Origin of the sequence: Streptomyces sp. NPDC048270, assembly GCF_040652335.1 — a bacterium.
Classification (GTDB): Bacteria; Actinomycetota; Actinomycetes; order Streptomycetales; family Streptomycetaceae; genus Streptomyces.
Window position 1 is genome coordinate 57417 of sequence record NZ_JBEZLV010000027.1, and the last position, 45013, is coordinate 102429.

45 protein-coding genes and 1 riboswitch (1 of these 46 running past the window's edge) are annotated in these 45013 nt (G+C 73.3%); of the genes, 25 read left to right on the top strand and 20 right to left on the bottom strand.

What is annotated here, in order from left to right; all coding sequences use genetic code 11:
- The 6 genes from AB0D66_RS23495 to AB0D66_RS23520 form a co-directional block, all read left to right on the top strand.
- Positions 1-78 carry the 3' portion of a nitronate monooxygenase gene (locus AB0D66_RS23495; RefSeq protein ID WP_362306760.1) on the top strand. It extends 1014 nt beyond the left edge of the window, so only the last 78 of its 1092 coding nucleotides appear in the window; its start codon lies beyond the left edge, outside the window; the stop codon is at positions 76-78.
- Positions 75-818, top strand: coding sequence for a 16S rRNA (uracil(1498)-N(3))-methyltransferase (locus AB0D66_RS23500; protein ID WP_362306763.1), 744 nt, complete (start codon positions 75-77; stop codon positions 816-818). Before AB0D66_RS23495 ends, AB0D66_RS23500 begins: the two co-directional genes overlap by 4 nt.
- A 182-nt stretch (positions 819-1000) precedes the next feature.
- On the top strand, positions 1001-1360 hold the full coding sequence (locus tag AB0D66_RS23505) for a histidine triad nucleotide-binding protein (protein ID WP_362306766.1): 360 nt from the start codon (positions 1001-1003) through the stop codon (positions 1358-1360).
- Between the two features lie 3 nt (positions 1361-1363).
- Positions 1364-2275 (top strand): ribonuclease Z, encoded by a 912-nt coding sequence (locus tag AB0D66_RS23510; RefSeq protein WP_362306769.1) that lies wholly within the window; start codon positions 1364-1366, stop codon positions 2273-2275.
- Positions 2276-2663: 388 nt separating this feature from the next.
- Positions 2664-3251 (top strand): DUF4291 domain-containing protein, encoded by a 588-nt coding sequence (locus tag AB0D66_RS23515; protein WP_362306772.1) that lies wholly within the window; start codon positions 2664-2666, stop codon positions 3249-3251.
- 108 nt (positions 3252-3359) lie between these two features.
- The gene (locus AB0D66_RS23520) at positions 3360-5003 is read left to right on the top strand and encodes a DNA repair helicase XPB (protein WP_362306775.1); all 1644 of its coding nucleotides are present in this window, start codon (positions 3360-3362) and stop codon (positions 5001-5003) included.
- Positions 5004-5097: 94 nt separating this feature from the next.
- On the opposite strand, the gene AB0D66_RS23525 is transcribed toward AB0D66_RS23520, so the two are convergent.
- On the bottom strand, positions 5098-5283 hold the full coding sequence (locus tag AB0D66_RS23525; protein WP_362306778.1) for a hypothetical protein: 186 nt from the start codon (positions 5281-5283) through the stop codon (positions 5098-5100).
- 371 nt (positions 5284-5654) lie between these two features.
- Here AB0D66_RS23525 and AB0D66_RS23530 point away from each other — a divergent pair, with 371 nt between their 5' ends.
- Positions 5655-7745 (top strand): AAA family ATPase, encoded by a 2091-nt coding sequence (locus AB0D66_RS23530; RefSeq protein ID WP_362306780.1) that lies wholly within the window; start codon positions 5655-5657, stop codon positions 7743-7745.
- Positions 7746-7931: 186 nt separating this feature from the next.
- On the opposite strand, the gene AB0D66_RS23535 is transcribed toward AB0D66_RS23530, so the two are convergent.
- On the bottom strand, positions 7932-8618 hold the full coding sequence (locus AB0D66_RS23535; protein WP_362306782.1) for a copper homeostasis protein CutC: 687 nt from the start codon (positions 8616-8618) through the stop codon (positions 7932-7934).
- A gap of 110 nt (positions 8619-8728) precedes the next feature.
- On the opposite strand from AB0D66_RS23535, the gene AB0D66_RS23540 reads away from it, so the two are divergent.
- Complete coding sequence (locus AB0D66_RS23540) at positions 8729-9397, top strand: hypothetical protein (protein WP_362306785.1); 669 nt, start codon at positions 8729-8731, stop codon at positions 9395-9397.
- 57 nt (positions 9398-9454) lie between these two features.
- On the top strand, positions 9455-10684 hold the full coding sequence (locus tag AB0D66_RS23545) for a Cmx/CmrA family chloramphenicol efflux MFS transporter (protein ID WP_362306873.1): 1230 nt from the start codon (positions 9455-9457) through the stop codon (positions 10682-10684).
- A gap of 7 nt (positions 10685-10691) precedes the next feature.
- Here the strand turns inward: AB0D66_RS23545 and AB0D66_RS23550 are convergent, their stop codons facing one another.
- Together AB0D66_RS23550 and AB0D66_RS23555 are read right to left on the bottom strand one after the other, a co-directional pair.
- Entirely contained in the window at positions 10692-10958 is a 267-nt protein-coding gene (locus AB0D66_RS23550; protein WP_362306788.1) for a DUF4031 domain-containing protein, read from the bottom strand.
- The gene (locus AB0D66_RS23555; RefSeq protein ID WP_362306791.1) at positions 10955-11326 is read right to left on the bottom strand and encodes a hypothetical protein; all 372 of its coding nucleotides are present in this window, start codon (positions 11324-11326) and stop codon (positions 10955-10957) included. Before AB0D66_RS23555 ends, AB0D66_RS23550 begins: the two co-directional genes overlap by 4 nt.
- A gap of 212 nt (positions 11327-11538) precedes the next feature.
- On the opposite strand from AB0D66_RS23555, the gene AB0D66_RS23560 reads away from it, so the two are divergent.
- From AB0D66_RS23560 to AB0D66_RS23575, 4 genes are all read left to right on the top strand, one after another.
- On the top strand, positions 11539-12396 hold the full coding sequence (locus tag AB0D66_RS23560; protein ID WP_362306876.1) for a MurR/RpiR family transcriptional regulator: 858 nt from the start codon (positions 11539-11541) through the stop codon (positions 12394-12396).
- A gap of 31 nt (positions 12397-12427) precedes the next feature.
- On the top strand, positions 12428-13387 hold the full coding sequence (murQ, locus tag AB0D66_RS23565) for an N-acetylmuramic acid 6-phosphate etherase (protein ID WP_362306793.1): 960 nt from the start codon (positions 12428-12430) through the stop codon (positions 13385-13387).
- Positions 13388-13424: 37 nt separating this feature from the next.
- Positions 13425-14900 carry a PTS transporter subunit EIIC gene (locus tag AB0D66_RS23570; protein ID WP_362306796.1) on the top strand — a complete coding sequence of 492 codons (1476 nt, stop codon included), beginning with the start codon at positions 13425-13427 and terminating at the stop codon, positions 14898-14900.
- Between the two features lie 67 nt (positions 14901-14967).
- The gene (locus AB0D66_RS23575; protein ID WP_362306799.1) at positions 14968-15120 is read left to right on the top strand and encodes a DUF397 domain-containing protein; all 153 of its coding nucleotides are present in this window, start codon (positions 14968-14970) and stop codon (positions 15118-15120) included.
- 16 nt (positions 15121-15136) lie between these two features.
- On the opposite strand, the gene AB0D66_RS23580 is transcribed toward AB0D66_RS23575, so the two are convergent.
- Positions 15137-16321 (bottom strand): S8 family serine peptidase, encoded by a 1185-nt coding sequence (locus AB0D66_RS23580; protein WP_362306801.1) that lies wholly within the window; start codon positions 16319-16321, stop codon positions 15137-15139.
- Positions 16322-16594: 273 nt separating this feature from the next.
- The gene (locus AB0D66_RS23585) at positions 16595-17785 is read right to left on the bottom strand and encodes a S8 family serine peptidase (RefSeq protein WP_362306804.1); all 1191 of its coding nucleotides are present in this window, start codon (positions 17783-17785) and stop codon (positions 16595-16597) included.
- Positions 17786-18148: 363 nt separating this feature from the next.
- Between AB0D66_RS23585 and AB0D66_RS23590 the strand changes: the two genes are divergently transcribed.
- Both AB0D66_RS23590 and AB0D66_RS23595 read left to right on the top strand, forming a co-directional pair.
- On the top strand, positions 18149-18484 hold the full coding sequence (locus AB0D66_RS23590; RefSeq protein ID WP_362306807.1) for a protease inhibitor I9 family protein: 336 nt from the start codon (positions 18149-18151) through the stop codon (positions 18482-18484).
- Between the two features lie 94 nt (positions 18485-18578).
- A complete protein-coding gene (locus tag AB0D66_RS23595) occupies positions 18579-20201 on the top strand; it encodes a serine/threonine-protein kinase (protein WP_362306810.1) in 1623 nt (540 codons plus the stop codon).
- A gap of 18 nt (positions 20202-20219) precedes the next feature.
- On the opposite strand, the gene AB0D66_RS23600 is transcribed toward AB0D66_RS23595, so the two are convergent.
- From AB0D66_RS23600 to thrC, 6 genes are all read right to left on the bottom strand, one after another.
- Positions 20220-20963, bottom strand: a complete 744-nt coding sequence (locus AB0D66_RS23600; protein WP_362306813.1) for a beta-glucanase — start codon at positions 20961-20963, stop codon at positions 20220-20222.
- Positions 20964-21032: 69 nt separating this feature from the next.
- On the bottom strand, positions 21033-21650 hold the full coding sequence (locus AB0D66_RS23605) for a phosphoribosylanthranilate isomerase (RefSeq protein WP_362306816.1): 618 nt from the start codon (positions 21648-21650) through the stop codon (positions 21033-21035).
- A gap of 148 nt (positions 21651-21798) precedes the next feature.
- The gene (gene groL, locus AB0D66_RS23610; protein WP_069921331.1) at positions 21799-23421 is read right to left on the bottom strand and encodes a chaperonin GroEL; all 1623 of its coding nucleotides are present in this window, start codon (positions 23419-23421) and stop codon (positions 21799-21801) included.
- Positions 23422-23723: 302 nt separating this feature from the next.
- Entirely contained in the window at positions 23724-23930 is a 207-nt protein-coding gene (locus tag AB0D66_RS23615; protein WP_030009783.1) for a cold-shock protein, read from the bottom strand.
- Between the two features lie 406 nt (positions 23931-24336).
- Entirely contained in the window at positions 24337-24612 is a 276-nt protein-coding gene (locus AB0D66_RS23620) for a MoaD/ThiS family protein (RefSeq protein WP_361759567.1), read from the bottom strand.
- A gap of 36 nt (positions 24613-24648) precedes the next feature.
- Positions 24649-25923: a threonine synthase gene (gene thrC, locus AB0D66_RS23625; RefSeq protein WP_362306820.1), complete on the bottom strand. Its 1275-nt coding sequence runs from the start codon at positions 25921-25923 to the stop codon at positions 24649-24651.
- A 17-nt stretch (positions 25924-25940) separates the two neighbouring features.
- Positions 25941-26092, bottom strand: a riboswitch (SAM riboswitch).
- 185 nt (positions 26093-26277) lie between these two features.
- On the opposite strand from thrC, the gene AB0D66_RS23630 reads away from it, so the two are divergent.
- Together AB0D66_RS23630 and AB0D66_RS23635 are read left to right on the top strand one after the other, a co-directional pair.
- Complete coding sequence (locus AB0D66_RS23630) at positions 26278-27228, top strand: glucosyl-3-phosphoglycerate synthase (RefSeq protein WP_362306879.1); 951 nt, start codon at positions 26278-26280, stop codon at positions 27226-27228.
- 46 nt (positions 27229-27274) lie between these two features.
- Complete coding sequence (locus AB0D66_RS23635) at positions 27275-28630, top strand: trehalose-6-phosphate synthase (protein ID WP_362306823.1); 1356 nt, start codon at positions 27275-27277, stop codon at positions 28628-28630.
- A 446-nt stretch (positions 28631-29076) separates the two neighbouring features.
- Here AB0D66_RS23635 and otsB read toward each other — a convergent pair whose 3' ends face one another.
- The 3 genes from otsB to AB0D66_RS23650 form a co-directional block, all read right to left on the bottom strand.
- A complete protein-coding gene (gene otsB / locus AB0D66_RS23640) occupies positions 29077-29925 on the bottom strand; it encodes a trehalose-phosphatase (RefSeq protein WP_362306827.1) in 849 nt (282 codons plus the stop codon).
- 86 nt (positions 29926-30011) lie between these two features.
- Positions 30012-30248 (bottom strand): DUF3263 domain-containing protein, encoded by a 237-nt coding sequence (locus AB0D66_RS23645; RefSeq protein ID WP_069921326.1) that lies wholly within the window; start codon positions 30246-30248, stop codon positions 30012-30014.
- Between the two features lie 80 nt (positions 30249-30328).
- A complete protein-coding gene (locus AB0D66_RS23650; protein WP_362306832.1) occupies positions 30329-31633 on the bottom strand; it encodes an extracellular solute-binding protein in 1305 nt (434 codons plus the stop codon).
- 165 nt (positions 31634-31798) lie between these two features.
- On the opposite strand from AB0D66_RS23650, the gene AB0D66_RS23655 reads away from it, so the two are divergent.
- From AB0D66_RS23655 to AB0D66_RS23665, 3 genes are all read left to right on the top strand, one after another.
- Positions 31799-32731 (top strand): ROK family protein, encoded by a 933-nt coding sequence (locus AB0D66_RS23655; protein ID WP_362306882.1) that lies wholly within the window; start codon positions 31799-31801, stop codon positions 32729-32731.
- Positions 32731-33894, top strand: a complete 1164-nt coding sequence (nagA, locus tag AB0D66_RS23660; RefSeq protein WP_362306835.1) for an N-acetylglucosamine-6-phosphate deacetylase — start codon at positions 32731-32733, stop codon at positions 33892-33894. The genes AB0D66_RS23655 and nagA overlap by 1 nt, the downstream gene beginning before the upstream one ends.
- A 100-nt stretch (positions 33895-33994) precedes the next feature.
- Positions 33995-34918, top strand: coding sequence for a 1-phosphofructokinase family hexose kinase (locus AB0D66_RS23665; RefSeq protein ID WP_362306838.1), 924 nt, complete (start codon positions 33995-33997; stop codon positions 34916-34918).
- 4 nt (positions 34919-34922) lie between these two features.
- Here the strand turns inward: AB0D66_RS23665 and AB0D66_RS23670 are convergent, their stop codons facing one another.
- Positions 34923-35975 carry a CBM35 domain-containing protein gene (locus tag AB0D66_RS23670; protein ID WP_362306841.1) on the bottom strand — a complete coding sequence of 351 codons (1053 nt, stop codon included), beginning with the start codon at positions 35973-35975 and terminating at the stop codon, positions 34923-34925.
- Between the two features lie 68 nt (positions 35976-36043).
- Complete coding sequence (cdgB, locus tag AB0D66_RS23675) at positions 36044-37813, bottom strand: diguanylate cyclase CdgB (RefSeq protein ID WP_362306844.1); 1770 nt, start codon at positions 37811-37813, stop codon at positions 36044-36046.
- Between the two features lie 396 nt (positions 37814-38209).
- On the opposite strand from cdgB, the gene AB0D66_RS23680 reads away from it, so the two are divergent.
- On the top strand, positions 38210-38722 hold the full coding sequence (locus AB0D66_RS23680) for a flavin reductase family protein (RefSeq protein ID WP_362306847.1): 513 nt from the start codon (positions 38210-38212) through the stop codon (positions 38720-38722).
- 3 nt (positions 38723-38725) lie between these two features.
- On the opposite strand, the gene arfB is transcribed toward AB0D66_RS23680, so the two are convergent.
- Entirely contained in the window at positions 38726-39151 is a 426-nt protein-coding gene (gene arfB / locus AB0D66_RS23685) for an alternative ribosome rescue aminoacyl-tRNA hydrolase ArfB (protein ID WP_069921318.1), read from the bottom strand.
- Between the two features lie 157 nt (positions 39152-39308).
- Here arfB and AB0D66_RS23690 point away from each other — a divergent pair, with 157 nt between their 5' ends.
- Both AB0D66_RS23690 and AB0D66_RS23695 read left to right on the top strand, forming a co-directional pair.
- A complete protein-coding gene (locus tag AB0D66_RS23690) occupies positions 39309-39884 on the top strand; it encodes a TerD family protein (protein WP_030718836.1) in 576 nt (191 codons plus the stop codon).
- A 79-nt stretch (positions 39885-39963) separates the two neighbouring features.
- Positions 39964-40494, top strand: a complete 531-nt coding sequence (locus AB0D66_RS23695) for a GNAT family N-acetyltransferase (RefSeq protein ID WP_362306851.1) — start codon at positions 39964-39966, stop codon at positions 40492-40494.
- Between the two features lie 67 nt (positions 40495-40561).
- Here AB0D66_RS23695 and AB0D66_RS23700 read toward each other — a convergent pair whose 3' ends face one another.
- Complete coding sequence (locus AB0D66_RS23700; protein WP_362306854.1) at positions 40562-41974, bottom strand: M1 family metallopeptidase; 1413 nt, start codon at positions 41972-41974, stop codon at positions 40562-40564.
- Between the two features lie 41 nt (positions 41975-42015).
- Positions 42016-42603: a heme-binding protein gene (locus AB0D66_RS23705; RefSeq protein WP_362306857.1), complete on the bottom strand. Its 588-nt coding sequence runs from the start codon at positions 42601-42603 to the stop codon at positions 42016-42018.
- Between the two features lie 435 nt (positions 42604-43038).
- Between AB0D66_RS23705 and AB0D66_RS23710 the strand changes: the two genes are divergently transcribed.
- Together AB0D66_RS23710 and AB0D66_RS23715 are read left to right on the top strand one after the other, a co-directional pair.
- Positions 43039-44283: a sensor histidine kinase gene (locus AB0D66_RS23710; RefSeq protein ID WP_362306860.1), complete on the top strand. Its 1245-nt coding sequence runs from the start codon at positions 43039-43041 to the stop codon at positions 44281-44283.
- Complete coding sequence (locus tag AB0D66_RS23715; protein ID WP_362306863.1) at positions 44280-44903, top strand: response regulator transcription factor; 624 nt, start codon at positions 44280-44282, stop codon at positions 44901-44903. The genes AB0D66_RS23710 and AB0D66_RS23715 overlap by 4 nt, the downstream gene beginning before the upstream one ends.
- Positions 44904-45013: the final 110 nt, after the last annotated feature.

Sequence of the window (45013 nt, forward strand, 5' to 3'; positions counted from 1 at the left end):
CTGATGGAAGTGCTGACGGCCGAACTGGCCGAGGCGCAGAGCACGTTGAAGGCAATGCAGATGAGGAGTGCGTCATGACCGCCCCGGTGTTCGTGGTCGAAGAGGTCCCGGCGGGACCGGAGTTCGTCCTGGACGGCCCGGAGGGCCGGCACGCGGTGTCCGTCAAGCGGCTGAACCAGGGCGAGGCGGTGGTCCTCACGGACGGCCGGGGCCGCTGGGCCGAGGCGGTCGTGAAGGCGGCGGAGGGCAAGGACCGGCTGGTCCTGACCGTGTCCGGGGCCTTCGAGGAAGCCGAACCGGCCGTCCGGATCACCGTGGTGCAGGCGCTGCCCAAGGGGGACCGCGGCGAGGTGGCCGTGGAGACCATGACCGAGACGGGAGTGGACGCGATCGTGCCGTGGCAGGCCTCGCGGTGCATCACGCAGTGGCGCGGCGACCGGGGGGCCAAGTCCCTGGCCAAGTGGCGGGCCACCGCCCGGGAGGCGGGCAAGCAGTCCCGCCGGGTGCGCTTCCCGGAGGTGGCCGAGGCCATGTCCACCAAGCAGGTGGCGGCCCTGCTGGCCGGCGCCGACCTGGCGATGGTCCTCCACGAGGACCGCGAGACCCCCTCCGAGGCGCTGGCCGGGGCCAAGCTGCCGGAGGCCGGATCCGTCGTGCTGGTCGTCGGCCCGGAGGGCGGGGTCTCCCCGGAGGAACTGGCCGTCTTCGCCGAGGCGGGCGCCCACCCCTACCGGCTGGGCCGCTCCGTCCTGCGCACCTCCACGGCCGGCACCGCGGCCACGGCGGTCCTGCTGGCCCGTACCGGCCGCTGGGGCTGATCGCGGGGCGGCGGGGCCGGTCCGGCGGGCGGGGCTGGTCCGCGCGGACGGGCTGGTCCGGCGGGCGGCGGACCGGGCCGGCCCCGCGGTGCGGGTTCCCTCCGGGCCCGGGAGGCCGCCGAATCCCTTACGCGCTCCGGGGATACGATGCCCGGAGCGATCAACGACACGGAGGCGAAGCGATGGCCGGGGAACCGCAGGCCGACTGCCTGTTCTGCAAGATCGTCGCGGGGAACATCCCGGCGACCGTGGTCCGGGAGACCGAGACGACCTTCGCCTTCCGGGACATCAACCCGCAGGCGCCCACACACGTCCTGGTGATCCCCAAGGTGCACTACCCCGACGCGGCCTCGCTGGCCGCGGCCGAGCCCGCCGTCACCGCCGACCTCCTCGCCGAGGCCGGGCGGATCGCGCTGGACGAGAAGCTCACCGACCACGGCTACCGGATCGTCTTCAACACGGGCGCGGGCGCCGGCCAGACCGTCTTCCACGCCCACGCGCACGTCCTCGGCGGCCGCGGCCTCCAGTGGCCCCCCGGATAACCGGTGTCCGTACGCGAGTTCGTGGTGCTGGGCACCGCCAGCCAGGTGCCCACCCGCCACCGCAACCACAACGGCTACCTGCTGCGCTGGGACGGCGAGGGCATCCTCTTCGACCCGGGCGAGGGCACCCAGCGCCAGATGCTGCGTGCCGGGGTGGCCGCGCACGACATCAACCGGATCTGCGTCACCCACTTCCACGGTGACCACAGCCTCGGCCTGGCCGGGGTGATCCAGCGGATCAACCTCGACCGGGTCCCGCACCCCGTCACCGCGCACTACCCGGCCTCGGGGCAGCAGTTCTTCGACCGGCTGCGCTACGCCACGGCCTACCGCGAGACGGTGCGGCTGGCGGAGGAGCCGGTGGCCGGGGACGGGATGCGGGTGCTGGCGCGCGGGGCCTCGTACGTGCTGGAGGCCAGGCTGCTCTCGCACCCGGTGGAGTCCTTCGGCTACCGCCTCACCGAGCCGGACGGGCGCCGCATGATCCCGGAGCTGTTGGCACGGCACGGGGTCAAGGGGCCGGACGTCGGCCGCATCCAGCGCGACGGACGCCTGGGCGGGGTCAGCCTGGAGCAGGTCAGCGAGCCGAAGCCGGGGCAGCGGTTCGCGTTCGTCATGGACACCCGGCTCTGCGAGGGCGTGGACGAGCTGGCCGAGGGCTGCGACATGCTGGTGATCGAGTCGACCTTCCTCGACGAGGACGAGCCGCTGGCCACCGAGCACGGGCACCTCACGGCCGGGCAGGCGGCGCGGGTGGCGCGGGACGCGGGGGTGCGGCACCTGGTGCTGACGCACTTCTCGCAGCGCTACACGGACCCCTCGGAGTTCGAACGGCAGGCCCGTGCGGGCGGGTTCGAGGGCGAGCTGACGGTGGCGGCGGACCTGGCGCGCGTCCCGCTGCCGAAGCGCCGCTGACACCGGACCCCGCGCCTCAAGCGCCGGCGGGCCGGCGGGGCTGGATACCTGGGCCGGTGTGGCGCCGCTGCGGGGGCTCTGCCCCCGGGCCCCCGCGCCTCAAACGCCGGCGGGGCTGGAGTGGCCGGCAGATCCAGCCCCGCCGGCGTTTGAGGCGCGGGGCCCGGGGCGGAGCCCCGATCCCTGAGCCGCACCGGCACCCCCAGCCCCGCCACAATCCAGCCCCGCCGGCGCTTGAGGCGCGGGGCCCGGGGCGGAGCCCCGATCTCCTTGAGCCCCGCCGGCGCTTGAGGCGCGGGGGCCCGGGGGCCGCGCCCCCGCAACGGCGCCGCACCCGGCCCGGAAAACCGCTGGCCCCGGCCCGGCACCGCCGGACAGGCTGGCCCCCATGCACACCGCGCCCCGCACCATCCGCGCCGTCCACACCGACACCACCCTCACCGTCTACCAGGCCTACTCCCCCGCCCTCGGCCTGCCCGCGGCCCGCGACGGCCGGTTCCCGCCCGCCTGGAATCGGGAGCGGATGACGTGGATCAAGCCGTCGTTCCTGTGGATGATGTACCGCTGCGGCTGGGCCTCGAAGGCCGGCCAGGAGACCGTGCTGGCCATCGAGATCACCCGCTCCGGCTTCGACGAGGCCCTGCGCACCGCCTGCCTGTCCCACTACAAACCCGGCGTGCACACGGACCGCGCGGCCTGGCAGCGCTCGCTGCGCGCGACGTCGGCCCGGGTCCAGTGGGACCCGGAGCGCGACCTCCACCTGAACCCGCTGCCGTACCGCTCGCTCCAGCTGGGCCTGGCCGGGCCCGCCTCACGGGCCTACGCCGACGAGTGGACGGTCTCCATCCGCGACGTCACCCCGCTGGCCCGGGAGATCCGCGATCTGCTCCGCTCCGGCGAAGCGCCGGCGGCCCGCGCCCTGCTGCCCGCGGAGACCCCGTACCCGGCGGGCCCGCTGCCCCACCTGGGCGCGTAGCCGATCGGCCCCGCGCGGCCGCCCCCGCCCCGCCGGACCCGCGATACGGCACACTGGAGGTTTGGCCACCCGCGCCCGGGTGGCCACCCATGCCGGAAAGGGACGTGCGTGAACGGGCCTCTCATCGTCCAGAGCGACAAGACCCTCCTTCTCGAGGTCGACCACGAGCTCGCCGGAGCCGCACGGCGCGCCATCGCTCCCTTCGCCGAGCTGGAGCGGGCTCCCGAGCACATCCACACCTACCGGATCACCCCGCTCGGGCTGTGGAACGCCCGGGCCGCCGGGCACGACGCCGAGCAGGTCGTCGACGCCCTGGTCGAGTACTCGCGCTACCCCGTCCCGCACGCGCTGCTCGTCGACGTCGCCGAGACGATGGCCCGCTACGGCCGGCTCACCCTGTCCAAGCACCCCGTGCACGGGCTGGTCCTGACCAGCACCGACCGGCCCGTGCTGGAGGAGATCCTGCGGTCCAAGCGGATCACCCCGCTCGTCGGCGCGCGGCTCGACGCCGACACCGTGGCCGTGCACCCCTCCGAGCGCGGGCAGATCAAGCAGACCCTGCTGAAGCTGGGCTGGCCGGCCGAGGACCTCGCCGGGTACGTGGACGGCGAGGCGCACCAGATCGACCTGGCCGAGGACGGCTGGGCGCTGCGCCCGTACCAGCAGCAGGCCGTCGAGGGGTTCTGGCACGGCGGCTCCGGTGTGGTCGTGCTGCCCTGTGGCGCGGGCAAGACGCTGGTCGGCGCCGGTGCCATGGCGATGGCCAAGGCGACCACGCTGATCCTGGTCACGAACACCGTCTCGGCCCGCCAGTGGAAGCACGAGCTGGTCAAGCGGACCTCGCTGACGGAGGAGGAGATCGGCGAGTACTCCGGGACCCGCAAGGAGATCCGGCCCGTCACGATCGCCACGTACCAGGTCCTGACGACCAAGCGGAAGGGCGTCTACCCGCACCTGGAGCTGTTCGACTCCCGGGACTGGGGCCTGATCGTCTACGACGAGGTGCACCTGCTGCCCGCGCCGGTCTTCAAGTTCACCGCCGACCTCCAGGCGCGGCGGCGGCTCGGCCTGACCGCGACCCTGGTCCGCGAGGACGGGCGCGAGTCGGACGTCTTCTCGCTCATCGGGCCCAAGCGGTTCGACGCGCCGTGGAAGGAGATCGAGGCGCAGGGCTACATCGCGCCCGCCGACTGCGTCGAGGTCCGCGTGAACCTCACCGAGTCGGAGCGGCTGGCCTACGCGACCGCCGAGACGGAGGAGAAGTACCGCTTCTGCGCGACGACGGCGACCAAGCGGAAGGTCACCGAGGCGCTGGTGCGCAAGCACCAGGGCGAGCAGACGCTGGTCATCGGCCAGTACATCGACCAGCTCGACGAGCTGGGGGAGCACCTGGACGCGCCGGTCATCAAGGGCGAGACCTCCAACGCGCAGCGCGAGAAGCTCTTCGACGCCTTCCGCCAGGGCGAGATCAGCGTGCTGGTCGTGTCGAAGGTCGCGAACTTCTCGATCGACCTGCCCGAGGCGACGGTCGCGATCCAGGTGTCGGGCACCTTCGGCTCCCGCCAGGAGGAGGCCCAGCGGCTGGGCCGCGTCCTGCGGCCGAAGGCGGACGGCCACGAGGCGCGGTTCTACTCGGTGGTCGCGCGCGACACCATCGACCAGGACTTCGCGGCGCACCGCCAGCGCTTCCTCGCCGAGCAGGGCTACGCCTACCGGATCATGGACGCGGACGAGCTGCTGGCGAGCGACTGACGCAGCCACCCGCTGACCGCCGCGACCGGCGCGACCGGCGTGATCGGCCGGCGCGCTGCGCGGGGACCCGCGCGCCGGCCGGCGCGGCGCGGGGTCAGCGGCGTATGACGCCCGCGTCCTCGGCGTACTCGCCGAGGACGACGACGCTCACGGCGGCCGCGGCGAAGACCTTGGCGGCCCGCAGCATCCCGCCGAGGCCGGGGCGCGGACGGAAGTCGGAGGTGGCGGTGGCGCCGCTAGGGCGGCCGCCCTGGATCGGGGTGAAGGTTGCGGTGCTCATGGATCCATGGTGCGTTTCCGGCCCCCGCCGCGGCATCGGCCTGGGGGCGGAACCTCCGGGCCTCCGGTGTCCTCCTCCGGGCTCATGGAACCCCCTAGTGGCTCTGCCGGAAGTCTCACACCCCCGGGTATGACACCCGTTCGGGGTACCCGGCGGACGGGCCCCCGGACGTGCCCTCCGCGCGCCTTCCCCCGGCCCTTCCCCCGGCCCCTCCGGCAGGACTTCGGGCCCGTAAATCCATTCGCGCGGCCCCGCCGCGGTGACTACAATCTCCGCTCTTGCCGCCTCCCGCAGCGTCACCGGGGAGAGCCGCCCACCGGACGGCAACCGGTGGGCCATCTGAGTCCTCACCACCAGCTGGAGGCAGTCCCGTGTCCGCGCACGCCCCCGAATCCGAGCCCGCAGCCCAGCCCAGTCCCGATCCGGGCACCGGCCCCCTCGCACGCGAACGCGCGCACCTCACCGCGTCCCGCGCCGCGCTCCGCGCCATGCGCGAGGACGTCGAGGCCCTCGACATCCGCGACGTCACCGCGAACTGGGTCAACGCGATCGTCCTCCAGGCCCAGATCGACGACCGGATCAAGGCCCTGGCCGACCTCGCCCACACCCCCCTCTTCTTCGGCCGCCTGAACTACCTGCACGCGCCCGGCGCGGAGCTCGCCGAGGGCGCGGAGGGCGAGCAGTTCTACATCGGCCGCCGCCACGTCCACGACGCCGACGGCGATCCGATGGTCATCGACTGGCGCGCGCCCGTCTCCCAGCCGTTCTACCGGGCCTCCAAGACCGACCCGCAGGACATCGCGCTGCGCCGCCGGTTCGGCTACACCGGCGGCGAGCTCACGGCGTACGAGGACGAGCACCTCTCCGACCCGGCCGAGGCCGCCGCCGTCAGCAAGCTGCTCCAGCAGGAGATCGAGCGCCCGCGCGTCGGCCCCATGCGGGACATCGTCGCGACGATCCAGCCCGAGCAGGACGAGATCGTCCGCTCCGGCCTGACCGGGTCCGTGTGCGTCCAGGGCGGCCCCGGGACCGGGAAGACGGCGGTCGGCCTGCACCGGGTGGCGTACCTGCTGTACGCCCACCGCGACCGGCTGGCCCGCACGGGCACCCTCGTCATCGGGCCGAACCGCTCCTTCCTGCACTACATCGAGCAGGTCCTGCCCGCCCTGGGCGAGTTGGAGGTCAAGCAGGCCACCGTCGACGACCTCGTGGCGCGCGACGGCCTGGAGGTACGCGGCACGGACGCGGCCGAAACCGCCGTGGTCAAGGGCGACGCCCGGATGGCGCAGGTGCTGCGCCGCGCGGTCGGCGCCCACGTCGCGCGGCCCACCGAGCCGCTGATGGTGGTGCGCGGGTCGCGGCGCTGGCGGGTGCCGGCGTACGAGATCGCCGAGATGGTCGAGGAGCTGCAGGAGCGCGACATCCGCTACGGGGCGGCGCGCGAGGCCCTGCCGCAGCGGATCGCGCACGCGGTGCTCGTACGGATGGAGCAGGCGGGCGAGGCGCCGGACGACCGGGTGCAGGACGCGGTGGCGCGCAATGCCGCGGTGAAGGCGGCGGTCAAGGAGATCTGGCCCCCGGTCGAGCCGGCGAGGCTGGTGCTGCGGCTGCTGTCCGACCCGGAGTTCCTGGCGCTGCACGCGGCGGAGGTGCTGACCTCGGACGAGCAGAAGCTGCTGCTGTGGCCGAAGCCGTTCCGCAGTGTGAAGTCGGCGAAGTGGTCGGCGGCGGACCTGGTCCTGATCGACGAGGCGGCCGACCTGGTGGAGCGGACGCCTTCGCTGGGCCATGTCGTGCTCGACGAGGCGCAGGACCTCTCGCCGATGCAGTACCGGGCGGTGGGGCGGCGCTGTACGACGGGTTCGGCGACGGTGCTCGGGGATCTGGCGCAGGGCACCACGCCGTGGGCCACGCGCAGCTGGGACGAGGCGCTGGCGCACCTCGGGAAGCCGCAGGCGGTGGTGGAGGAGCTGACGGCGGGCTTCCGCGTGCCGCGCGAGGTGATCGCGTACGCCTCGCGGCTGCTGCCGTCGATCTCCCCGGGGCTGGCCCCGGTCTCCTCGGTGCGCGAGGCGCCGGGGTCGCTGCGGATCGCGGAGACGGCGGAGCTGACGGCGGCGGTGGTCGAGGCCTGCCGTGCCTCGCTCGCCCACGAGGGGTCGATCGGGCTGATCGCGGCGGACGCGCGGATCCCGGCCCTGGCGGATGCCCTGCGGGCGGCCGGGCTGGCGTATCTGGCGCCGGGCGAGGAGACGACGGCGGAGTCGCGGCTGACGCTGGTTCCGGCTTCGCTGGCCAAGGGTCTGGAGTACGACTACGTGGTCCTGGACGAGCCGGCCGCGATCGTCGACGGCGAGCCGGACGAACGGACCGGCCTGCGCCGCCTGTACGTCTGCCTCACCCGAGCAGTCTCCGGCCTGACGGCCCTCCACTCGGCCCCCCTCCCCCCGCCCCTGGCCTGACCGGCGCCCGAGGCTGGGTTCGGCTTCGGCGGGTCTGGTGCGGCGCCGCTGCGGGGGCTCCGCCCCCCGAACCCCCGCGCCTCAAACGCCGGCGAGGCTGGGTTTGCCCCCGGCCGCCGCCCGAACCCAGCCCCGCCGGCGCTTGAGGCGCGGGGTGCGGGGCGGAGCCCCGGTGGGGGCCGGGGGCTAGTCCAGGGCGTGGCGCCATTCCGCGACGGCCTCGGCCGAGACCGGGCGGCCCCACCCGGAGGGACGGGCCGCGCCGCCGATGTGGAAGGCGTCGACCCCCGCCTCGCGCAGCATCGGCAGGTGCGACAGGCCCAGCCCCCCGCCGACCAGGATCCGCGCCCCGTACCCCGGCTCCCCCCGCCGCGCCGCCTCCGCGAGCAGCACCGGCATTCCCTCGTCGACCCCGGCCGGCGAGCCCGCCGTCAGGTAGGTGTCCAGGCCCGGCAGCTCCGCCAGGGCCTTGCGCAGCCCGTCCCGGTCCGCCGCGCGGTCGATCGCCCGGTGGAAGGTCCAGCGGCAGCCGTCCAGCTCCGCCAGCACCGCCTCGACCGCCGCCAGGTCCGGACTGCCGTCCGGGTTCAGGAACCCGAGTACGAACTCCTCCGCGCCCTCCGCCCGCAGCCCCCGCGCCGCCTCCACCAGCCCGGAGACCTCGCCCGCCGCGAAGCCGTCCGCCTTGCGGATCATCACCCGGAGCGGGATGTCGACCGCCGCCCTGATCGCCGCGAAGGTCTCGCGCGGCGGGGTGAGCCCGTCGGCGGCCATGTCGGTGACCAGCTCGAGCCGGTCCGCCCCACCGGCCTGGGCCGCGATCGCGTCCTCCGCGTCGAGGGCGATCACCTCCAGGAGCGCACGGTTGCTCATTCGATCCCATCCTTCGAGAAGCTGCACGAAATAGGTCTAGTCCAATATCCAGGGTACGGGCCCACGCCCGCGCTCCACCAGCACCATCACGCCACCCCCACAATGTGCGCATGGACACAGGCACCCCGCACACCGACCCCGCGGCCCTCCACGCCCGCTGGCGGGCCACCGCCACCGCCGCCGGCGCCCCCGCCGACCGGGACCCCGCCCCCTACGCCGACCGCCTGCTCACCGCCTGGGCGGAGCCGCAGCGCCGGTACCACACCACCGCGCACCTGGCCGACGTACTGGCCCGGATCGACATACTGGCCGGGCACGCCGCCGACCCCGCCGCCGTCGAGCTGGCCGCCTGGTTCCACGACGCCGTCTACCGCCCCGACCGCTCCGAGAACGAGGAACGCAGCGCCGCCCTCGCCGAGCGCGCCCTGCCCGAGCTCGGCGTGGACGCCGCCCGCACCGCCGAGGCGGCCCGGCTGGTCCGGCTCACCGTCACCCACGACCCGGCCCCCGGCGACACCAACGGCGAGGTGCTCTGCGACGCCGACCTCGCCGTGCTGGCCGGCGCGCCCGAGGCGTACGCCGGCTACGCCGCCGCCGTGCGCGCCGAGTACGGATTCGTGCCGGACGACGCCTTCACCGCGGGCCGCGCCGCCGTGCTGCGGCAGCTCCTCGCCCTGCCGAGGCTCTTCCGGACCCCGTACGGAGCCGCCCACTGGGAGGCCCCGGCCCGCGCCAACCTCGCCGCCGAGCTGGAGCGGCTCGACCCGCGGGGAATTTGATCGCGTTCGCCATGGTTGGTGACAGTCATGCCCGCTGATGCCGCACGCCGCCCCCGCATGCCCGTAGCCGTCTACGTCCTCGGCCTGTCCGTGTTCGCACTCGGCACCAGCGAGTTCATGCTCTCCGGGCTGCTGCCGCCGATCGCCGAGGACATGGGCGTCACCATCCCGCAGGCGGGCCTGCTCATATCCGCCTTCGCGATCGGCATGGTCATCGGGGCGCCGCTGCTGGCCGTGGCCACGCTGCGCCTCCCGCGCCGCACCACCCTCGTCTCCCTCATCAGCCTCTTCGGCCTCGGGCAGGTCGCGGGCGCGCTGGCCCCCTCCTACGAGCTGCTCTTCGCCTCCCGCGTGGTCTCCGCCCTCGCCTGCGCCGGCTTCTGGGCCGTGGGTGCGGCCGTCGCCATCGCCATGGTCGACAAGGACCAGCGGGCCCGCGCGATGGCCGTCATGATCGGCGGCCTGTCCATCGCGAACGTCCTCGGCGTGCCCGCGGGCGCCTTCCTCGGGGAGCACCTGGGCTGGCGCTCCGCGTTCTGGTCGGTCGGCGCGGCCTCCGCGATCGCCCTCGCCGGCATTCTGGCCCTGATCCCGAAGATCCCGCTGCCCGCCGAGAAGCCCTCGCTCGGCCGGGAGCTGCGCATCTACCGCGACCGCCAGGTGTGGCTCTCCATCGGCATCACGGCCCTCGCCGCGGGCGGCGTCTTCTGCGCCTTCAGCTACCTGTCACCGCTGCTCACGGACGTGGCGGGGCTGGACTCCGGCTGGGTCCCGTGGATCCTCGGCCTCTTCGGGGTGGGCGCGCTGGTCGGCACCACCATCGGCGGCCGGATCGCGGACGCGCACCTGTTCGGCGTGCTGCTCTGGGGCATCACCGCCTCGACCGTCTTCCTCGCCGCGCTGGCCCTGCTGGCCCCGTCCGCCGCCGCGGCGATCGCGCTGTCGTTCCTGCTCGGCGTCTCGGCCTTCTTCACCGCGCCGGCGCTCAACGCCCGCATGTTCAACGTGGCCGGCGCCGCCCCGACCCTGGCCGGAGCCACCACCACGGCCGCGTTCAACCTCGGCAACACCGGCGGCCCGTGGCTCGGCGGCACCGTCATCGACGCCGACCTGGGCTTCGCCGCCACCGCCTGGGCGGGCGCGGCCATGACCGTCACCGCCCTCGCCCTCACCGCGATCGCCCTGCGCCTGCACCGCCGCACCCCGCCCCCGGCCACCCGCCTGATCGCCTCGGGCGGCGCCGCGGCCGCGGCGGCCGACCGGTCCCAGCCCGCGGCCCGCAGCTGACCGGGCCCTAGGCCGGCCGGCCCTTCGGGCGGCGCAGGCCGGCGGCCGTGAGGCGGCGGACGAGTTCCTTGCTGCCTATCTCCACCGCGCCCGCCCGGACCGCGTCCGCGTAGCGGTAGGAGGGGACGTCGTAGTGGTCGCGTTCGAAGGCGCGCGGGGGGCAGCCGATGGCCGCCGCGAACGCGTGCAGCTCCTCGTACGAGACATCGCTGACCAGGTGCGACCACATGCGGCCGTGGCCCGGCCAGGTCGGCGGGTCGATGTAGACCGTCACGGGCGCAGGACGGGGCCGAGGCCGCCCACCGCCGCCACCCGCACGCCCGCCTCCGAGCACACCCAGTGCGGATCGGGCCCGAGTTCCGGTTCCACGTCCAGGGCGTGCGGCTCCCCGTGCGTGCACACCGGGCACAGCGGCCAGCGCCCGTACTTCTCCAGCAGCGCGTCCTGCACGTCCTGGGCGACGAGTCCGGCGAGGTAGCCGACCCCTTCCGGCCACTGCTCCACCCACCACCGGCGGTGCGTGACCGAGTCCTCGACGAGGGAGACGACATCGGCGTCGGCGACCTCGCCGGCGGCGAGATCGGCGAGCACCAGTGCACGGGCGACGTGCAGCGCCTGTTCCAGGGGGGTCGCGTGGTCCATGCGCCCATTGTGACCCCGTACGGGCCAAGTGGCGAAGGCCCTTTCCCCGGCACGACCTTCGGGGTCTTGACGTCCGCCATGGCCGAAAATAAGTTTCAGGTGTGAGCAAGAACGCGGAAGAAACTTTCAGTCCGGCGGCGGCCGAGGCGAAGACGAACGTCAGAGCGCGGGCCGCGGCCCCCTCCCCGCTCGCGCCGGCCCCGTCGGCCTCCGTGCTGCGGGCGCGCGTGCGCGGACTCGGGCCCTCGATGACGCGCTCCATGCAGGCCGTCGCCGAGGCCGTCGCCTCCGACCCGGCCGGCTGCGCCCGGCTCACCGTCTCCGCCCTCGCCGCCCGCACCGGCACCAGCGAGGCCACCGTCGTGCGCACCGCCCGCCTCCTCGGCTACCCCGGCTACCGCGACCTGCGCCTCGCGCTGGCCGCCCTCGCCGCGCAGCAGGAGTCCGGCGCCGCCCCCGCCGTCACCGTCGACATAGCCGTCGACGACCCCCTCGCCGATGTCGTCGCCAAGCTGGCCCACGAGGAGGCGCAGACGCTCGCCGACACCGCCGCCGGACTGGACCTGGCCCAGCTCGCCACCGCCGTCAACGCCCTCGCGACCGCCCGCCGCATCGACATCTACGGCATCGGCGCCTCCGCGCTCGTCGGCCAGGACCTCGCCCAGAAGCTGCTGCGCATCGGCCTGATCGCGCACGCCCACAGCGACCCCCACCTCGCCGTCACCAACGCCGTCCAGCTGCGCCCCGGCGACGTGGCCGTCGCGATCACCCACTCCGGCTCCACCGGCGACGTGATCGAGCCGCTGCGCACGGCCTTCGAACGCGGTGCCACCACCGTCGCCCTCACCGGCCGCCCGAACGCCCCCGTCGCCCACTACTCCGACGTCGTCCTGACCACCTCCGCCGCCCGCGAGAGCCAGCTGCGCCCGGCCGCCATGTCCAGCCGCACCAGCCAGCTCCTCGTCGTCGACTGCCTCTTCGTCGGCGTGGCGCAGCAGACGTACGAGACCGCCGCCCCCGCCCTGGCCGCCTCGTACGAGGCCCTCGCCCACCGCCACACCGCCCGCTGAACGCCCGCCGATCCGCCAGGAGCCCCCGCCCATGACCGCGTACGCCGAACTCCGCGCCCAGCTGGAGACGCTGACCACCGAGGCCTTCCGTCCCGAACTGGCCGAGATCGACCGGCTGTCCACCCTCGAGATCGCCCGCACGATGAACGCCGAGGACGCCACCGTCCCCGCCGCGGTCGCCGCGCAGCTGCCGCGGATCGCCGACGCCGTCGACGCGATCGCCGCACGCATGGCCCGCGGCGGCCGCCTGGTCTACGCGGGCGCCGGCACGGCGGGCCGGATGGGCGTCCTGGACGCCAGCGAGTGCCCGCCCACCTTCAACACCGACCCGGCCGACGTCGTCGGCCTCATCGCGGGCGGTCCGTCCGCCATGGTCAAGGCCGTCGAAGGCGCCGAGGACTCCAAGGAGCTGGCCGCCGAGGACCTCACCGCCCTCGCGCTGACCGCCGAGGACACCGTCATCGGCGTCTCCGCCTCCGGCCGCACCCCGTACGCGATCGGGGCCGTCGAGTTCGCCCGGACCCGCGGCGCGCTCACCGTCGGCCTGTCCTGCAACGCGGACTCCGCGCTCGCCGCGGCCGCCGACCACGGCATCGAGGTCGTCGTCGGACCCGAACTGCTCACCGGTTCGACCCGCCTGAAGGCGGGCACCGCGCAGAAGCTCGTCCTCAACCTCATCTCGACGATCACGATGATCCGGCTCGGGAAGACCTACGGGAACCTGATGGTCGACATGCGCTCCTCCAACGAGAAGCTGCGCGCCCGCGCCCGCCGCATCGTGGCGCTGGCCACCGGCGCGCCCGACGAGGAGATCGAGGCCGCGCTGGCCGCCACCGGCGGCGAGGTCAAGGACGCCATCCTCGTCGTCCTCGGCGGCGTCGGCGGCCCGCGGGCCGCCGAGCTGCTCGCCGCCTCGCAGGGCCACCTCCGCGCAGCCCTCGCCGAGGCCCGCGCCGAGGCCCGCGCCGACGCCCGCGCCCAGACCCGCTGACCCCCGCCGCCCCCTCCCGACAGCAAGGCGACCCCACATGTCCACTGACAAGAACCGCGCCACAGCCGCCGCGATCCTTCCTCTGGTCGGCGGCCCGGACAACATCGCGTCCATCGCGCACTGCATGACCCGGCTGCGCATCGGCCTCCTGGACCGCTCGCTGGTCGACGACGAGGCCCTGCGGGCGCTGCCCGCGGTCCTGGGCGTGGTCGAGGACGACACGTACCAGATCGTGCTGGGTCCGGGTACGGTCGCCCGCGTCACCCCCGAGTTCGAGGCGCTGGTCGAGGAGGGCCGCTCCGGGCCCGCCGCGCAGCCGGTCACCGCGGACGGACTGGCCGCGCAGGGAGCGGCGTTGAAGGAGGCCCGAAAGGCGCGCAACGCGACGCCCTTCAAGCTGTTCCTGCGGCGCATCGCGAACATCTTCGTCCCGCTGATCCCCGCCCTCATCGGCTGCGGCATCATCGCCGGGCTGAACGGCGTCCTGACCAACGCGGGCTGGCTGCCCGGCGTCGTCCCCGCGCTCGCCGCGATGGCCTCCGGCTTCATGTCGCTGATCGCCGTCTTCGTCGGCTACAACACCGCCAAGGAGTTCGGCGGTACGCCGATCCTGGGCGGCGCGGTCGCCGCGATCATCGTCTTCCCCGGCATCGCGAAGGTCACCGCCTTCGGGCTGGAGCTCAAGCCCGGCCAGGGCGGCGTCCTCGGCGCGCTCGCCGCGGCCGTGCTCGCGGTCCACGTCGAGAAGTGGTGCCGAAGGTGGGTGCCCGAGGCGCTGGACGTGCTGGTCACCCCCACCCTCACCGTCCTGGTATCCGGCCTGGTCACCATCTTCGGCCTGATGTTCCTCGCCGGTGAGGCCTCGGCGGCCATCGGTACGTTCGCCCACTGGCTGCTCGCCGCCGGCGGCGCCTTCGCGGGCCTGGTCCTCGGCGGACTCTTCCTCCCGCTCGTCATGCTGGGCCTGCACCAGGCCCTCATCCCCATCCACACCACCCTCATCGAGCAGTCCGGCTACACCGTCCTGCTGCCCATCCTCGCCATGGCGGGCGCGGGCCAGGTCGGCGCGGCCATCGCCGTCTACTACCGGCTCCCGCGCAACGGCTCGCTGCGCACCACCATCAGGTCCGCGCTCCCTGCGGGCTTCCTGGGCGTGGGCGAACCGCTGATCTACGGGGTCTCCCTCCCCCTCGGCCGCCCGTTCGTCACCGCCTGCGTCGGCGGCGCGGCCGGCGGGGCCTTCGTCGGCCTGTTCAACCAGCTCGGCGTGGCCTTCGGCTCCACGGCCATCGGCCCCTCGGGCTGGGCCCTGTTCCCGCTGCTCAACGGCACGTCGGGCTGGGTCGCCACACTGGCCATCTACGCGGGCGGCCTGGCGGTCGGCTACCTGGTGGGCTTCCTCGCCACGTACTTCTTCGGCTTCACCCGCCAGATGCTGACCGACCTGAACACCGACCCGACCCCGACCCCGCCCCCGGACCCGACCCCCGCCAGGGAACCGGCCCTGACCTGACCACGACGACCCGGGCCTGGCCGCAGGGGTCGCTCGCGCCCATCGGATTCTTCGCCGGACGAGGCGAGTGGGCGGACCCGAAGGGTGTGCTGATGGCCGTCGAAGTGACGTCGCCACCGGCCACCCCAGCCTCGTCCCCGTCCGGGACTCCAAGCAGCCCGACGGCCCGCACGTGGTGTTCCACGCGCGGGCCTGGGCGGCCTTCGTCGCGACGCTCTGAACGGTCGCGGTCCGAATCAGAGGTGGTCGGTGAACAGCAGCTTGTTCGGGCTGTTGTCGCTGAGGTTCTGGACGATGTCCTTCGTGGACCAGTCGTCCAGGAAGTTCGTCACCTCGGCCGGCAGCGCGTTCGGGTGCACGGCCTTGTAGAGCGCGGCCACACCGGCCACGTGCGGCGCGGCCATGGACGTACCGCTCATGGTCACGCTGCCGCCGCCCAGCCGGGCCGAGACGATGTCGCGGCCCGGTGCGTAGAGGTCGAGGCACTCACCCCAGTTGGAGAAGTCGGTCTCCTGGTCGAAGCGGTCGGTCGCCCCGACCGTCACCACGCGCTCGGCGGAGGCGGGCGAGACCCGGCACGCGTCGCGGTTCTCGTTGCCCGCGGCGATGATCGGCAGGATGCCCCGGTCGGACACGGCGGTGGCGGCCTCGTTGACCGGGGCGTACCGGTCCCCGCCCAGGGAGGCGTTCAGGACTGCGGGCTGCTGGGCGTTGCGGGCCACCCAGTCGAAGCCCGCGATGATGCCCGACCAGGAGCCGCGGCCCTCGCAGTTGAGGACGCGGACGCTGACCAGGTTCACCTTGCGCGCCACGCCGAAGGTCGTGCCGCCGACCGTGCCCGCGACGTGCGTGCCGTGGCCGTTGCAGTCCGCGCCGTTGCGGCCGTCACCGATCGCGTCGAAGCCCGCCCGCACCCGGCCGGCGAACTCGGCGTGGTTGAGGTCGATGCCGCTGTCGACGATGTACGCGGTCACGCCCTGGCCGCTGTGGTTGACGCTGAAGTCGCCGTCGAGCGGCAGGCGCCGCTGGTCGATGCGGTCCAGGCCCCAGGAGTTCGCCGGCGCCTTGGTCTGCACGTCCCTCGCCGGGGTCGGCGGGGCGGTCACCTGCGCGTCCTGCGCCACGGCCCGCACCCCGAACGTGTTGCGGACGATCCTCAGCTGCTGCTCGGTGAGGGTCGCGGCGATCCCGTTGAACGCGGCGGTGTAGGTGAACTTCGCCCGCACCCCGATCTCCGCCGCGAACTCGACCGGGTCGACGCCCTTGTTCAGGGAGACGACGTAGCTGTCGGGAATGGGGTTCGCGGTGGTGAGCAACGGTGCCGGGGTCGGCTCCGGGGCGGCGGCGGTGGCCGTACCGGCCGCCACGGGGGTCATGGCGATGACGGCGGCGGCGGTGAGGCGCGCGGCGAGCAGACGCATGGAGGGAACTCCCTGGAGTGCGTGTGGACCAGCGTGGACGAGCCGCGTCCGCCACCGGCTGACGCCTTCTGGGATGCGGCCCCTTCCTTCATCGGGTTCCTTCCGGAGAAGACTTGAGCCGCCCGCCTCCGCCTGGCCGATCGGCCGAGGCCCCTGCGGGGAGCCGCCCCGGGGGCTGCGGAAAGGATCATTCCTGGCTGTTCTCCGGGGCCGCGCCCCGAAGGGGCGGCCCCGGCAAGTTCATCCGTACGGGGGACGTAACCCGAAGGATGTTCAGAGGCCGCCGGTGTACAGGAGCTGGTTCGGGCTGCCCTTGGCGACGCTGCTCAGGACGTCCTTGGTGGACTCCTCGTCGAGGAACGCGACGATGTCCTCCGGGGCGGCGTCGGGGTTCTTCGCCTTGTAGAGGACCGCGACCCCGGTGACGTGCGGAGCCGCCATGGAGGTCCCGTTCAGGGCGACGGAACCGCCCCCGAGCTTCGCGGAGACGATGGCCTCGCCGGGGGCGTAGAGCATGGTGCAACCGCCGTAGTTGCTGAAGGAGGTCTCCTCGTCGTACCGGTTGGACGCCGCTACCCCCACCACCTTGCTCGCGGAGGCGGGCGAGACGAGACAGGCGTCCTTCGCTTCGTTGCCCGCAGCGACGACCGGCAGGACACCCGCCGCGGTCACGGCGTCCGCGGCGTCGTTGACGGCGTCCGACTTGTCACCGCCCAGCGAGGCGTTCAGGACGGCGGGCTGCTTGGCGTTCTTGGCCACCCAGTCCAAGCCCGCGATGATCGCGGAGTACTCGCCCGTCCCGTCGCACGCCAGGACACGGACGCTGACCAGGTTCGCCTTCTTCGCGACGCCGTACGCCTTCCCCGCCACCGTCCCCGCGACGTGGGTGCCGTGGCCGTTGCAGTCCGCGCCGTTGCGGCCGTCGCCGATCGCGTCGAAGCCGAAGGCCGCCCGTCCGCCGAACTCGTCGTGCGCGTATTCGATGCCGGTGTCCAGGACGTACGCCGTCACCCCGGCACCGTTGCCCTCGGTGGTGAAGCTGCTGTCGAGCGGCAGCGCCTTCTGGTCGATCCGGTCCTGGCCCCACGAGTTCGACGGCGCACGCAGCGCGCCCTCCGCGCTCGGTGTCATGACGGACTTGACCTTGGCGTCCTGCTCGACCACCTTCACCCCGAGGCTGTTGCGGACGATCGTCAGCTGGAGCGGGGTCAGCGGGACGGCGAAGCCGTTGAGCGCGGAGGTGTAGACGAACGAGGGCTTCACACCCAGCTTCTGCGCCAGCTTCGCCGCGTCGACCCCCTTCTCCAGGGTCACGATGTACTTGCCGGGTACCGCGTTGGCGACGGTCTTCAGCGGCGCCGGGGTCGGCTCCGGCGCGGCGGCGGACGAGGACGCGGTACCGGCGGCCACCGGGACGAGCGACGCGATGAGGGCGGCGGTGGCCACCCGTGCGAGCAGGCGCATGGAGGAACTCCCTGACGGGGTCGAGGACCGGGGTGGGTGAGCCGCCCCCGCGGCAGCGTGCGCTCGGCGGGGGCGGCCCTCGATTCCATCGGTGCCACCCGAAGGCGGCTTGAACCACCACCCCGGCCGGTCCGGCCTCCGCAGCCCCCGCGCGCCACGGCCTGCCGAACCCAGCGGCAGAAAGGGTCAACCCCCTGGGGCGTCTGGCGTGCCCGGCCCGGACGGTCCGCCCGGACCCGGCGCCAAGATCACCCGTACGGTCCGCCCCCACCCCGGGGGGCGCACGCCCGACGCGCTCCCCGTGCCCCCGCCACACCCCCGCACGTCGTTGACCAGGTCCGACGGCCGTGATGCCCTCCCCCCATGCGCACCCGTCTGAGCCGAGCCCTGCCCCTGGCCGTCGCCGTCCTGGCCGCCGTCACCGCCCTGCCCGCGGCCGCGGCCGCCGCCGCGCCCGAACCCGTGTCCCGCACGGCCGCCGCCGACCACCCCACGTACATCGTCACGGTGTACCCCGGTCTCGACCCGGCCGAGGTCGCCGAGGAGCACGGGATCACCCCGCTGCACGTCTACCGCCACACCCTGAACGGCTTCGCCGCCCGGCTCTCCCCCGAGCAGGTCGAGGCCCTGCGGGCGACCGCCGTCGTGGCCTCGGTCGAGGAGGACGGGGAGGCGTCCTCCTTCGGCACCGCCGTGTGACCAGGCCTCTCCCCGGCAATTCCCCCGCTCCGCCCGCCGCTTAGGGTGAAGCGGATCAACGCATCGGTTGATCGGGGGGATCGGGGGGAGACCGATGAACAGCGCGACCGAGGTGTTCCAGCCGCTGCGGGCAGACGATCCGCAGACCGTGGCCGGCTACCGCCTCGCGGCCCGGATCGGCGCGGGCGGGATGGGCCGGGTCTACCTGTCCCACACGCAGGGCGGGCGCCCGGTGGCCATCAAGGTGGTGCGGCCGGAACTGGCCGAGGACCCGGCGTTCCGGCGGCGGTTCCGCCGGGAGGCGGAGGCGGCCCGGCGGGTCCGCGGGGCGTACACCGCCGAGCTGATCGACGCCGAGGCGGACGGCACACCGCCCTGGCTGGCCACCCTGTACGTGCCGGGGCCCTCGCTGTCGGAGGCCGTGGCCCGGCGCGGGCCGCTGCCGGTGCCCGCCGTGCTGTGGCTGATGGCGGGGGTGGCCGAGGCCCTGCAGGCCATCCACGGAGCGGGCATCGTGCACCGGGACCTGAAGCCGTCGAACGTGCTGCTGGCCGCCGACGGGCCCCGGGTCATCGACTTCGGCATCTCGCTGGCCTCCGACATCAGCGCGGGCACCGCGACCGGCACGGCCATCGGTACGCCCCAGTACATGTCCCCCGAACAGGCTTCGGCGGGTGAGGTCACGACGGCCAGCGACGTGTTCGCGCTGGGCCAGACGGCGGCGTTCGCCGCGCTGGGCGAGCCCCTGTACGGGGACGGCCCCTCCGTGAGCGTGCTCTTCCGGATCGTGCACTCCGCACCCGACCTCTCCCGGCTGCCGGAGCCGCTGCGCCCGCTGATCGCCCGCTGCCTGGCCTCCGACCCGGAGGAACGGGCCACCCCGGCGGAGATCGTGGCGTCGTGCAGGCGGCAGCTGGGCGAGGACGCCGACGCGGGCGGCGGACCGGCCGTCTGGCGGGAGGTGGCGGGACCGGAGGTGGCGGTCCCGCCACCGGTCCCCCAGCCCACCTCCGTCCACACCCGGCCGCTGGCCCCGCAGGCGCCGGCGCCGATGGTCTGGCAGCCGCCGCCGACGGCCCCGCTCACCCCGGAGGAGCGGCGCAGGCGCAGGCGGCGTGCGGCTCTGACCGCCGCCTCGGTGGTGACGGCGGTCGCCCTCCTGCTGGCCGGCCTGACCTGGGTCGGGGACGCGGCGGACCGGGTGCGCGCGCGGGAGGCGGCCGAGTCCCCCGGCCCGGCCTCCGGGGCGCAGGGCCTGGGGAGCGGCAAGGACGCGGGAGCCGCCGGGTCGTCCTCGGCCGCGCCCAAGGCCTCGGCCAAGGCGTCCACTCCGCCCAAGCCCCACCCGTACCCCTTCGTGCGCCTGGGCGAGGAGAGCTCGATCGGGATCAAGGAGCCGGTCAGCCGCGAGGACCGCACCGGGGACATCCGCATGGAGTGCGGGAAGACCCAGTGCGAGCTGGTCAGCGACGAGAGCGTGTTCACCCTGCTGTACGCCGACCCCGGCAGCGGCAGCCTGGAGAACTGCGCCCTCCTCACGAAGGCCAGTACCCAGCACAGTCTCCCGCTGGCCGCGACGGCGCCCGGCAGCGAGATCTGCGTCCGGCACCCGTCGGGGGACATCGCCCTGCTCGTGATCCAGATCAAGTCGGTCGTCCGCCTGAAGGGCCTGCCCGACTGGATCACCGCCGACATGACGGTCTGGCGCGCGGCCTGAGGCACCCGGCGCCGGGGTTCAGCGGCGGTACACCCTCAGCCGCGAGACCTCGTACGACATCTCCGTCACGTCCGGGCCGGGCGCCGGGTGGTAGCGGCCCGCCGACACGGAGAGGTTCACGATCAGGTAGGCCCACCAGGACCGGCCCACGCCCTTGCGGTCGGCGTGGACGCGGGCGCCGTTGACCCACCAGACGACCGAGTTCCTGCCGAACTCGACCTTGAGGTCGACCCAGGCGCCGGGCCGCACCGACGGGTCGCGGTGGTAGCAGTGGCCCTCGCGGACGTGGTTGGAGAACTCCAGCAGGTCCGGGTTGTCGGGGTGGTACTCGAAGACGTCGATCTCCTGGCCGCCGTCCCGCCAGGTCCAGATCGCGGGCCAGGCCCCCACCTCGACGGGGAGTTTGACCCGTGCCTCCAGCACGTCGCCGGTGCGCAGCGCGAACCCCTCGTCGCTGCCCTCGGTGGTGAGCAGGCCGGTGTCCCAGTTGCCGTCGGGGCGGGGCGTCGCCCGGAAGACGCCGCCGCGGCTGTAGGCGGGATCGGCGACGAGGTGGTCGAGCTTGTTGTCGCGCGGGTTGGTGGGGCCGCCGTCGGGATAGGCCCAGGAGCGGCCCGCGATCCACTGGGTGGCGGAGGAGAAGTCGGCGGTGAAGACGGGTGTGCGGCGGGGCGCGGGCAGTACCGGTCCGCGGTCGTCCCCACCGCCCGGGGCGAGGCGGCGCGTCAGGCGCCGCAGCCATGCGAGCGTGTCCGTGACCATGGGGGTGTTCTGCCCGCGTCGGCCCGGATCACGCCCGCGTTCTCGCTGGGAGTAATCACATGAACACGCTCAGCGAAGGGTGGCGGCCGTTCCGCGGGCCGCCTCGATGAAGGCGCGGATCAGCTCCGGGGACTTCACACCGCGCTCGCGCTCCACCCCGCTGGAGACGTCCACGCCCCAGGCGCCGGTGGCCTCCACGGCCTCCCGGACGTTGGCGGGGGTGAGCCCGCCCGCGAGCAGCCAGCGCCCCTCGGGAGGGGTGAACTCCGCGGAGCCCCAGTTCCACGGCTTGCCGGAGCCCGGGTCGGGGGCGTCGAGCAGCAGCAGGTCCTCGCCCAGTTCCCCGCAGCGCGCGACGTGCGCGGCGGTGGCCCGGATCAGCGTCCGCCCGGCGGCGCGCAGTTCCCCGTAGTACTCCGGCCCCTCGTCGCCGTGCAGCTGCACGGCGCGCACGCCGCTCTCCTCGGTGAGCCGCCGGACATCGCCGACCGGCTGCCCGCGGTACACGCCCACGGTGAGCACCCCGGCCGGCACCCGCGCGGCCAGCTCGCGCGCGGTGGCGGCGTCGACGGTACGGGGGCTGCCGGGGGCGAAGACGAACCCGACGGCGTGGGCTCCGGCGCCGACGGCGGCGTCGACGTCCTGCGCGGTCCGCAGCCCGCAGATCTTGATGAACGGTTCCGTCATATCGGTAGTCAACCTCAGAATGACCGGATGGACGACAACGGGGTGGGGATCGCCGCCGGCGGTCCGGCCCGCGGACAACGCCCGAGGGCGGCACCCCCCGCAGGGAGTGCCGCCCTCGTTCGAGAACAGCCGATCAGCCAGGGGCCGATCAGAAGTCCATGTCACCACCCGGCATGCCGCCGCCCGCGGGGGCACCGGCCTTCTCGGGCTTGTCGGCGATGACGGCCTCGGTGGTCAGGAACAGCGCGGCGATCGACGCGGCGTTCTGCAGCGCGGAGCGCGTGACCTTCGCCGGGTCGATGATGCCCTCGGCGATCATGTCCACGTACTCGCCGGTCGCGGCGTTCAGGCCCCAACCGATCTGCAGGTTGCGCACCTTCTCGACGACGACGCCACCCTCGAGACCACCGTTGACGGCGATCTGCTTCAGCGGGGCCTCCAGGGCCAGGCGCACGGCGTTGGCGCCGGTCGCCTCGTCGCCCGTGAGCTCGAGCTTCTCGAAGACCGCGGAGGCCTGGAGCAGGGCCACGCCGCCACCGGCGACGATGCCCTCCTCGACGGCCGCCTTCGCGTTGCGAACGGCGTCCTCGATGCGGTGCTTGCGCTCCTTGAGCTCGACCTCGGTCGCGGCACCGGCCTTGATGACGGCCACGCCGCCGGCCAGCTTCGCGAGGCGCTCCTGGAGCTTCTCGCGGTCGTAGTCCGAGTCGGAGTTCTCGATCTCGGCGCGGATCTGGTTCACGCGACCCTGGACCTGGTCGCTGTCACCGGCACCGTCGACGATGGTGGTCTCGTCCTTGGTGATGACGACCTTGCGGGCGCGGCCGAGCAGGTCGAGACCGGCGTTCTCCAGCTTGAGGCCGACCTCCTCGGAGATGACCGTGCCACCGGTGAGGATGGCGATGTCGCCGAGCATGGCCTTGCGGCGGTCGCCGAAGCCCGGGGCCTTGACGGCGACGGACTTGAAGGTGCCGCGGATCTTGTTGACGACCAGGGTCGACAGGGCCTCGCCCTCGACGTCCTCGGCGATGATCAGCAGCGGCTTGCCGGACTGCATGACCTTCTCCAGGAGCGGCAGCAGGTCCTTGACCGAGCCGATCTTGGAGTTGACGATCAGGATGTACGGGTCGTCGAGCGACGCCTCCATACGCTCCATGTCGGTGGCGAAGTACGCCGAGATGTAGCCCTTGTCGAAGCGCATGCCCTCGGTGAGCTCGAGCTCGAGACCGAAGGTCTGCGACTCCTCGACGGTGATGACGCCTTCCTTGCCGACCTTGTCCATGGCCTCGGCGATGAGCTCGCCGATCTGGGTGTCGGCGGCGGAGATGGAGGCCGTGGAAGCGATCTGCTCCTTGGTCTCGACATCCTTCGCCTGCTCGAGCAGGGCGCCCGAGACGGCCTCGACGGCCTTCTCGATGCCACGCTTGAGGGCCATCGGGTTGGCGCCGGCGGCCACGTTGCGCAGGCCCTCGCGGACGAGCGCCTGGGCGAGCACGGTGGCGGTGGTCGTACCGTCGCCGGCGACGTCGTCCGTCTTCTTGGCGACTTCCTTGACCAGCTCGGCGCCGATCTTCTCGTACGGGTCCTCGAGCTCGATCTCCTTGGCGATGGAGACACCATCGTTGGTGATCGTGGGGGCGCCCCACTTCTTCTCAAGGACGACGTTGCGACCCTTGGGGCCAAGGGTGACCTTGACGGCGTCGGCGAGCTGGTTCATCCCACGCTCGAGACCGCGGCGGGCCTCCTCGTCGAACGCAATGATCTTGGCCATCTGAAGTGGTCCTCCCGGACAGCGGTGGATTGCTCCAGGACCGCGCCCGCGCCCGCGACGGACGGCCTGCGTGCCCGGCGGTTCCTTCCCGCCGGACCCTGCGGGCCTCACCGACCCGGTCCTTGTTCAGTAGCACTCTCACCAGGAGAGTGCTAACGCCAATGATTAGCACTCGACCCCCGCGAGTGCAAGCGGCTTGGGGGAACACCCCAGTGAACACACCGCAGACACGCGAGGGGCCCACATCCCGTGTCCGGGATGTGGGCCCCTCCTGTACGCGTGGGCGGTCGATCGCGCCGGGACTAGCCGAGTGCGAGCTTGACCATGTCCGCCTGCGGACCCTTCTGGCCCTGCGAGATCTCGAACTCGACCCGCTGACCCTCTTCAAGGGTGCGGTACCCGTCCATCTGGATGGCGCTGTAGTGGACGAACACATCCGCACCACCGTCGACCGCGATGAAGCCGTAGCCCTTCTCCGCGTTGAACCACTTGACGGTGCCCTGAGCCATGCCTAACTCCCCTATTACTGGCCCTTGCGCAGGAACGCACTTCGCGATCCCGGGTCATCACTTGCGTCGGAACGCGTCGACCGAGGCTGAATGTATCCGCGCCGGTGCTGTCTGCAACAGGTCAATCCGACGAGAATTCTGGACACGGGGAAACACAGAAATAGAGTGAAAATCTGGCATATTCCAGGGCAACTCGGGCCCGGCATATCTCGCCAAAGCCCCATACCTCACTTGCACATTGACCCGATGTCGACCCTGACGCGACCCGTTCATATGCGGCGGGCAAGAGCAGCGGAGGGGACTTCCCCAACTCTACCGCGCGCAATCAAACAGAATTACCCCCTCCGCTTATTAACGGAGGGGGTAATTACGGTTTCGCGTGTCAGCGGCAGGCCGTGCCGGGGAGTCAGCCTCCGGCTACGGCCGGAATGATCGAGACGCCCGCCCCGTCCGGCGTCGCGGCCTGCAGCCCGCCCTCGAAGCGCACGTCGTCGTCGTTCACGTAGACGTTGACGAAGCGGCGCAGCTTGCCCTGGTCGTCCAGGACGCGCGCGGCGATGCCCGGGTGGCTCTTCTCCAGGGACTCGATGACCTCGGCCAGGGTGGCCCCCTCGGCCGGGACCTCGGCCTGACCGCCGGTGTAGGTGCGCAGGATGGTGGGGATGCGGACGTTGACGCTCATGGCGCTACTGCCTTTCCGGTCGTGCGGGAGTGGGGGTCAGGCCAGGCCGGCGGCGCGGAACGCGTCCAGGCTCGGGCGGATGGTGGCGGTCTGGCCGCTGTCCGCGGCGACCGCCTCCAGGGTCTTGAGGCCGTCTCCGGTGTTCAGGACGACGGTGGTCAGCGCCGGGTCGAGCTGCCCGTTCTCGATGAGCTTCTTCGTGACGCCGACGGTCACGCCGCCCGCGGTCTCGGCGAAGATGCCCTCGGTCTGCGCGAGGATCTTGATGGCCTCGACGACCTGCTCGTCGTTGACGTCCTCGACGAAGCCGCCGGTGCGCCGCGCGATGTCCAGCACGTACGGGCCGTCCGCCGGGTTGCCGATGGCCAGCGACTTGGCGATGGTGTTCGGCTTCTGCGGGCGGACCACGTCGTGGCCGGCCTTGAAGGCGGCGGAGACCGGGGAGCAGCCCTCGGCCTGGGCGCCGAAGATCTTGTACGGCTTGTCCTCGACGAGGCCGAGCTTGATCAGCTCCTGCAGACCCTTGTCGATCTTCGTCAGCTGCGAGCCGGACGCGATCGGGATCACGATCTGGTCGGGCAGCTGCCAGCCGAGCTGCTCGCAGATCTCGTACGCCAGGGTCTTGGAGCCCTCGCCGTAGTACGGGCGCAGGTTGACGTTGACGAAGCCCCAGCCCTCGCCCAGCGGGTCGCCGATGAGCTCGGAGCAGAAGCGGTTCACGTCGTCGTAGTTGCCCTCGATGCCGACGAGGTCGCCGCCGTACACACCGGCCATGACGACCTTGCCCTGCTCCAGGTCGTGCGGGATGAACACGCAGGAGCGGAAGCCGGCCCGGGCGGCCGCGGCGCCGACGGCGCCGGCCAGGTTGCCGGTGGAGGAGCAGGACAGGGTGGTGAAGCCGAAGGCGCGGGCGGCCTCGACGGCGATGGCCACGACGCGGTCCTTGAAGGAGTGCGTCGGATTGCCGGAGTCGTCCTTGACGTAGAGCTTGCCGGTGACGCCGAGCTCCTTGGCCAGGTTGGCCGCGTCCACGAGCTTGGTGAAGCCCGGGTTCAGGCTGGGCTTGGAGGCCACGTCCGCGGGGACCGGCAGCAGCGGCGCGTAGCGCCAGATGTTGTTCGGGCCGGCCTCGATCGCCGCGCGCAGGGCGGCCGGATCGCCGGTGGGGAGGTCGTAGGCGACTTCCAGAGGTCCGAAGCACTCCGCACAGGCGAAGAGGGGACCGAGTTCGAAACGGGTACCGCACTCGCGACAGGAAAGCGCGGTGGCAGGTCCGAGATCGACAGAGGTGGAGGCAGTCTGTGCAGCCATGATGGCGAGGCCCTTTCTCCTCATCTTCCCCATGGCGCACTTCGCCATGAGACGGAATTGGCACCTTCCCTAGCCGGGGCCCCGCAGGATGCGTATCGCATCGCGAGAACCGACTGGAGGGTTGCCGGGGCTTCAACGGGCCGTGTCCCTCTGCCCCTCTGGATGAGCGGTATGGCACCGGCACACGCGCTCTGTGGCGCGCCGGTGCGTTTGTACGCGAGGCCCCCCGGCATGCGGCGGTCCTGCGCGTTGTTCAAGACTGTAACCGAAGGTCCGGGCGCTTGAGACAGGCGTCCGAACCGCGAGATGGATCACTTTTCGGTCAATCCGACCAAGCCGCAGGGAGTGCTCAGAGTGCTGGAAGAGGTGGAGCGCTGGCTGGCCGACCGCTCCTGGTCCGCCGCCGACCGACCGCTCGACCAGTTGCTGGACCGCAAACGGGCAGCTGGGACCACGGTCAGCGTGGTGCTGCCGGCACTCGACGAGGAGGCGACGGTCGGCGCGATCGTCGAGGTGATCCGCCGGGAGCTGGTCGAGGGGCTGCCGGTCCCGCTGGTGGACGAGCTGGTCGTGATCGACTCGGGCTCCAGCGACGCTACGGCCGAGGTCGCGGCGAAGGCCGGTGCGCACGTGGTCCACCGGGACGACATCCTGCCGCGGATCCCGGCCCTGCCCGGCAAGGGCGAGGTGCTGTGGCGCTCCCTGCTGGCCACCACCGGGGACGTCGTCTGCTTCGTCGACGCCGATCTGCGGGACTTCTCGGCCGCCTTCGTCTCCGGGATCGTGGGACCGCTGCTGACCGAGCCGGACGTGCAGTTCGTCAAGGCCATGTACGACCGCCCGCTCGGGGATGCGCCGGGCCAGGGCGGGCGGGTCACGGAGCTGGTCGCCCGCCCGCTGCTCAACCTGCACTGGCCGCAGCTGGCCGGCTTCGTCCAGCCGCTGGGCGGCGAGTACGCCGTGCGCCGCTCCCTGCTGGAGCGGCTGCCCTTCCCCGTCGGGTACGGGGTCGAGCTGGGCCTGCTGGTCGACGCGCTGCACACGGTCGGGCTGGACGCACTGGCCCAGGTGGACGTGGGCGTACGGCTGCACCGCCACCAGGACGGGCAGGCGCTGGGCCGGATGGCCGCGGCGATCTACCGCACCGCGCAGCTGCGGCTCTCGCGCGGCCACCTCGTACGGCCGGAGCTGACGCAGTTCGAGCGCGGGCCGGAGGGCTTCGTGCCGCGCACGTACCCGGTGGACACCGAGGAGCGGCCGCCGATGCGGGAGGTCGAGGAGTACACCCGGCGGCACGCGGCCTGACGGCTTCGGAAGTTTGCGCGAGGCCAGGTCGGGCTAGGTTCGCGACATGGCTGCATCACAGGTACTCGTCGCCGCGAACCGCGGCCCGCTCTCGTACGCCCTCGACACGGACGGCACGCTCAGCGCCCGGCGCGGCGGGGGCGGCCTCGTCTCCGGCCTCTCCGCGGCGCTGGCGCGGCAGCCGGACGCGCTGTGGATCTGCGCGGCACTGTCGGACGCGGACCGGGAGGCGGTCCGCCGGGGCGTCTCGGAACCGGGCGTCCGGATGCTGGACATCGATCCCACGGTGTACGACGACGCGTACAACGGCATCGCGAACTCGGTGCTGTGGTTCACCCACCACCACCTGTACGACGTCCCGCGCGAGCCCGTCTTCGACGCGCGGTTCCGGCGGCAGTGGGCGTCGTACGTCGCCTACAACGAGGCCTTCGCGCAGGCGCTGGCCGAGGAGGCGGCGCAGGGCGCGGCCGTCCTGGTGCAGGACTACCACCTGGCACTGGTCCCGGGCGCGCTGCGCGCCCTGCGGCCGGACCTGCGGATCGCGCACTTCACGCACACGCCGTGGGCGTCGAAGGAGTACCTGTCCATGCTCCCGGACGACGTCCGGGAGCAGCTGCTCGACGGGATGCTCGGGGCGGACGTGGTGGGTTTCCACACCGGGGCCTGGGCGTCGGCCTTCCTGGACGGCGCGGGCCGGGGGAACGCGGCGGTGTTCCCGCTGGGCGTGGACGCGGACGAGCTGCGGGCGCTGGCGCACCGGCCGGAGGTGGACGACAAGCTGGCGCAGCTGCGGGCGGAGGTCGGGGACCGCAAGGCGATCGTCCGGGTGGACCGGACGGAGCTGTCGAAGAACATCCTGCGGGGCCTGCTGGCGTACCGGGAGCTGCTGTCCGAGCACCCCGAGTGGCGGGGCCGGGTGGTGCACCTGGCGTCCGCCTATCCGTCGCGGCAGGACCTGAAGGTGTACCGGGACTACACGCAGGCGGTGCGGGAGCTGGCGGCGGAGGTGAACGAGGAGTTCGGGACGGCGGACTGGCAGCCGGTGCTGGTGTCCGTGCAGGACGACTTCGCGCGGTCGCTGGCGGCCTACCGGATGGCGGACGTGGCGCTGGTGAACCCCGTGCGGGACGGGATGAACCTGGTGGCGAAGGAGATCCCGGTGGTGTCGGAGGCGGGGTGCGCGCTGGTGCTGTCGCGGGGGGCGGGGGCGTACGAGGAGCTGCGGGGCGACGCGCTGACGGTGAACCCGTACGACGTCACGGAGACGGCCGCGGCGCTGCACGCTGCGCTGGCCATGCCGGAGCCGGAGCGGGCGGAACGCACGAAGCGGCTGGCCGCGTCGGCGACGGCCCTTCCCCCCACGGCCTGGTTCGAAGCCCAACTCGCAGCCTTGCGGCCCTGACCTGCGGCAGCCTCGCCCCCCAAAGCCCGGGCCCGGCCGGCGGCGCCACGGCCGGGCCCCCTGGGGGGCTCCGCCCCTCCGGGTCCGCCTGCGGATCCCCGGCTCCGGCCCAACCTCCTGGGGCTCCGCCCCAGACCCCGCGCCTCAAACGCCGGCGAGGCTGGATTGTCCCGCCGCCCGCATCACAGCCCCACCAAGGCCAACCAGACCAGCCGAAGCCAAAGTCAGCCCCGCCGGCGTTTGAGGCGCGGGGGCTCGGGGGCAGCGCCCCCGACAACGGCGCCGCACCAGCCCAACCGAAGCCAAACCTAGCCCCGCCGGCGTTTGAGGCGCGGGGGCCGGGCCCCCGACAGCGGCGGGGCGGCGGCGAGGTGCCGGAGGCTGGGTCTGGCCCGGCCGGGTCAGGTCGCTGCGGCCGCGGCCCGGCTGGGGCTGGCCCGGCCGGGTCAGGTCGCTGCGGCCGCGGCCAAGGCGGCGAGGAAGGCGACGACCGCACCAGGCCCGGGCAGAACCACATCGGCCCGCGAAGCCAGCTCCGGCACCTCCGCGGAGCCACTGCACACCAGCAACCCCGGCAACCCGTCGGCCCGCCGCTTCTCGACCGCCGAGTACGCGGCCAGGTCGCCGAGGTCGTCGCCCGCGTACAGCACCGCCTCCGCGCCCGTCTCCGCCAGGAACTCCGTGAGGGCGACGCCCTTGTCCATCCCCGGGGGCCGCAGCTCCAGGACCGCCCGGCCCGGCTCCACCATCAGCCCGTGCCGCGCCGCCAGCTCGGCCAGCGGTTCGCGCAGGGCCGCGAAGGCCGCCTCCGGGTCCGCGGCGCGCCGCGTGTGCACGGCCAGCGCCCGGCCCTTCTCCTCGATCCAGGTGCCCTGCCAGGCGCCGATGGAGTCCAGGAAGCCGGGCAGTTCGGCCCGGACCGCCGCCACCCCGGGGTGCTCCGCGGGGGCGTGCACGATCCCGCTGACGGCGTCCCAGCGCTCGGCCCCGTAGTGGCCGAGGACGACGAGGTGTTCCAGTCCGGGGACCCCGGCGAAGCCCCCGTAGCGGACGGCGACGCCCGCCGGCCGGCCCGTGATCACCGCGACGGAGGCCACCTCGGGGGCCAGCGCGGCCAGGGCGGGTACGGCTCCGGGATGGGCCCGTGCCTGGTCCGGGTCGGGAACGATCTCGGCAAGCGTGCCGTCGAAGTCCAGCGCGACCACGGAACGGCCGGGCGCGCGGAGCAGGGCTTCCAGGCCCTCGCGTCCCGCTGCGGTGACGGGCATCGGCAAGTCGTGCGGATGGCTCCCCATATGGACGACCCTAACGGGCCCGCCCGACCACGGCTATGGCGCGGGCCACGTCGCGGTCCGCGCAGGGCGGTCCGGGCGGGGCCCGGCTACCGCCTGGCCCGCTGGGCCTCGCGGATGCGGCGCAGGCGGTTGACGGTGCCCGGGGCGTGGGCCAGCGCGCGGGGATCGTCCATCAGCACGTTGAGCAGCTGGTAGTAGCGGACCGGGGTCATCCCCAGCCCTTCCCGTATCGCCCGCTCCTTGGCCCCCGGCCCGGGCCAGGTGCGTCCCTCGTACGCGAGCACCGCGGCCTCCGTGGCCGTCAGCCGCCCGTCGTCCGTCATACCGCCAGATTAACGCCGCCCACCGACACCGGCCCGGCCCGCCCCGGCCGGGCCCCACCCCCGGCCCGCCCCGGCCCGGCTCAGCGCGGGTCGGCCGCTCGTGCCTTCGTCGCGATCTCCTCCAGCACCTTCACCGGCTGCCCGCCCGGCTCGACGGTCTTGCCGATGTTCTGCTTGATGTCCTCGCTGACGCCCGCCCAGGACTTCTTGCCCACCGGGTAGAGCCGCGAGGACGGCAGGGCGTCCAGGAAGGTCTTCAGCTGCGGGGCGGTCCCGCCCGCGGCCCCGGCCTGGGCGGCCCGGTAGCCGGTGGTGGTGACCGGGAGCAGGTCGTACATGCCGGTGAAGGCGGTCACGTTCTTCGCCTCGTAGAGGTGGTCCAGGAACTTCCCGGACTCCTTGCGGTGGCCGTTCTTGAAGGCCATCACCCAGTCGGCGACGCCCATCGCCGAGTGCTCGGTGCCGTCGGCGGTGGGCATGGTGACCATGCCGAACTTCACGCCCTTGCCCGCCGCCTGCTTGATCAGCGTCGGGTGCCCGTTGAGCATGCCGACCTCGCCCCTCGTGAAGGCGTCGAAGGCCGCCTGCCGGTCCAGCTTGCCGGGCTCGACGGACCCGGTCAGGCCCTGGCCGACCATCTTGTCCCGGAGGAACTCCAGCGCCTTGACGTTCTCGGTGGAGTCGATCGAGTACTGCTCTTCGTTGTCGGTGTAGCCGCCGCCGCCCGCCAGCATCCACATCATCGTCTCGGCCTGGGCCTCCTCGCGGCCCAGCGGCAGCGCGAAGGGGGTGGGGACGCCCGCGCCCTTGAGCTTCTTCGCGGCCGCCTCCAGCTCGGTCCAGCTCTTGGGCTGCCAGCCGTTCTTGGCGTCCTTGGGGATGACCCCGGCATCGGCCAGCAGCTTCTCGTTGTAGAAGAGCAGCCGGGTGCTGGCCACGAAGGGCAGGCCGTACTGGATCCGCTTGACCTTGCCGGCGTCGGCGAGCGGCCCGAGGAAGTCGGCCTCGGTCTTCACGGAGAGCAGCTCGTCCGCGGTGTAGAGCTTGCCCGCCTCCGCGTAGTCGGCGTAGGCGCCGATCTGCGCGATGTCGGGGGCCTTGCCCGCCTTGACCATCTCGGCGACCTTGGCGTCGACCTCGGACCAGGAGTAGACGCTGACCTCGACGTTGATCCCCGGGTTGGTCTTCTCGAAGTCCTCGGCGAGCGTCTTCCAGTAGGTGGCCGACGAGTTCTGCGGATTGTCCCCGTACTCGGCCGCCACGACCCGCAGGGTCACCTCGTTGTCCCCGGTGAGTCCGCCGACGGCGCCGCAGCCGGTCAGTGTCACGGCCGTCAGGCACAGTGCGGCGCCGGACGCGGCCAGGCGCAGGTATCGGCGGTTCACAGTTCTCGTCCACCCCTAGTTGTACGTACGATCCACGTAAGGTCTACACCACTTTGGCCGCTGGTCCACATCCTTGGTCCCGAATTTGTATGGCCACTCAACAAATCCCCTCAATGGACTAGACCTTTCCCCGTGAAGCACGCGAGACTGTCCCCCGTGAAACCCGTGAAACACGTCATCGCCCTCGATGTGGGCGGCACCGGGATGAAGGCCGCCCTGGTCGCCGCCGACGGCACCCTGCTGCACGAGGCGCGCCGCGCCACCGGCCGCGAGCGGGGCGCCGACGCCGTCGTCGAGACGATCCAGGACTTCGCCGCCGAGCTGCTCGACATCGGCCGGGAGCGCTGCGGACAGGCCGCCTCGGCCGCCGGAGTCGCCGTCCCCGGCATCGTCGACGCCGAGAACGGCATCGCCGTCTACGCGGCCAACCTGGGCTGGCGCGACGTACCCATGCGGGACCTGCTCAGCAGCCGGCTCGGCGGCATCCCGGTGGCCCTCGGCCACGACGTGCGCACGGGCGGCCTCGCCGAGGGGCGCATCGGCGCGGGCCGGGGCGCCGACCGCTTCCTCTTCGTACCGCTGGGCACCGGCATCGCCGGGGCCATCGGCATCGCCGGCCGCATCGAGGCCGGGGCGCACGGCTACGCGGGCGAGATCGGCCACATCGTGGTCCGCCCCGGCGGCCCCGCCTGCGGCTGCGGCCAGTACGGCTGCCTGGAGACGCTCGCCTCCGCCTCCGCCGTCTCCCGCGCCTGGGCCGCCGCCAGCGGCGAACCCGAGGCTGATGCGGCTGACTGCGCCAAGGCCGTCGAATCCGGGGACGCACGCGCCCGCGAGGTGTGGCTGGCCGCCATCGCCGCCCTCGCCGACGGCCTGGTCACCGCGATCACCCTGCTGGACCCGAGCACTCTGATCATCGGTGGCGGGCTGGCGGAGGCGGGGGAAACCTTGTTCACACCCCTACGGGCGGCCGTCGAGGAGCGCGTGACGTTCCAGCGGCTGCCCCACATCGTTCCGGCGGCCCTCGGGGACACCGCCGGATGCCTGGGCGCAGGGCTGCTCGCCTGGGACCTACTCGCCACGGAGGTACCTGCCTGATGTCCGGAAGCGCGCACAGCACTGTTCTCTCCGGCGCCAGGGTGGTGCTGCCCACCGGAACCGTGGCCAACGGCAGGGTCATCGTCGACGGCGACCGCATCGCCGGCAGTGCCCCGGAGGGCGCGCGGGTCGTCGACCTGGCCGGGCACTGGATCGTCCCCGGCTTCGTCGACATGCACAACCACGGAGGCGGCGGCGCCTCCTTCACCTCCGGCACCGCCGAGGAGGTCCTCAAGGGCGTCCGCACCCACCGCGAGCACGGCACCACCACCCTGGTCGCCTCCACCGTCACCGGAGACCTGGACGAACTGGCCCGCCGCGCCGGACTGCTCGCCGAACTCACCCAGCAGGGCGAGATCGCGGGCATCCACTTCGAGGGCCCGTTCATCAACGCCTGCCGCAAGGGCGCCCACAAGGCCGACCTGCTCCGCGACCCCGACCCGGCCGAGGTCCGCAAGCTGATCGACGCCGCGCACGGCTCCGCCCGCATGTTCACCCTCGCCACCGAACTCCCGGGCGGCCTGGACTCCGTACGGCTGCTGGCCGAGCACGGCGTCATCGCCGCGATCGGGCACACGGACGCCACGTACGAGCAGACGCGCGCCGCCATCGACGCGGGCGCCACCGTGGCCACCCACCTCTTCAACGCGATGCCGGGCCTCGCGCACCGCGAACCCGGCCCGATCGCGGCGCTGCTGGAGGACGAGCGGATCACCGTCGAGCTGATCAACGACGGCACCCACCTGCACCCGGCGGCGCTGGAACTCGCCTTCCACCACGCCGGCGCGCACCGCGTGGCCCTGATCACCGACGCGATGGACGCGGCCGGCTTCGGCGACGGGACCTACCACCTGGGCCCGCTGGAGGTCGAGGTCAAGGACGGCGTGGCCCGGCTCGTCGAGGGCGGCTCCATCGCCGGCTCGACGCTGACCCTGGACACCGCCTTCAAGCGCTCGGTCACCGTCGACAAGCTGCCCGTGGAGTCCGTGGTCCAGGCGATCTCCGCCAACCCGGCCAAGCTGATCGGGCTCTACGACGAGATCGGCTCGCTGGAGCCCGGCAAGTACGCCGACCTCGTCGTCCTGGACGCCGAGTTCGACGTCCGGGGCGTCATGCGGCGCGGCGAATGGATCGTCAGCCCGCCCGTACAGCGGGGTGTCTGACGGCCAACCGGCTGTAGACGGCAAGCGGTCGGCCCGCAGGACTGGGCCGACCGCTTTCTCTTTGGCATGATCCCGGCAGCAACAGACCCGGGGGAGCCCAATGATCCTGACCGTCACGCTCAACACCGCGCTCGACGTCACCTACCGCGTGCCGCGGCTGCTCCCGCACGCCTCGCACCGGGTCGCCGACGTCTCCGAGCGCCCCGGCGGCAAGGGGGTCAACGTGGCCCGGGTGCTGGCCGCCCTCGGCCACGAGGTGACCGCGACGGGCTTCACGGGCGGGCCGGTCGGCGCCGTCGTACGGGGACTGCTCGAGCGGTCCCCCGGCGTGGTGGACGCGCTGGTCCCCTGCGCGGGCACCACCCGGCGCACCGTCGCCGTGGTCGACGAGGCCTCCGGCGACACCACGCAGTTCAACGAGCCGGGCCCGCTGATCACGGCCGCGGAGTGGTCCCGCTTCCTGGAGCGGTACGAGGAGCTGCTGGCGGCCGGGGCCCGCGCCGTGGCCCTGTGCGGCAGCCTGCCGCCCGGCGTGCCGGTCGGCGCGTACGCGGTGCTCGTACGGGCCGCCCGCGCCGCCGGGGTCCCGGTCCTGCTGGACACCAGCGGCGAGGCCCTGCGCCGCGGGGTCGCCGCCCGCCCCGAGATCATCAAGCCGAACGCCGCCGAGCTCGCCGAGCTGACCGGCTCGCGCGAGCCGCTGCCCGCCACCCGCGACGCCCGCCGCCGGGGCGCCCACGCCGTGGTCACCTCGCTCGGTCCGGACGGCCTGCTGGCCGCCACCCCCGAGGGCGCCTGGCGGGCCGCCCCGCCGCGCGCCCTGGCCGGCAACCCCACCGGAGCCGGCGACTCCGCCGTGGCCGGGCTGCTGTCGGCCCTGGCCGAGGGCCTGGACTGGCCGGAGCGGCTGACCCGCGCGGTCGCCCTGTCGGCGGCCACGGTGCACGCCCCGGCGGCGGGAGAGTTCGACCCCCGCACCTACGAGGAGGTACGGGGGTCGGTGAAGGTCACGCGGGCCGACTAGGGCCCTACTCCTTCTCGAGCCACAGCTGGTCGAGGACCACGTCGCACTGGTTGCCCGTCTCACACGAGATCTTGATCGTGTTCGAGCCCTGCTTGAGCTGGACGATCGAGTACGTGTTGGTCCAGCCCTTGGCCCAGTCGCCCTCGGCGGCCTTGGAGAAGTTCTTCATGTTGACCGGACGGCTCTGCGCCTCGCCGTTGACGGTCAGCGTGGTGTTGGCGTCCTTGCCCGGCACCCCGTAGGTCATCTTCAGCTTGTAGCCGCCGGTCTTCGGCACGTCGAGCGTCCACGTCGCCGCCGCGCCGAGCGCGTTCAGGCCGCCCACGTACTGGCCGCCGGCGCTCTTGGCACCCGGCACGGTGTTCTGCAGCATCGCGCCGCCCGTGAGGGACATCCCGGCGCCCGCGAAATCGGCCTTCGGAAGCGGGGCCTCCGAGGGCTGTGCGGCGCTCGGGGGCGGGGAGGACGGGTTCTGCGGGGCGGCCGACTGCTGGCCCGTCCCCGCGGTGTCGCCGGCCTTGTCCTCGCCCTTGTCGCCGAACGCCAGGGCCGCGCCGATGCCGATCACGACCGCGCCGACCACCGCGACGGCCGCGATCAGCAGGCCCTTGCGGCTCGAGCCGCCGCCGCTGCCGCCACCGTGGCCGCCATGGCCGCCGTGCCCGCCGGAGTGCGAGATCGTCTGCGTCTGGTGCTGCGGGGGCTGCTGCTGCGGCGGGACGCCGTAACCGCCCGCCTGGAGTGCCTCGGGAGCCTGGTACTGCGCCTGGTAGGGAGGCTGCTGGCCGGGACCCGGCTGCTGGGGCACCGGGCCGCGCTGGCCGCCGCCGTTGCGTCGGTCGCCGACCGTGCGCACCTGGTGGTGCGAGGTTCGCGGAACGCCCGGCTGTGCACCCGGCTGACCGCCGCCCGTCGGGCCGGGGTAGCCGTATCCGCCGCCCTGACCGGGCGGTGTGGCTCCGGCGGCCTGGCCGTCCGCGTAGAGATAGCCGAACGGATCGTCGTCCTCGGGCTTGTTCGCCCCACCGTGCGGGCCGTTGTTCGCGGGCGTCGTCATCGCAGGTCACTCCTTTCGACCCCCGGGAGCCTACCCCGAACACGTGCACCCACGGGCGGCCGATCGCCTCAGCCGGCCCTGCGGTGGGCCTTGGAGCGGGACCTTTTCTCGATGTACATGCGCTGGTCGGCGGAGCGCAGCACCTCGTCCGCGGACATGCCGCAGCTGGCCCAGCCGATGCCGAAACTGGCCCCGACACGGACCCCGCGGCCGTCCACGCGGATCGGCGGGATGATCGCGTTGCGCAGCCTGACGGCGAGATCCGCGGCGTCCGCGGCACCGAGCCCGTCGGCGAGGACGACGAATTCGTCACCACCCAGCCGAGCGACGGTGTCACCGTCCCTGACGCCCGTCGTCAGCCGCCGGGCCACTTCGATGAGAACCGCGTCACCCGTGTGGTGCCCGAACCGGTCGTTGATCGACTTGAAGCCGTCGAGGTCGCAGAAGAGCACCGCGAGCCCCTTCGTCCCGTCGTCGACGTCGCTCGCGGGCGCCACCGTGTGCACGTGGTGGTCGTAGGGGCCGTCCGCCTGGGCGGGCAGGGCCCCGGGGAACTCGTAGGAATCGGTCGCGCCGTACCGGTCGGGGCCGGGGCCGTAGCCCGAGCCGTGCGCGGGATCGTGCCCCGGGCCGGGGCCCGGGCCGGGGGCGTCGGGGCGAAAGCCGTGCTCACCACCACCCGCACCGACCCGCACCTCGTGCGCGTCGCGCCCCTCGTAGGCGGCGTCCAGGGCCTCGACCGCGGTGGCCCGTACGGACTGTGGTCTGCGGCACAGCCGGGCGGCGAGCCGGGCCCGCAGCTCGGCGCTGTTGGGCAGGCCGGTCAGCGAGTCGTGGCTGGCCCGGTGGGCGAGCTGGAGCTCGTGGCGCTTGCGCTCCTCGATGTCCTCGACGTGCGTGAGCAGGAACCGCGGCCCGTCGGCGGCGTCGGCGACCACGGAGTTGCGCAGCGAGACCCATACATACGTGCCGTCGCGCCGGCCCAGGCGCAGCTCGGCGCGCCCGCCCTCGGCGGAGGTCCGCAGCAGGGTCCCGATGTCCTCGGGGTGGACCAGGTCGGAGAAGGAGTAGCGGCGCAGGACGGAGGCCGGGCGGCCCAGCAGCCGGCACAGCGCGTCGTTGGTCCGCAGCAGCCGGCCGTGCTGGTCCCCGCCCATCTCGGCGATGGCCATGCCGCTGGGCGCGTACTCGAAGGCCTGCCGGAAGGACTCCTCGCTGGCGCGCAGCGCCTGCTGCTCGCGCTCGAGGCGGACCAGGGCCCGCTGCATGTTCGCGCGGAGCCGGGCATTGCTGATCGCAATGGCCGCCTGGAAGGCGTACATCTGGAGCGCTTCACGCCCCCAGGCGCCGGGCCGGCGCCCGTTGCGCGGTCTGTCCACCGAAATGACACCCAGAAGTTCCCCGCCGGACGCATACATGGGTGCATAGAGCCGGTCCTCGGGGTGCCACTCGTCCTCGAACCGCGGTTCGGGGCCGTCGGTGTGCCACTGGGGGACGTCGTCCTCCATGAGGACCCAGCCCTCGGTGTGCGGGATGAAGCGCAGCCCGTCCCAGTTCTCACCCATCGTCAGGCGGCGCTCCCAGGAGGCGCGGGAGCCGACGCGGCCGGTGATGAGGGCTTCCGCGGCGGGGTCGCCGGCGAAGGCGGCGACGACGAGATCGCCGTCAGGGCGTACGAGGTTGACACAGGCGAGTTCGTAGCCGAGGCCCACGACGATGCCGTCCACGACGGTCTGCAGAGTGTCCGCCAGGCTCCGGGCCGTATTGAGCTCGGCCACCACCCGGTGCAGCTGCCGCAGGGTCGCAAGACGGACGTACGGCTCCGACTCGGTCTCCATTGCTCGCTCTCCCCGAGACCTCGACAGCAACTCCAGGTTTGTCATCGGCGTTTCGTTGCGGTGTCCCGTCCACTGAATCACAGTGAGCTGTGCGGCAGGTACACAGGGTCAACAAATCTTGCTCTCTGTGACTCAAGTCACATGAGATGAATATGAGCGCGGCGCGGGCGGTGGCGACGGAGAGCGCCACCCCCTTCGTTCCCGAGAGCAAACGATACGCCCGAGGCCTAGGGCAAGGGGCGGGGACGCGACTCGGACCAACGCCCGATGTGCGTACGGGGAGGCGGGATTAGCGTTCGGAGCGTGCTGAAGACGACCCCCGTGGCAGACCCCGTACCGGCGCCGGTACCGGCCCCCGTCCCCACCGCGCCCCCCTCCAGCCCCCATGCTGAGGGAGTGAGCAACGAAGAGTTCCGGGCGGCCATGTCCCGGCTGGCGGCGGGCGTGTGCCTGATCACCGCGCACGAGACCCCCCTGACGGCGGACGGCCCGCGCGGCGAGGACGTCGGGATGACGGCCACCGCCTTCATGTCGGTGTCCCTGGACCCGCCCCTGGTGCTGGTGAGCCTGCGCGAGGGCTCCCGGATGGACGACCTGCTGGCGGAGCAGCCGCTGTGGGCGGTATCGCTGCTCGCCGACCACCAGCTCCAGATCGCCGGCCGGTTCGCCATGAAGGGCCGGATCAGCGACCGGCTGCTCTTCGCCGACCTCCCCTGCGTGCGCGGCGAGGCCTCCGGCGCCCCGCTGCTGAGCGGTGCGCTGGCCACCCTCGAATGCCGTACGGAGAACCGCGTCGAGGCGGGGGACCACACGCTGGTGATCGGCCGCGTCCTGACCGCCGGCCTGCCCTCCCCCGACGGACAGCCGCTGACGTACTTCCGGGGCCGCTACCGGCACCTGGGCGCTTGAGCGCTACCAGTCGCGGCCGGTGCGGCCGCGCTTGGTCTCGGCCCGCGCCTTCTTCTCACGCAGCCGCCGCTCGTTGATCCCCCGCGGGATCTTCGTGGCCCTGCGCGGCTTCGGCGGCGGGGCCGTCGCCTCGGCCAGCAGCGAGGCCAGCCGGACCAGCGCCATCTCCCGGTTGCGGAACTGCGAGCGGTGCTCGGAGGCCCGTACGGTCACCACCCCGTCCACCAGCCGCGCGGCCAGCCGCTCCAGCGCCCGCGCCTTCCACACCTCCGGCAGCGCCTTGGTCGCCGCCACGTCGAACAGCAGCTCCACGCGCGAGTCCGAGGTGTTCACGTGCTGGCCGCCGGGGCCCGAGGACCGCGAAAAACGCCAGGCGAGCTCGCCCTCGGGCAGCACGACCGAACCACGGATGACATAGGGACCAGGCATGCCCCCTATGATCCGCGCCCGCCCGCGCCGCGTCACCCTCATTAAAAGGCCGCGGGGATTTCACCCCGGGAACCTGACGGCCCTCTCGTGGCGTTAGAGGGGTGAGCGGTAACTTGACCGCCGTACGTGCATGTCGGATGAGGAAAGGGACATTCCCATGGCTGTCAGCCTGTCCAAGGGCGGCAACGTCTCGCTCACGAAGGAGGCCCCGGGCCTCGCTGCCGTCACGGTCGGCCTCGGCTGGGACGTCCGTACGACCACCGGCGTCGACTTCGACCTCGACGCCTCGGCCATCGCGGTCAACCCGACGGGCAAGGTCGTCTCGGACGGCCACTTCGTCTTCTTCAACAACAAGTCCACCCCGGACCAGACCATCGTCCACACCGGTGACAACCGCACCGGCGAGGGCGCGGGCGACGACGAGGCCATCAACGTCAACCTCGCCGGCCTCCCCGCCGACGTGGACAAGATCGTCTTCCCGGTCTCCATCTACGACGCCGAGGCCCGCAGCCAGAACTTCGGCCAGGTCCGCAACGCGTACATCCGCGTCGTGAACCAGGCCGGCGGCGCCGAGATCGCCCGCTACGACCTCTCCGAGGACGCGGCGACCGAGACCGCCATGGTCTTCGGCGAGCTGTACCGCAACGGCGCCGAGTGGAAGTTCCGCGCGGTCGGCCAGGGCTACGCCTCGGGCCTCACCGGCATCGCGCAGGACTTCGGCGTCAACGTCTGATGACGTCCTGACACCGGCGGATTTACGGCGAAGCCCCCTCCCGGCCGTCCGGGGAGGGGGCTTCGCTACCGTTCGACAGGTGATTCTTCAACCGCTCGTCCCCGTGGACGGCGCCCTGCCCGGTCCGGTCCTCACCGAGATCGCCGCCCTGTACGCGACGAACCACGCGTTCTTCGAGCTCAGCGGCGACTTCCCCGCCCCGGACCGCATCACGGTCGAACAGGTCGCGGCCTCACTCGCCGACGAACTCGCCCATGACGGCGCCGAGGTCCTCCTGGCCCGCTCCGCCGGCCGGCTCGTCGGCCTGGCCGCCACCCTGGCCCACCACCCCGATCCGGCCGCCGAGGACCCGGACCCGTGGATCGGCCTGCTGCTCATCGACGCCACCGCGCACCGCGAGGGGTACGGCCGCGCCGTGGCCGCCCTGGTCGAGGACCGCTTGCGCACCGCGGGACGGACGGGCGTACGCCTCGCCGTACTGGACAACAACCCCAAGGCCCTCGCGTTCTGGCAGGCCCAGGGCTACCAGGTCATGCGCAAGGCCAAGGACCGCGAACTGGGCCGCGAGTGCACCGTGCTGCGCAAGCCGCTGGCCCCCGAACGGCCTTAGCGGGGGCGGACTCAGCGGGGGGACTCAGGGGGACTCAGGGGGACTCAGCGGGGGGACTCAGGGGGACTCAGCGGGGGCGGGCCTTCCCGTACAGCCAGACGTCCCAGACCTTCTTCAGGTCGTGCCCAGTCCGCTCCTGCGCGAACGCGGTGAAGTCGGCCGTGCTCGCGTTCCCGTGCCGGTGCTCGGCGGCCCAGTCGCGCAGCAGGGCGAAGAACTTCTCGTCCCCGACCTCCTGCCGGATCCGGTGCAGCACCATCGCACCCCGGTAGTACACCGGGTTCCCCGAAATGTCCTCGGGACCGGGCGGGTCGGCGGGCGGGAAGGCGTACCAGTCGGAGTCGGCGGCCTCGTCGACCCCGGTGTCGCCGGCCAGGAACGCGTCGAACTCCTGCTGCGCCGTGGGCCCGCCGTGGTCCTCGGTCCACAGCCACTCCGCGTACGTCGCGAAGCCCTCGTTGAGCCACATGTCCTTCCAGGACTTCGGCGACACCGAGTTGCCGAACCACTGGTGGGCGAGCTCGTGCAGCACGAGCTCCTCGCTGCCCGGCGCACCGGGGTAGACCGGCTTGGTCTGCGTCTCCAGCGCGTACTGGAGGGTCCCGGCGGGCAGCACGATCGCCCCGGCGGTGCCGAAGGGGTAGGGGCCGAAGCGGCCCGCGGCCCACTCCACCATCTCCGGCAGCCGCGCGAGGTCCGCCGCGCTCGCCTCCGCCTCGCCGGGATCCACCGCGTTGTACAGGGCCACCCCGGAGGGCGTGCGCCCGGTCGCCACCCGGTACTTGCCGACGGCGGCGGTCGCCAGGTAGCTCGCCATCGGCTCCGGGCTGTGCCAGGCGAAGGAGGTGCTCCCGTCGGCCTGCGCGGTCCGCGCGCGCAACTCGCCGTTCGACACGGCCTCGTAGCCCTTCGGCACCGTGATCGTGATGTCGTAGGCGGCCTTGTCGCTGGGGTGGTGGTTGCCCGGGAACCAGGTCATCGAGCCGACCGGCTCACCGACGCCCACGGCCCCGTCCCCGGTGGTGATCCAGCCCTCCCTGGTGCCGTCCGCGTCCGTGAGCGCCTTCGGCCGGCCGGAGTAGTCGATCTCCGTACGGAAGACCTCGCCCTTCTCCAGGTCCTCGGCCGGACGCACGGTCAGCTCGTTGCCGGTCCGGTTGTACCGGGCCGCCTCGCCCTGCACGGTGACGCCCTCGACCTTCAGGCCGCTGAGGTCGAGGTTGAAGGAGCTCAGGCCCTGCTCGGCCCGGGCGGTGATCACCGCCGTGCCCTCGAGCCGGCCGTCGGCGGGGTCGTAGTCCAGGTCCAGGCCGTAGTGCTCGACCTGGTATCCGCCGTTGCCCGCCTTGGGGAAGTACGGGTCGCGCAGCCCCGACGCACCCGGCCGCCCCTGCACGGTGCCGCCCGTACACCCCGTGGTGAGGGCGAGCAGGGCGGCGACGGCAGGGGCGGCGAGGCGGGAGAGAGCGCGGTGGTCCACACGCCCGATCCTAGGCGGGCGGACCGCCCGGCCCGGGGGGACTACTTGGCGAGCGCGTCGACGCCGGCCTTGGCGAACTTCTCGTCCAGGTCGCCGCTCGGGGCGCCGGCCACACCGATGCCGGCGACCGGGGCGCCGTTCGCCTGGACGGGGGTGCCGCCGCCGAGGAAGAGGGTGCCGGGGATGTCCTTCAGGTTCGGGGCCTGCGCGAGGCGGCCCACGAGCACCGAGGTCGGGGCGTTCCAGGACACGGCGGTGTAGGCCTTGCGCTGCGCCGACTCGTAGGACTGCGGGCCGGCGCCGTCGCCGCGCAGGGTGACGATGGTGTTGCCGTTGCGGTCCACGACCGCGACCGTCACCTTCTGGTTCTCGGCCTGGGCGGCCTGCAGCGCGGCCTGGGCGGCGCGGGTGGCGGCGTCGACGGTGAGGTGGGTCGTGGTGGTGAAGTTCTTGTCGCCCGCCTCGCCCTTCTTCGCGTCGTCCTTCTTCGCGTCGTCCTTCTTCGAGGCGACCGAGGCGGAAGCGGAGCCGGCGGCGGGCGTGGCACTGGCACTGACGGCGCCGAAGGCACCGGCGCCCAGGGCGACGGCGAGGGCGGTACCGGTGAGGACGCGGGTGCGGGTGTTCATCTCTGCTCCTGAGGACGGTGACACGGCGACGGCATGGGGGCGGGCGGCGGTCGATGGCCGAACCGGCGTTCCCGCTCGGCCCGGCCGCTTCCCTGCCCTGCTCCAAGCCTGGCCCCGAACCCCCCGCCACCCCGTCCCCGTACCGGCTCCCCCCGCCCACCGCACCGGTTGACCCCGGGGTCAACCGATCGGCCGATGCGGCACCGCCAGGCGACGGTATTGGCTGGCCAGACCAGCCCCGCCGGCGTCCGAGGCGCGGGGTCCGGGGCGGAGCCCCGCCAACGGCGCCGCACCCCCCACCCAGCCCCGCCGGCGTTTGAGGCGCGGGGGCCCGGGGGCAGCGCCCCCGGCAACGGCGCCGCACCCGCCCGGGACCGCCCCCGCGCCGCAGGCAACCGGCAAGAATGGACATACACCCCCAACCCAGGAGCCCCCGTGACCCAGCCCCCGCGGAACCGCGACACCCGCACGCTGGCCACGGTCGCGCACACCGCGTTCTTCCTCCTCCTCGGCGCCTCGGTGGCCCGCTTCCTCCTCCGCCACCCCGGCGAACCCCGCACCCCCTGGGTGATCGCCCTCAGCATCACCCTGGCCCTGCTCTACGTACTCGGCCCCGCCCTCGGCGGCGCCCCCCTGCCACCCGGCACCGGGACGGGCACCGGCACCGGCACCCGCGACCCGGCCCCCACCCGCCAACCCCCCGGCCGCCTCGTCTGGCTCGGCCTGGTCGTCGCCACCTGGGTGGTCCTCGTGGTCCTCGCGCCGAGCTTCGCCTGGTGCGCCGTACCGCTGTTCTTCACCGCCCTGCGCACCCTCCCGCCACGCGCCGCGATCGTCCTGGTCGCCCTCCTCACCCTCTTCGTCGTCATCGCCCAGCTGAAGCTGGCCGGGGCCTTCGACCCCAACCTGCTCCTCGCGCCACCCGCCGTCGCCGCCCTCGCCACCGCCGTCTTCGTCCACATGGAGCGCCAGGCCCAGGCCCAGCGCACGCTGATCGACGACCTGATCCGCACCCGCCGGGAACTGGCCGCCACCGAACGCCGCGAAGGCACCCTCGCCGAACGGCAGCGGCTGTCCATGGAGATCCACGACACCCTCGCGCAGAACCTCTCCAGCCAGCAGATGCTGCTCCAGGCCGCCGACCGCACCTGGGACACCGATCCCGGCACGGCCCGCGCGCACGTCCGTACCGCCACCGGCATCGCGGCCCGCGGCCTCGCCGAGGCGCGCCGCCTCGTCCACGACCTGGCCCCGGCCGAGCTCGCCGACGGCGCCGGCCTCGCCGACGCCCTGCGCGCCCTGGACGCCGGCCCGGACACCGAGGTCCGCTTCCACCTCGAGGGCGCCCCGGCCCCGCTCCCCGACCGCGTGCAGTCCGCCCTGCTGCGCATCGCCCAGGGCGCGCTGGCCAACGTCCGCGAGCACTCCGGGGCCCGTACGGCCGCCCTCACCCTGAGCTTCCTCGGCGACCAGGTCGTCCTGGACATCGCCGACGACGGCCACGGCTTCACCGAGCCCCGCCCCGGCGCCGTCGCCGGCTCCGGCGCCGCCCGGCGCGGCCACGGCCTGCCCGCCATGCGGGCCCGCGTCCGCCAGCTCGGCGGCACCCTGACCATCGAATCCGCCCCCGGCGAGGGCACCGTCCTCTCCGCCGCCATCCCCCTGGAGCCGGCCCCATGACGACGATCCTGCTCTGCGACGACCACGTGGTGGTCCGCGCAGGCCTCCTGGCCCTGCTGGGCAGCGAGCCCGACATCGAGGTGCTCGGGGAGGCGGGCAGCGGCGAGGAGGCCGTCGCCCTGGCCGCCAAACTCCGCCCCGACGTCGTCCTCATGGACCTCCAGCTGGGCGAGGGCATCGACGGCGTCGAGGCCACCCGCCGCATCACCGCCCTCCCCGGCCCGCCGCACGTCCTCGTCCTCACCACGTACGACACCGACGCGGACATCACCCGGGCCATCGGCGCGGGCGCGACCGGCTACCTCCTCAAGGCGGAACGCCCCGAGGAGCTCTTCGCCGCGATCCACTCGGCCGCGCAGGGCCGCACCACCCTGTCCGCGCCGGTGGCGAGCCGGGTGATGGCCCACATGCGCGGCACCCGCCCCACCCTCACCGACCGCGAGCTGGACATCCTGGGCCAGCTGGCCCGCGGCCTCGGCAACCGCGACATCGCCCGGGCGCTGTTCATCAGCGAGGCCACCGTGAAGACGCACCTGGGCCGGATCTACGACAAGCTCGGCGTCGACACCCGCGCCGGCGCCGTGTCGGTCGCCAAGGAGCAGCGCCTCCTGCCGTCCTGACCCACCGCCTCCCCCGCCCCCCGCCCGGGGCGCCCAACCCCCCCCCCCCCCCCCCCCCCCCCCAACCCCCCCCCCCCCGCCGCCCCCCCCCCCCCCCCCCCCCCCCCCCC

What these genes read in the sequence shown, in the direction of transcription:
- AB0D66_RS23500 (WP_362306763.1), top strand. Translation starts at nt 75, where the DNA reads ATGACCGCCCCGGTGTTCGTGGTCGAAGAGGTCCCGGCGGGACCGGAG.
- AB0D66_RS23505 (WP_362306766.1), top strand. Translation starts at nt 1,001, where the DNA reads ATGGCCGGGGAACCGCAGGCCGACTGCCTGTTCTGCAAGATCGTCGCG.
- AB0D66_RS23515 (WP_362306772.1), top strand. Translation starts at nt 2,664, where the DNA reads ATGCACACCGCGCCCCGCACCATCCGCGCCGTCCACACCGACACCACC.
- AB0D66_RS23525 (WP_362306778.1), bottom strand. Translation starts at nt 5,283, where the DNA reads ATGAGCACCGCAACCTTCACCCCGATCCAGGGCGGCCGCCCTAGCGGC.
- AB0D66_RS23535 (WP_362306782.1), bottom strand. Translation starts at nt 8,618, where the DNA reads ATGAGCAACCGTGCGCTCCTGGAGGTGATCGCCCTCGACGCGGAGGAC.
- AB0D66_RS23540 (WP_362306785.1), top strand. Translation starts at nt 8,729, where the DNA reads ATGGACACAGGCACCCCGCACACCGACCCCGCGGCCCTCCACGCCCGC.
- AB0D66_RS23545 (WP_362306873.1), top strand. Translation starts at nt 9,455, where the DNA reads ATGCCCGTAGCCGTCTACGTCCTCGGCCTGTCCGTGTTCGCACTCGGC.
- AB0D66_RS23555 (WP_362306791.1), bottom strand. Translation starts at nt 11,326, where the DNA reads ATGGACCACGCGACCCCCCTGGAACAGGCGCTGCACGTCGCCCGTGCA.
- murQ (WP_362306793.1), top strand. Translation starts at nt 12,428, where the DNA reads ATGACCGCGTACGCCGAACTCCGCGCCCAGCTGGAGACGCTGACCACC.
- AB0D66_RS23570 (WP_362306796.1), top strand. Translation starts at nt 13,425, where the DNA reads ATGTCCACTGACAAGAACCGCGCCACAGCCGCCGCGATCCTTCCTCTG.
- AB0D66_RS23580 (WP_362306801.1), bottom strand. Translation starts at nt 16,321, where the DNA reads ATGCGTCTGCTCGCCGCGCGCCTCACCGCCGCCGCCGTCATCGCCATG.
- AB0D66_RS23585 (WP_362306804.1), bottom strand. Translation starts at nt 17,785, where the DNA reads ATGCGCCTGCTCGCACGGGTGGCCACCGCCGCCCTCATCGCGTCGCTC.
- AB0D66_RS23590 (WP_362306807.1), top strand. Translation starts at nt 18,149, where the DNA reads ATGCGCACCCGTCTGAGCCGAGCCCTGCCCCTGGCCGTCGCCGTCCTG.
- AB0D66_RS23595 (WP_362306810.1), top strand. Translation starts at nt 18,579, where the DNA reads ATGAACAGCGCGACCGAGGTGTTCCAGCCGCTGCGGGCAGACGATCCG.
- AB0D66_RS23600 (WP_362306813.1), bottom strand. Translation starts at nt 20,963, where the DNA reads ATGGTCACGGACACGCTCGCATGGCTGCGGCGCCTGACGCGCCGCCTC.
- AB0D66_RS23605 (WP_362306816.1), bottom strand. Translation starts at nt 21,650, where the DNA reads ATGACGGAACCGTTCATCAAGATCTGCGGGCTGCGGACCGCGCAGGAC.
- groL (WP_069921331.1), bottom strand. Translation starts at nt 23,421, where the DNA reads ATGGCCAAGATCATTGCGTTCGACGAGGAGGCCCGCCGCGGTCTCGAG.
- AB0D66_RS23615 (WP_030009783.1), bottom strand. Translation starts at nt 23,930, where the DNA reads ATGGCTCAGGGCACCGTCAAGTGGTTCAACGCGGAGAAGGGCTACGGC.
- AB0D66_RS23620 (WP_361759567.1), bottom strand. Translation starts at nt 24,612, where the DNA reads ATGAGCGTCAACGTCCGCATCCCCACCATCCTGCGCACCTACACCGGC.
- thrC (WP_362306820.1), bottom strand. Translation starts at nt 25,923, where the DNA reads ATGGCTGCACAGACTGCCTCCACCTCTGTCGATCTCGGACCTGCCACC.
- AB0D66_RS23635 (WP_362306823.1), top strand. Translation starts at nt 27,275, where the DNA reads ATGGCTGCATCACAGGTACTCGTCGCCGCGAACCGCGGCCCGCTCTCG.
- otsB (WP_362306827.1), bottom strand. Translation starts at nt 29,925, where the DNA reads ATGGGGAGCCATCCGCACGACTTGCCGATGCCCGTCACCGCAGCGGGA.
- AB0D66_RS23645 (WP_069921326.1), bottom strand. Translation starts at nt 30,248, where the DNA reads ATGACGGACGACGGGCGGCTGACGGCCACGGAGGCCGCGGTGCTCGCG.
- nagA (WP_362306835.1), top strand. Translation starts at nt 32,731, where the DNA reads ATGTCCGGAAGCGCGCACAGCACTGTTCTCTCCGGCGCCAGGGTGGTG.
- AB0D66_RS23665 (WP_362306838.1), top strand. Translation starts at nt 33,995, where the DNA reads ATGATCCTGACCGTCACGCTCAACACCGCGCTCGACGTCACCTACCGC.
- AB0D66_RS23670 (WP_362306841.1), bottom strand. Translation starts at nt 35,975, where the DNA reads ATGACGACGCCCGCGAACAACGGCCCGCACGGTGGGGCGAACAAGCCC.
- cdgB (WP_362306844.1), bottom strand. Translation starts at nt 37,813, where the DNA reads ATGGAGACCGAGTCGGAGCCGTACGTCCGTCTTGCGACCCTGCGGCAG.
- arfB (WP_069921318.1), bottom strand. Translation starts at nt 39,151, where the DNA reads ATGCCTGGTCCCTATGTCATCCGTGGTTCGGTCGTGCTGCCCGAGGGC.
- AB0D66_RS23690 (WP_030718836.1), top strand. Translation starts at nt 39,309, where the DNA reads ATGGCTGTCAGCCTGTCCAAGGGCGGCAACGTCTCGCTCACGAAGGAG.
- AB0D66_RS23705 (WP_362306857.1), bottom strand. Translation starts at nt 42,603, where the DNA reads ATGAACACCCGCACCCGCGTCCTCACCGGTACCGCCCTCGCCGTCGCC.
- AB0D66_RS23715 (WP_362306863.1), top strand. Translation starts at nt 44,280, where the DNA reads ATGACGACGATCCTGCTCTGCGACGACCACGTGGTGGTCCGCGCAGGC.